At 41.1% G+C, this 57,671-nt stretch carries 51 protein-coding genes and 3 pseudogenes (1 of these 54 running past the window's edge); 37 read left to right on the forward strand and 17 right to left on the reverse strand.

What is annotated here, in order from left to right:
- Positions 1-569: 569 nt before the first annotated feature.
- Both LZD48_RS09445 and LZD48_RS09450 read left to right on the forward strand, forming a co-directional pair.
- Complete coding sequence (locus LZD48_RS09445; protein WP_235762493.1) at positions 570-2,120, forward strand: class I adenylate-forming enzyme family protein; 1,551 nt, start codon at positions 570-572, stop codon at positions 2,118-2,120.
- A 173-nt stretch (positions 2,121-2,293) separates the two neighbouring features.
- Positions 2,294-2,611, forward strand: a pseudogene (locus LZD48_RS09450) (alpha-hydroxy-acid oxidizing protein); the annotation flags it as partial.
- Positions 2,612-2,822: 211 nt separating this feature from the next.
- On the opposite strand, the gene LZD48_RS09455 reads toward LZD48_RS09450, so the two are convergent.
- Positions 2,823-3,392 (reverse strand): biotin transporter BioY, encoded by a 570-nt coding sequence (locus LZD48_RS09455; protein ID WP_235762495.1) that lies wholly within the window; start codon positions 3,390-3,392, stop codon positions 2,823-2,825.
- A 212-nt stretch (positions 3,393-3,604) separates the two neighbouring features.
- Here LZD48_RS09455 and LZD48_RS09460 point away from each other — a divergent pair, with 212 nt between their 5' ends.
- The gene (locus tag LZD48_RS09460) at positions 3,605-4,513 is read left to right on the forward strand and encodes an RluA family pseudouridine synthase (protein WP_235762496.1); all 909 of its coding nucleotides are present in this window, start codon (positions 3,605-3,607) and stop codon (positions 4,511-4,513) included.
- A gap of 194 nt (positions 4,514-4,707) precedes the next feature.
- Here LZD48_RS09460 and LZD48_RS09465 read toward each other — a convergent pair whose 3' ends face one another.
- From LZD48_RS09465 to LZD48_RS09475, 3 genes are all read right to left on the reverse strand, one after another.
- Positions 4,708-5,427, reverse strand: coding sequence for a DUF6320 domain-containing protein (locus LZD48_RS09465; protein ID WP_235762497.1), 720 nt, complete (start codon positions 5,425-5,427; stop codon positions 4,708-4,710).
- 1 nt (position 5,428) lies between these two features.
- On the reverse strand, positions 5,429-6,697 hold the full coding sequence (locus LZD48_RS09470; RefSeq protein ID WP_235762499.1) for an alcohol acetyltransferase: 1,269 nt from the start codon (positions 6,695-6,697) through the stop codon (positions 5,429-5,431).
- Between the two features lie 184 nt (positions 6,698-6,881).
- The gene (locus tag LZD48_RS09475; protein ID WP_235762500.1) at positions 6,882-8,291 is read right to left on the reverse strand and encodes an amino acid permease; all 1,410 of its coding nucleotides are present in this window, start codon (positions 8,289-8,291) and stop codon (positions 6,882-6,884) included.
- A 346-nt stretch (positions 8,292-8,637) separates the two neighbouring features.
- Between LZD48_RS09475 and LZD48_RS09480 the strand changes: the two genes are divergently transcribed.
- Genes LZD48_RS09480 through LZD48_RS09490 form a run of 3 tightly spaced genes read left to right on the forward strand, consistent with a single transcriptional unit; the run spans position 8,638 to position 10,490 of the window.
- Entirely contained in the window at positions 8,638-9,423 is a 786-nt protein-coding gene (locus LZD48_RS09480; RefSeq protein WP_235762501.1) for a hypothetical protein, read from the forward strand.
- Between the two features lie 4 nt (positions 9,424-9,427).
- Positions 9,428-9,808, forward strand: coding sequence for a GntR family transcriptional regulator (locus tag LZD48_RS09485; protein WP_235762502.1), 381 nt, complete (start codon positions 9,428-9,430; stop codon positions 9,806-9,808).
- Positions 9,801-10,490, forward strand: a complete 690-nt coding sequence (locus tag LZD48_RS09490) for an ABC transporter ATP-binding protein (protein ID WP_235762503.1) — start codon at positions 9,801-9,803, stop codon at positions 10,488-10,490. The genes LZD48_RS09485 and LZD48_RS09490 overlap by 8 nt, the downstream gene beginning before the upstream one ends.
- A 73-nt stretch (positions 10,491-10,563) precedes the next feature.
- Here LZD48_RS09490 and LZD48_RS09495 read toward each other — a convergent pair whose 3' ends face one another.
- Positions 10,564-11,859 (reverse strand): NCS2 family permease, encoded by a 1,296-nt coding sequence (locus LZD48_RS09495; RefSeq protein ID WP_235762504.1) that lies wholly within the window; start codon positions 11,857-11,859, stop codon positions 10,564-10,566.
- Between the two features lie 174 nt (positions 11,860-12,033).
- Between LZD48_RS09495 and LZD48_RS09500 the strand changes: the two genes are divergently transcribed.
- Positions 12,034-12,906, forward strand: coding sequence for an SDR family oxidoreductase (locus tag LZD48_RS09500; RefSeq protein WP_235762505.1), 873 nt, complete (start codon positions 12,034-12,036; stop codon positions 12,904-12,906).
- An 82-nt stretch (positions 12,907-12,988) separates the two neighbouring features.
- Here the strand turns inward: LZD48_RS09500 and LZD48_RS09505 are convergent, their stop codons facing one another.
- From LZD48_RS09505 to LZD48_RS09515, 3 genes are all read right to left on the reverse strand, one after another.
- The gene (locus LZD48_RS09505; RefSeq protein WP_235762506.1) at positions 12,989-13,912 is read right to left on the reverse strand and encodes an ArsA family ATPase; all 924 of its coding nucleotides are present in this window, start codon (positions 13,910-13,912) and stop codon (positions 12,989-12,991) included.
- A 23-nt stretch (positions 13,913-13,935) separates the two neighbouring features.
- Positions 13,936-14,193: a cory-CC-star protein gene (locus tag LZD48_RS09510; protein ID WP_235762507.1), complete on the reverse strand. Its 258-nt coding sequence runs from the start codon at positions 14,191-14,193 to the stop codon at positions 13,936-13,938.
- Between the two features lie 63 nt (positions 14,194-14,256).
- Positions 14,257-16,005, reverse strand: coding sequence for a carbon starvation CstA family protein (locus LZD48_RS09515; protein WP_235762508.1), 1,749 nt, complete (start codon positions 16,003-16,005; stop codon positions 14,257-14,259).
- Positions 16,006-16,256: 251 nt separating this feature from the next.
- On the opposite strand from LZD48_RS09515, the pseudogene LZD48_RS19045 reads away from it, so the two are divergent.
- The 5 genes and pseudogenes from LZD48_RS19045 to LZD48_RS09540 form a co-directional block, all read left to right on the forward strand.
- Positions 16,257-16,460 (forward strand): annotated as a pseudogene (locus tag LZD48_RS19045) (acetyl-coenzyme A synthetase N-terminal domain-containing protein); the annotation flags it as partial.
- Positions 16,458-18,223: pseudogene (locus LZD48_RS09520) on the forward strand (acetate--CoA ligase). The pseudogenes LZD48_RS19045 and LZD48_RS09520, both read left to right, overlap by 3 nt.
- A gap of 184 nt (positions 18,224-18,407) precedes the next feature.
- Entirely contained in the window at positions 18,408-19,247 is an 840-nt protein-coding gene (locus LZD48_RS09530) for a transporter substrate-binding domain-containing protein (protein ID WP_235762509.1), read from the forward strand.
- A 194-nt stretch (positions 19,248-19,441) separates the two neighbouring features.
- Positions 19,442-20,113, forward strand: a complete 672-nt coding sequence (locus tag LZD48_RS09535) for an amino acid ABC transporter permease (protein ID WP_235762510.1) — start codon at positions 19,442-19,444, stop codon at positions 20,111-20,113.
- Entirely contained in the window at positions 20,110-20,832 is a 723-nt protein-coding gene (locus LZD48_RS09540; protein ID WP_235762511.1) for an amino acid ABC transporter ATP-binding protein, read from the forward strand. The genes LZD48_RS09535 and LZD48_RS09540 overlap by 4 nt, the downstream gene beginning before the upstream one ends.
- A gap of 379 nt (positions 20,833-21,211) precedes the next feature.
- On the opposite strand, the gene LZD48_RS09545 is transcribed toward LZD48_RS09540, so the two are convergent.
- On the reverse strand, positions 21,212-21,571 hold the full coding sequence (locus LZD48_RS09545; protein ID WP_438822756.1) for a Ger(x)C family spore germination protein: 360 nt from the start codon (positions 21,569-21,571) through the stop codon (positions 21,212-21,214).
- 110 nt (positions 21,572-21,681) lie between these two features.
- Here LZD48_RS09545 and LZD48_RS09550 point away from each other — a divergent pair, with 110 nt between their 5' ends.
- From LZD48_RS09550 to srtB, 11 genes are all read left to right on the forward strand, one after another.
- A complete protein-coding gene (locus tag LZD48_RS09550) occupies positions 21,682-22,563 on the forward strand; it encodes an ABC transporter ATP-binding protein (protein ID WP_235762513.1) in 882 nt (293 codons plus the stop codon).
- 15 nt (positions 22,564-22,578) lie between these two features.
- Positions 22,579-23,325: an ABC transporter permease gene (locus LZD48_RS09555; protein ID WP_235762514.1), complete on the forward strand. Its 747-nt coding sequence runs from the start codon at positions 22,579-22,581 to the stop codon at positions 23,323-23,325.
- A gap of 10 nt (positions 23,326-23,335) precedes the next feature.
- Positions 23,336-23,791, forward strand: coding sequence for a LytTR family DNA-binding domain-containing protein (locus LZD48_RS09560; protein WP_235762515.1), 456 nt, complete (start codon positions 23,336-23,338; stop codon positions 23,789-23,791).
- A complete protein-coding gene (locus tag LZD48_RS09565; RefSeq protein ID WP_235762516.1) occupies positions 23,788-24,213 on the forward strand; it encodes a DUF3021 domain-containing protein in 426 nt (141 codons plus the stop codon). Before LZD48_RS09560 ends, LZD48_RS09565 begins: the two co-directional genes overlap by 4 nt.
- Positions 24,214-24,345: 132 nt before the next feature.
- Entirely contained in the window at positions 24,346-25,293 is a 948-nt protein-coding gene (locus LZD48_RS09570) for a cation diffusion facilitator family transporter (RefSeq protein ID WP_235762517.1), read from the forward strand.
- 414 nt (positions 25,294-25,707) lie between these two features.
- Complete coding sequence (locus LZD48_RS09575; protein ID WP_235762518.1) at positions 25,708-26,349, forward strand: NEAT domain-containing protein; 642 nt, start codon at positions 25,708-25,710, stop codon at positions 26,347-26,349.
- Between the two features lie 25 nt (positions 26,350-26,374).
- Positions 26,375-28,213, forward strand: coding sequence for an NEAT domain-containing protein (locus LZD48_RS09580; RefSeq protein WP_235762519.1), 1,839 nt, complete (start codon positions 26,375-26,377; stop codon positions 28,211-28,213).
- A gap of 180 nt (positions 28,214-28,393) precedes the next feature.
- Positions 28,394-29,356, forward strand: coding sequence for a heme ABC transporter substrate-binding protein IsdE (gene isdE, locus LZD48_RS09585; protein ID WP_235762520.1), 963 nt, complete (start codon positions 28,394-28,396; stop codon positions 29,354-29,356).
- A 23-nt stretch (positions 29,357-29,379) separates the two neighbouring features.
- Positions 29,380-30,363, forward strand: coding sequence for a FecCD family ABC transporter permease (locus tag LZD48_RS09590; protein WP_235762521.1), 984 nt, complete (start codon positions 29,380-29,382; stop codon positions 30,361-30,363).
- Positions 30,353-31,123 carry an ABC transporter ATP-binding protein gene (locus LZD48_RS09595; RefSeq protein ID WP_235762522.1) on the forward strand — a complete coding sequence of 257 codons (771 nt, stop codon included), beginning with the start codon at positions 30,353-30,355 and terminating at the stop codon, positions 31,121-31,123. Before LZD48_RS09590 ends, LZD48_RS09595 begins: the two co-directional genes overlap by 11 nt.
- A 23-nt stretch (positions 31,124-31,146) precedes the next feature.
- Positions 31,147-31,938, forward strand: a complete 792-nt coding sequence (srtB, locus tag LZD48_RS09600; protein WP_235762523.1) for a class B sortase — start codon at positions 31,147-31,149, stop codon at positions 31,936-31,938.
- A gap of 281 nt (positions 31,939-32,219) precedes the next feature.
- On the opposite strand, the gene LZD48_RS09605 is transcribed toward srtB, so the two are convergent.
- From LZD48_RS09605 to LZD48_RS09615, 3 genes are all read right to left on the reverse strand, one after another.
- Positions 32,220-33,680, reverse strand: coding sequence for a DASS family sodium-coupled anion symporter (locus tag LZD48_RS09605; RefSeq protein ID WP_235762524.1), 1,461 nt, complete (start codon positions 33,678-33,680; stop codon positions 32,220-32,222).
- Positions 33,681-33,882: 202 nt separating this feature from the next.
- Positions 33,883-34,740: a malate synthase gene (locus LZD48_RS09610; protein WP_235762525.1), complete on the reverse strand. Its 858-nt coding sequence runs from the start codon at positions 34,738-34,740 to the stop codon at positions 33,883-33,885.
- 292 nt (positions 34,741-35,032) lie between these two features.
- Entirely contained in the window at positions 35,033-35,617 is a 585-nt protein-coding gene (locus tag LZD48_RS09615; protein ID WP_235762526.1) for a TetR/AcrR family transcriptional regulator, read from the reverse strand.
- 279 nt (positions 35,618-35,896) lie between these two features.
- Between LZD48_RS09615 and LZD48_RS09620 the strand changes: the two genes are divergently transcribed.
- A complete protein-coding gene (locus LZD48_RS09620; RefSeq protein WP_235762527.1) occupies positions 35,897-37,840 on the forward strand; it encodes an efflux RND transporter permease subunit in 1,944 nt (647 codons plus the stop codon).
- Complete coding sequence (locus LZD48_RS09625) at positions 37,840-39,663, forward strand: YhgE/Pip domain-containing protein (protein ID WP_235762528.1); 1,824 nt, start codon at positions 37,840-37,842, stop codon at positions 39,661-39,663. The genes LZD48_RS09620 and LZD48_RS09625 overlap by 1 nt, the downstream gene beginning before the upstream one ends.
- Before the next feature lie 192 nt (positions 39,664-39,855).
- On the opposite strand, the gene LZD48_RS09630 is transcribed toward LZD48_RS09625, so the two are convergent.
- On the reverse strand, positions 39,856-41,061 hold the full coding sequence (locus LZD48_RS09630) for a M20 family metallopeptidase (protein WP_438822755.1): 1,206 nt from the start codon (positions 41,059-41,061) through the stop codon (positions 39,856-39,858).
- Between the two features lie 422 nt (positions 41,062-41,483).
- Here LZD48_RS09630 and LZD48_RS09635 point away from each other — a divergent pair, with 422 nt between their 5' ends.
- Positions 41,484-42,032 carry an NADPH-dependent FMN reductase gene (locus LZD48_RS09635; protein ID WP_235762529.1) on the forward strand — a complete coding sequence of 183 codons (549 nt, stop codon included), beginning with the start codon at positions 41,484-41,486 and terminating at the stop codon, positions 42,030-42,032.
- A gap of 76 nt (positions 42,033-42,108) precedes the next feature.
- On the opposite strand, the gene LZD48_RS09640 is transcribed toward LZD48_RS09635, so the two are convergent.
- Positions 42,109-44,169: a catalase gene (locus LZD48_RS09640; protein ID WP_235762530.1), complete on the reverse strand. Its 2,061-nt coding sequence runs from the start codon at positions 44,167-44,169 to the stop codon at positions 42,109-42,111.
- Between the two features lie 701 nt (positions 44,170-44,870).
- Here LZD48_RS09640 and LZD48_RS09645 point away from each other — a divergent pair.
- From LZD48_RS09645 to LZD48_RS09655, 3 genes are all read left to right on the forward strand, one after another.
- Positions 44,871-45,278: a YbaN family protein gene (locus tag LZD48_RS09645; protein WP_235762531.1), complete on the forward strand. Its 408-nt coding sequence runs from the start codon at positions 44,871-44,873 to the stop codon at positions 45,276-45,278.
- Positions 45,279-45,367: 89 nt separating this feature from the next.
- Positions 45,368-46,549 carry an acetyl-CoA C-acetyltransferase gene (locus LZD48_RS09650; RefSeq protein ID WP_235762532.1) on the forward strand — a complete coding sequence of 394 codons (1,182 nt, stop codon included), beginning with the start codon at positions 45,368-45,370 and terminating at the stop codon, positions 46,547-46,549.
- Positions 46,550-46,565: 16 nt separating this feature from the next.
- The gene (locus LZD48_RS09655) at positions 46,566-47,384 is read left to right on the forward strand and encodes a metallophosphoesterase (RefSeq protein WP_235762533.1); all 819 of its coding nucleotides are present in this window, start codon (positions 46,566-46,568) and stop codon (positions 47,382-47,384) included.
- Between the two features lie 8 nt (positions 47,385-47,392).
- Here the strand turns inward: LZD48_RS09655 and LZD48_RS09660 are convergent, their stop codons facing one another.
- A complete protein-coding gene (locus tag LZD48_RS09660; RefSeq protein ID WP_235762534.1) occupies positions 47,393-47,860 on the reverse strand; it encodes a flavodoxin domain-containing protein in 468 nt (155 codons plus the stop codon).
- Positions 47,861-48,109: 249 nt separating this feature from the next.
- Between LZD48_RS09660 and LZD48_RS09665 the strand changes: the two genes are divergently transcribed.
- From LZD48_RS09665 to LZD48_RS09690, 6 genes are all read left to right on the forward strand, one after another.
- Positions 48,110-50,134 (forward strand): methyl-accepting chemotaxis protein, encoded by a 2,025-nt coding sequence (locus LZD48_RS09665; protein ID WP_235762535.1) that lies wholly within the window; start codon positions 48,110-48,112, stop codon positions 50,132-50,134.
- Positions 50,135-50,184: 50 nt separating this feature from the next.
- Positions 50,185-52,191: a chemotaxis protein CheA gene (locus LZD48_RS09670; protein ID WP_235762537.1), complete on the forward strand. Its 2,007-nt coding sequence runs from the start codon at positions 50,185-50,187 to the stop codon at positions 52,189-52,191.
- A gap of 12 nt (positions 52,192-52,203) precedes the next feature.
- Positions 52,204-52,662, forward strand: coding sequence for a chemotaxis protein CheW (locus tag LZD48_RS09675; RefSeq protein ID WP_235762538.1), 459 nt, complete (start codon positions 52,204-52,206; stop codon positions 52,660-52,662).
- A 225-nt stretch (positions 52,663-52,887) separates the two neighbouring features.
- On the forward strand, positions 52,888-53,085 hold the full coding sequence (locus LZD48_RS09680; protein ID WP_235762539.1) for a hypothetical protein: 198 nt from the start codon (positions 52,888-52,890) through the stop codon (positions 53,083-53,085).
- Positions 53,086-53,210: 125 nt separating this feature from the next.
- Positions 53,211-54,392, forward strand: a complete 1,182-nt coding sequence (locus tag LZD48_RS09685; protein WP_310739802.1) for an MDR family MFS transporter — start codon at positions 53,211-53,213, stop codon at positions 54,390-54,392.
- Positions 54,392-55,129: a Cof-type HAD-IIB family hydrolase gene (locus tag LZD48_RS09690; protein ID WP_235762540.1), complete on the forward strand. Its 738-nt coding sequence runs from the start codon at positions 54,392-54,394 to the stop codon at positions 55,127-55,129. Before LZD48_RS09685 ends, LZD48_RS09690 begins: the two co-directional genes overlap by 1 nt.
- 742 nt (positions 55,130-55,871) lie before the next feature.
- On the opposite strand, the gene LZD48_RS09695 is transcribed toward LZD48_RS09690, so the two are convergent.
- Positions 55,872-56,162 (reverse strand): hypothetical protein, encoded by a 291-nt coding sequence (locus LZD48_RS09695; protein WP_235762541.1) that lies wholly within the window; start codon positions 56,160-56,162, stop codon positions 55,872-55,874.
- Positions 56,162-56,461, reverse strand: a complete 300-nt coding sequence (locus tag LZD48_RS09700) for a DUF2089 family protein (protein ID WP_235762542.1) — start codon at positions 56,459-56,461, stop codon at positions 56,162-56,164. The genes LZD48_RS09695 and LZD48_RS09700 overlap by 1 nt, the downstream gene beginning before the upstream one ends.
- A gap of 301 nt (positions 56,462-56,762) precedes the next feature.
- Here LZD48_RS09700 and LZD48_RS09705 point away from each other — a divergent pair, with 301 nt between their 5' ends.
- Positions 56,763-57,290: a folate family ECF transporter S component gene (locus LZD48_RS09705; RefSeq protein WP_235762543.1), complete on the forward strand. Its 528-nt coding sequence runs from the start codon at positions 56,763-56,765 to the stop codon at positions 57,288-57,290.
- Positions 57,291-57,357: 67 nt separating this feature from the next.
- On the forward strand, positions 57,358-57,671 hold the 5' end (the start) of the coding sequence (locus tag LZD48_RS09710) for a hypothetical protein (RefSeq protein ID WP_235762544.1). The gene runs 634 nt beyond the window's last position; only the first 314 of its 948 coding nucleotides appear in the window; its start codon is at positions 57,358-57,360; its stop codon lies beyond the right edge, outside the window.

A 57,671-nucleotide genomic window follows, 5' to 3' on the forward strand; every position in this document is an offset into this window, starting at 1 on the left:
ACTAAATCGTGAATCGCAAAGGCAATATCATTTTCTTGTAGTTTCATTTCTAAATCTAGCGGCAAAACAACTTGATTCATGTTATAATGTTTAAACATAAGGACACCTCTTTTGTGATGAATTATTGCTGTGGTAACTTTAATTTTATCAAAAGGTGTCCTTTTTGTTGAGTAAAATAAGAGTAAATAGAAAATCGCTTCACGCTTTTTGCGCGAAGCGATTTTCTATTTACTGCGGTTTTGTCCCAGCCTCTTTGTTAGTTAGTTTGAATGAATTTCATAATTACCAAAGTCGGCTTTCCCATCACCATATGTAGTTGGGAACGAACCAACTCAACTACATATGGTGATGGTGATGCATTAAATACGTATTATGAAATTCATTAAGTTTAGCAAAGCATAAATAAGAGTCAGGGTGCAGAATTCTGAAAAATAATTATAAATAGTTTATAGAAAATAATCAATCTTATGGTAAAATGTATAGTAAACGCTAGCTGGAAAGGTGGGTGGATTTACAGGTAATACGACTAGATCACGTATTAGAATAAAACTTCCAAGGGGGAATGACGGATGCAGCACATGCTGTTCAGCGATCCAATCAAATTAAATGCAATTCGCTACGGGGAAAAAGAAGCAGTATCTTTTATGGAGAAGAGATTTACATATCACCAATTCAATAGTCGCATTAATCAGTTGGGACATGCCTTGCAACATATTGGAGTTAAAAAAGGTGATAAAGTAGCGTTTATGTTAATGAATTGCAACCAGTTATTTGAAATTGTCTTTGCATGCAGCAAAATTGGTGCAGTGTTTGTTCCGATTAATTCCAGATTTGTTGGTCCTGAAATCCAACATGTATTAGATGATTCAGATTCCTGTGTTCTTATTTTCGATAGTCGATTTTCAAATGAAATAATTGCTATTTCAAACAAGGTTCGAACGACAAGGCATTTTATAACTGTTGGAAATGCCACTGATATTGGAGATTTCGAATATGAAGCCTGGATTTCTAGTTTTTCGAATGATGAACCAATCCCATCTGAAACATTGAATGAACTTGATCGGATATCGATTATGTACACTGGTGGAACAACTGGTCGTCCTAAAGGGGCTTTAAGAACACATCGAAGTTTATATTTGGTTGCTTTACTTTTCAGCATTGAATTTGCTATAGGAAGAAATGGAAAAGGGTTGGCATCAGGCCCATTATACGGTGCAGCGGCTTTTTCAATTGCGCTGCCGAACTTTTTTGTCGGGAATCCAGTTCATATTCTAGAAAAGTTTCATCCAATTGAAGTTTTAGAAGCAATTGAAAGAGAAAAGCCGACTTCTACTTTTTTGGCCCCGCCAATGTTTGATGCTATTTTTTCGTTGCCGGAAGAGATTCAAAACAAGTATGATGTTTCTTCTTTACAGTCCATAATCTCGGTGGGAGCACCACTCCATACGAATACCAAAAATAAAATCTTGGAATACTTCAATACTGCGGACCTTAATGAATTCTACGGGGCAACGGAACTCGGTGGTGCTGCAAACTTATTCCCGGAAGATCAAAGGAATAAAAACAGATCTGTAGGAGTACCGATGCTTGGCATGGAAGTGAAGCTTATCGATAAAGCAGGGAATACCGTCCAATCTGGTGAAGCGGGAGCATTTTACGTAAAGGGAATCACATTGTTTGATGAATATTATAATAGACCAGATGCGACAGCTGAATCATTTAAAGGGGAATGGCTCGGTTTGGGTGATGTAGGTGTACAGGATGAAGAGGGGTTTTACTATATCGTCGATAGGGAGCAAGATATGATTCTTTCAGGTGCTATCAATGTTTACCCTGCCGAAATTGAAGAAGTTCTACATGAGCATTCTAAAGTTGCCGACGTGGCAGTCATTGGTATACCTCATGAAAAATGGGGAGAGATACCAATTGCTATTATTGTTTTAGGAGAAGGGGAATCTGCAAATCAAGAGGAAATAATAGATTTTTGTTCCGGGAAACTAGCTAAATATAAGATTCCCCAACGCGTCGATTTTGTTGATGAACTGCCGCGAAGTCTTCAAGGAAAGTTACTTAAATATCAGTTGCGTGCGAGATATTTAGATAATGTAACTAAAAGATAAGACTATTTTCATTTGCAAAGTAATGGTAAATAATCTTCAAAAGTAAGGAATTGGAGATATATTTCATGGAAAATATCGGAAACATGATTCAATATCAGATTTATTCCACGATGCATCGTCCTGGCCCTGATAGGCTTCCAGTAATTATTGAGGATTGAGAAAAACTAGAAGATGGACCATATTATTATATCGCAGGCGGAGCTGGTGCAGAACATACAATGCGAGAAAATTTGAAAGCGTTTACTGGCGTTGAGGTTGTCCCACGAATGCTTCGGGATGTTGAACAGCGAGACTTGTCAATAAATTTATTTGGCCAGATTTATCCGTCTCCTATCTTGCATGCACCTATTGGTGTGCAATCCATTATTCATAAGGAAGGAGAAGTTGGTTCGGCACTTGCTGCTGCCGGTCAGCTGGGGGTTAAGGAAGTATTGCAGCATATGCTCGCCGATTTGGATATTACGATGGGGCTCTCCGGTCAAAGTCAGTAGGTTGGGTACATCGATTTTAAGAAAAAATTAAATAGATTAAAATATTCATAACAACATTTGCATACCGAACTTGATATCTTTTATTCTCAAATTGGTTGCATGCGTTAATAGTGGTGCATGAAAAATCCCATACCAGAAAAGATTGGTATTGGGATTTTTTGTTTTTAAAGCTTTGGACAATGAATTTTTATCAAGTATCTTCAATAGTATATTAGGATGCAACTTTCTTTCGATCCACAATCAACCTCGCATCAATCAACCGCTCTCTCACCTTAATCCCAATCAAACTAGCCAAATATGCTTTAATAAATCCCACCACAAGAAACGGATAGACACCAGCTGCAAGTGCAGCACTCCAACTCAAATCCAATACAATTTTTAATTGTATCGTACCAAAAAGTAGTGTCACAACCATTCCAGCTATATTAGCAACAAGCGCCATTGTAATAGAGAATTTCGTTTTCTCAAGGATTAATCCGGTCACATAAGCAGCTGCGATAAAGCCAAAAATGTATCCTCCAGATGGTCCTGCTAAAACTTGCGGACCACCAGCAAAACCGGCAAAGACAGGGAGTCCAATTCCGCCGATAGCTGCATAGCAAACCATTGCTAGTGCGCCTTGTCGGCTGCCGAGAATGGTCGCTGCTATCCCAACTGCGAGCGTCTGACCACTGATGGGAATGAGGGGGAGGGGGATTTCAATTTGTGCCAGTATTGCTGTAACGCTTGCGAACATTGAGCAATTGAGTAAAATTCTAAGTTTTTTGCTTTTTGCATCCATCGAACAAAACCCCTTTTTGATTTGTGATAAGTTACCCGATAATTTTCTTATTATTTGGATTGTATAACGCAATAAATTAATTGTCAACTATTTATTTTCGTGGTTGACAATAAGGTTGTTAATTCTTAAAAAAAGGTTAGGGATTGTTCTTATTTAGTTAAAGGGTGTATGATGGAATCATTACAACTTCAATATTTTAAGGAGTATATCACATGCCTAAAAAGAAATCCAACTACAGGAAAGATGCCAACTCAATTATCGTCCGGGTGAAAGAACCCGATGAATTACTATCTTTTTTATTCAAGGCAATGCCTACTCGAAGCAGGAACTCTGTAAAATCGATTCTCGGCAGAGGCCAAGTAATGATCGATGACGCAATCGAGAAGCAGTTTAATTACAAATTAAAACCCGGTCAAACGGTCACCATTTTAAAAAACAAAGCTGCTATCAAACAAGATGCGTTAATTGGCGTGCAAATTCTTTATGAGGACGATGATATTCTTGTCATCAATAAAGAAGCGGGATTATTATCGATTGCAACAGAGAAAGAGAAAAGACATACCGCTCTGCATCAATTAATGAAATATGTGAAAAGGGAAAATCCCGATAACCGCATTTTTATCGTACATCGTTTAGACAAGGATACGTCAGGGATTATGCTGTTTGCCAAGTCAAATGACGTGAAAAGGAAACTGCAGGATAATTGGAAGACCATGGTGAAAGAACGGACATACGCGGCACTCGTGGAAGGAAAAGTTTCAAAAAAAGAAGGGTACATCACGTCTTGGCTTAGAGAAACGAAAACACATATTATGTATTCCAGCCAAACGCCTAATGACGGATTACTCGCGAAAACCCGCTATAAATTTATTCAGGGTAATGCGGACTTTTCTTTATTGGAAGTGAATCTAGAAACGGGCAGGAAAAATCAAATTCGGGTTCATATGCAAGATCTGGGCCACCCGGTTGTAGGAGATAAAAAGTATGGATCGAAGGAGAGAAATGCAATTGGAAGGCTCGGACTACATGCGAAGGTATTAGCTTTCCATCATCCGGCGACAAATAAATTGATGACGTTTAAAGCGGATGTACCAGCGTCTTTCATAAAAAAATCTAAATAAAAGGGGAGGGTGCAGTTTAGCTGTCACCCTCCATTTATTTATCACGGATTAACGGTCTGTAATCCCCCATTTCTAAACATAAGGGAAACCCAACTTGTGAAGGCAGGGGGATAGACATTCCGTAAATCCCTGATCCTTTTCAACTAACATGGAGTGGAGAAGATAAGGAAAAATCCACTGAATGACGTTTCACGTTATAAATGAAATTTCCGTGCAATTTTTTGTTTGATTCGCTCGGGCATCCCATATCTGACATAGAGCATAATTAATAAAACAGGCAGTAATTGTAGTGCGGTAACGATAATCCAATATAATGGATCTGTTTTGTTTTGGTAATTTTGAATGAAAAAGTTAACCCACATCGTGAGAATTACAATCGCGATGAATAAGAATCCAATCACATTAAAACCTCTAACGGATAATGCTCGTATCACACTCCAATAACTAATCCCGATAACCGTTGTTCCAGTGACAATCGGAAATGCTAACGGAATAAACCACTCTAAGCTGCCATCCAACATATCCAGTCCAAATAATAAGATAAGAGCGTCTAAGCCGATGCCGATGATTACTTTATAATAATTTCTCACATATCCGAACGTGAAATAGACCATGACCCAACCTGCCAGCACACTTAAGTTGCTGTATCTTGACCATGTAAATGTATTATTCAGTTCATAGTCGATGTAAAACAGAAGACTGACCGCAACGAAAACTAATAAAGTGATAAAGATAAAGATTCGGTTCAACACTCTTCTTGTATAAGTCGGATAGGGATTTATTGTTTTAGGAAACTTTTTAACTCTTAGGACATCCTCATTTTCTTCTTGTACTTTTGGGATGTGGAAGTTGCAGAGTGGACATGGCCGGTTATCCCTCTCCACTTTTATACCGCATTTTGGACAATAGGCCATTTTAATTCTCCTCATCGTTTGTTTCTATTACTACTTCAATTCCGAACCGCCTGAGGCTACGGAAGAATTCGCGCTCAACTACGCGATCTCTGGATAAATTACCAAATGAAATATACATATGCTGTTTGTAGCTAATTAGGATGACCTTCACTTTATTTCCAATACTAGGAGGCGGATAGCATTCGATCCTTTCGATGAATGCCTCCATTTCACTAGGAACTTGTACAACGCCTAAGTTAGATAAGCCGCTTGTATATTGACCCTCACCAAAAAAAGAATAAATGGACGGAGCAACAATGTCTTTAATTGGTGATGGCATTAATCGTAACGCCAAAGATTTCTCGCTGATAACACTGCGCTTGATGTATTGCTTTAATTTTTTCGGTGTCAATAGACGGCTGAATTCAATGTTTAACTCCTGAATGATTTCTTCAAATTCATATTCGCCGAGCCGCGCATCAATTGAAGGTGTAATGCTTACAAAAAAGTTCCGCATCGTGTCGCTTGGAAAGAAAGAGCGCATATTAACTGGAACATTGATGACAATTGGCCGTTTACGCCTTGACGTTTTTTCTTGAATTTTTAACAGACATTGGATATAAACAGCAGTAAGAAAGATAGTGATCGACACATTATATTCTTTCGCTTTTTTCTTTAGCGCTTCTACTGAGACAATTCCCGTAACAATATGATAATACCCCTTTTTATCTAATTCCAGCGGCAATTTGTATGAACTTCCTACACGCGTTCTTGGAGCAGGTATTTTTTTATCATAATATTTACGGAAAGCATTTTCTGTTTCCATTTGCAGCTGTTCATTACTTATATTCTCCACCTCAATCGGGATGGATTCCTTCAAATGCAAATATAGTTTGACGAGTTCATTTAAAAATTGCAGACCGCCCGTCCCGTCCGTCATACTATGCGACAATTCCAAAGCAATTCGATTGTTATAATAATATACCCGGTAAGGGAAAGAACCACGCTTTTTAATCGATAAGCTGATACATGGATAATACATTTCCTTTTCCACTTTCGGCATTTGTTCGGTACCTTCAAAATAATACCAAAAAAAGCCTTGCTTTAATTGAACTTTGAAAAAAGGAAAGCGTTCCAGGGTTAGTTCCAGGGCCTGCTGCAAATAGGCTGGATCAATTTGGGTTGTAAGTGTGGCAGAAAGTCGGAATAGGGTTGTCGCACGGGAGGATATGATAGAGGAATATAGTTTCCCGGCATTATCTAATTTGTACCATGATTTATCATTTCCCATAGCTTTCAGCTCCTTCCTGCCGTATCTTTATTACCTGGTCATTATACCATATGGGAGAGAGGGAAAGAAACTGGGGCATGGGGTCAGTACATCTGTCCCAGAATTTTGGGACAAATGCACTGACCCCATGTCCCGATTGGAAAAAAGATGTCAAGCACAAATCAATGTGCTTGACATCTTTTCATCATCTCGTATGTTCCGAAGATGTTTGCGTCATGTCCTCCTGCAAATTTTTAACGGCTTCTTTACTCCGGACAAACATAAAATAGGAAGCAACGGTAAATACGGCTATTAGGGAAGTGAGAATCGCTTGAATTCTTAAGGACTCAATAAAGAACATGGCCCCGTAAATCCCAACGATGAATAGAATAGTCGCATAGGTTAAGTACGGGAATAACCACATTTTTATTTTCAGGGATCCTGGATCTTCCTCCTCTAGCTTTCTTCTCATTCGTAAATGGGAGAAGGCAATGACAAGATAAACAAGTAAGGCAACTGCACCTGACGAATTTACGAGGAAAAGAAACAGTTTGTCCGGTGAAATATAGCTGAAAATAACGGCAACATAAGCGAATGATGTACTGAATAAAATTGCTCGAACTGGTACCCCTTTTTTACTCAACTTCTGGAAAGCTTTCGGTGCTTCCCCTTTCTGCGCCATTCCGAATAGCATCCGGGAATTTGCATAGAGGGCTGAGTTCAAGCAAGAAAGTACAGCTGTTAAAACGACGAAATTCATAATTTGCGCTGCGGCTGGTATGCCGACATAATCAAGCACCGCAACAAATGGACTTACCAAGATATTTGCCGAGTTCCATGGTAATAGTGTGACGACGATGGCAATGGAACCAATATAGAAGATAAGTATTCTCCAAATGACACTATTGGTTGCGATTCGCACGGACTTCGCTGGGTGCTCCGATTCGCCCGCCGCAATGGCGACAATTTCAGTTCCCATAAATGAGAAAATAACAACGGTTATCCCAATCAAGACAGAACTGAAACCAGTTGGCATGAACCCGCCATTACCAAATAGATTGGATGTACCAGGAGCGCCGATGCCCGGGTACCAGCCGAAGATAACACAGAGTCCTAATATCAGAAATGCAACAATACTAACAACCTTGATGAGGGAGAACCAATATTCAAACTCACCAAAGGATTTGACGGAAAATAAATTCGTCATCGTAAGAGATACAGTTAGGATAAGCGCCATGAGCCAGAGTGGAAAATCTGGTATCCAGTACTGGATAATGGCTGCACCAGCAATCGCTTCAATTGCAATGACAACCGTCCAGAAAAACCAGTATAACCAACCAATCGTAAATCCGGCCCATGGTCCGATCGCATCACTTGCATATGTGGAAAAGGACCCGCTTGTTGGCCTGGCTGCCGCCATTTCTCCAAGCATTCTCATCACGAGGACAACAACTAACCCGGCAAAAGCATACGAAAGAAGTGCACCTGGTCCAGAGGAATTAATGACTGCCCCACTACCAATAAATAAACCTGCCCCGATAACACCTGCAATTGAAATCATACTTATATGTCTCACTTTTAAATCAGATTTCAATTGACCTTGCTGATTACTCATCCCAATTCCTCCCACTGTAAAGTTATAATTCTACTACTTCAAACGAAAGATAGCGCTTACAAACACGCGTGTTGTTTAAAGTATTTTAAATAATCATATAAAAGTTCAAAGTTAAAATCTATAGATGAATTGTAAATTTATTTTAGATGATAGTTTACTAAATGTAAAATTATGTTATCGCATCTGTTTATTTAGATTGAAAAGTGGGGTCAGAGTATTTGTCCCAGTGTTTGGGGCAAATGCTCCGACCCCGCTGTCCCAACTTTAAAAAGGGTGTTGACAGTTCTTTTAGTATTAGTGTACTATTTGAGTGGTACACTAATGCAATGTACGGGAGGATGAAAAAATGGGTGCTTGGTTGGCGTTAACGAAGAAGGAGTTTCGGCTTGGTTTTCCAGTTTTTATTACTGCTTTGATTTTGTATGCTGGAATGATGGTTGGTGCGTATTTTTTAGGGAAACAAATTGATCATGAAGAAGCGTTAATTTTGATGGCATTTATGTTTGTAATGGGGGTTCATATTCTTTTCTTAGTTTTTTATCTTCACTACACATTAAGTTCAGAAAGAAAAAGATTACATCTCTGGTTGCATACACCGATGTCCATCGCTGGATTGCTCCTATCCAAATTGTTCACGGGTATCGTGTTTATGGCTGTTACATTCGTGGTTACTTTGTCAGCATCTTCCCTATTTTTCAATCAAAACATTGACTTTTTCAATGAGCAAACTATTTATAATATTATGGGACTTTCTACAGCGGTTGTCTTTAACGGGGCAATATGGTTAGCTGTCACATTTATTTTCTTCTGGTCGATATTTCTAACCTTTAGTCAGCAGATGAATGATTTTCTCAGTTTCATTTTGACATTCATGCTTTTTCTTATTACCGGATGGGTTTATGGCTTAATTACGAGTATGGGATTCGTTGAGACAATCACAACATGGGGGCCGATCAGAGTGGATGACATTATCGTCGGATTCGAGTTTGGTTACATGGATAATGCTTTCGAAGCAAACACACTGAGTGAAGCTTCCATTTTTTATATTGGACATTTTATAAGAGATCTTATTGTTTCCATTATTATGTTTTTCGCAGCTTGTTGGATGATTGATAGAAAAGTTGAGGTGTAGTGGAATGGCAGATTTATTCCATTCTTCAAAGCCGATTTATGAACAGATTGCAGAATTGATCAAGAAGCAAATCATCCGGGGAGAATTGCATGCGGGTGATAAGCTGCCGTCTGTTCGTGAGATGGCGATTGAGGTGAATGTAAATCCGAATACGGTACAACGAACATACAGGGAGTTGGAATCGATGGAAATTGTTCAGTCAAAGCGGGGGCAAGGAACCTTTGTTACGGGGAATACAGCAGTGCTTGCTGCAATCCGGGAAGAAATGAAAGCTGAAATCTTACAGAATTTCACGCGCCAGATGTATGAAATGGGCTATTCAAAAGAGGAAATCACACGGGGACTGGCGAATTTTTTAGATGAGGGGAGTATAAGGGATGATTAAGTTAACGGATGTCACGAAGAAGTATGGGACGAAAAGGGCACTGGAAGACGTGAATTTAACTTTATCTAAGGGAAAGTTAATTGGTCTTGTCGGGGAAAATGGGAGCGGTAAATCGACGACACTGAAGCTGATTGCCGGTTTGAATCATCCGACATGCGGAGATATTACGGTAAACGGTGAAAAAGTCACTCGGAAAATTGCTTCCTCTGTATCCTACCTATCGGAGCTGGATGAATATTATCGTTTCTTCACGGTGAAGGATGCAATTGAGTTTCAAGCGAGTCAATTTGTGGACTTCGATATCGAGAAGGCGTATGAAATTATGAAGTTTATGAAGCTTGAGCCACAGCAGAAGTTGAAACATTTGTCAAAAGGGAATCGGAGCCGGGTGAAAATCGTGCTTACCTTAGGTCGAAATGCGCCAGTTGTCTTGATGGATGAACCTTTTTCGGGTCTTGACCCGATGGTGCGAAACTCAATTGTCAAAGGACTTATTTCCTTTGTAGATTTAGATAAACAACTCGTCTTAATTACGACACACGAGATTAGAGAAGTGGAAAATATTCTAGATGAAATTGTGGCAATCAGGGACGGATATATCATCGCACATCATAATGTTGACGATATTAGAAAAGAAAACAAACAAAGCATCGTTGATTGGATGACGGAAATCTATGCATGATGGAAGAGAGCAATGGGGTCAGTGCAAGTGTCCCAAAAACTGGGACATTTGCACTGACCCCCTGTCCCGCTAATTACCCGTTCATCGGAAAGAATAGGAGCTGCAAAAGGAAAAGCAAAGCGAACAGGTAAATGAGCCAGTGAACTTCTTTGCCTTTACCTCTTGCTAGTTTCATGAGTGGGTACGTGATGAACCCGACTGCGATTCCGGTTGCGATGCTAGCTGTAAATGGCATGGCAATCATTGTAATAAAGGTTGGGAATGCTTCATCAAACGATTTCCAGTCAATTTTTGCCAAGCCTTGCATCATAAATGAACCAACGATGATCAAGACTGGCGACGTGATTGCCGGAACGTTAGCTACGACACTAATAATCGGCGTGAAGAATATTGACAAGGCAAATAGTAGGGAGACGAAAAAGCTAGTCAGTCCTGTCCTCCCGCCCGCAGCAACACCTGAAGTTGACTCAATATAAGCAGTTGCCGGGCTTGTCCCGAATACAGACCCGACCGTTGTAGCTGTTGCATCAGCCATCAAGGCTTGTTTAGAGCGCGGTAATTTTCCATCCTTCATGAACCCGCCTTGCTCCGCGACTCCGATGATTGTTCCTGTTGTATCAAATAATGTAACAAGTAAAAATGCAATAACGACGGTATAAAGGCCGTGTGAGAAAACGCCTGCGATATCTAAATCGAAAAATACTGGAGCAGGCGGTGCAGAAATAACGCCTTCGAATTGAATTTGTCCCGTGAAGTAGGCCAGAATTCCTGTCAGAATCATACCAAGAAATAGTGCGCCTCGAATGTTTAGCATATAGAACACTAACGTAAGGAATAATCCAACAATGGTGAGCATCACCATCGGATCGGTTAAATCCCCCATCCCGATAATATTGGTCTCATTTGGAACGACAAGCCCTGAATTTTTCAATCCAACGAAAGCGATGAATAAACCAATACCAGCGGTGATCCCGAATTTTAAGCTATTTGGTATTTTATTAATCAACGTCTCCCGCAATGTCGTTAAGCTAAGAAGGAGGAATAGAATACCAGCAATAAATACCGTGCCGAACACAGTTTGGTAAGACAATCCCTGTGTAGCAACTACGGAGGCGAAATAGGCGTTTAACCCCATGCCTGGAGCGATTGCGATCGGATAATTTGCGAGTAACCCCATCATCAATGAGCCAACGATGGCTGTGATGATAGTTGCCATAAACACTTGTTCAAAAGGTACTCCCGCACTATGGAGGATTGCTGGATTCACGACAACAATATAAGCCATCGTAAGAAAGGTTGTGAGACCTGCTGTGAATTCTGTACGAATCGTTGTATTATTTTCTTTCAGTTTAAAGAATTTCTCTAACATACACACCATTCTCTCTTAAAGTTATTAACCAACATTCCATATATTATCGATAAATCCCCCAATAATCAACAAAAAATATCCCAAAAAGATGCTTGATGATTAACCTTTCGCGAATATGGGAAAAGTACACGCGAACGTACATGATAATCTTACATCCAAGGAGGTAATTGAACGATGGAAATGGAAGAGAAGAATGGGAAAATAACCCCACCTGCACAAATGCAGGACAAGCAGCCGGGGATTGAATCAAAAATGAAGCCGGAACCAGAATATACAAGTCCAAATTATAAAGGCAGTGGTAAATTAGCAGGAAAAGTAGCAATCATTACTGGTGGAGATAGCGGAATCGGCCGTGCTGTCAGCGTCTATTTTGCAAAAGAAGGGGCAGATGTTGCGATTATCTACCTGGATGAGCATCAAGATGCTGATGATACGAAGCGGTTGGTGGAGCAGGAAGGACAGAACTGTTTGCTTATTAGCGGTGATATTGGCAGCCAAACATTTTGTGAATCGGCAGTGACGCAAGTATTAAAGCATTATAAAAAAATCGATATCCTTGTGAATAACGCAGGGGAGCAGCATCAGCAGAAAGATTTTATGGGTATTACAAGTGAACAACTGGAGAAAACGTTTCGTACCAACGTATTCAGCATGTTTTATTTGACGAAAGCTGTCTTGCCGAATTTAAAAAAGGGCAGTGCAATCATTAATACTTCCTCGATTACTGCGTACAAAGGTAATGTGGATTTAATCGATTACTCCGCGACAAAGGGTGCAATCACTTCCTTCACACGTTCCCTGTCCCAGTCCCTTGTGGATAAAGGAATCCGTGTGAACGCAGTTGCGCCAGGACCAATTTGGACACCACTTATTCCCGCATCTTTCGATAAAGAAAAAGTTGGCCAGTTTGGCGGCGATTCCCCAATGAAACGACCAGGTCAACCGAGAGAATTAGCACCTGCCTATGTTTATTTGGCAAGTGCAGACGCAAGCTATGTCACAGGCCAAACCATCCATGTAAACGGTGGAACAATCGTAAACGGTTGAACCTCTCATGACTGAAGTTGGGACATGGGGTCAGTGCAAATGTCCCAATTGGGACGTTTGCACTGACCCCATGTCCCGTATTTTAATAATAATTACTGAAGGTGTGTAATTGATCTGTCGTTGTAATGTCTTCAGAGAGTAGTGGTACATGAATGAGTTTTTGCTGTCTGAATAGCTGTTGGATTTGTTCCAAGTACAGCTTTTCATGTTCTTTTCGCTTTTTTAGAAATGCTCCGTCTGCTTCTTTTGGCAGTATTTTATTAATGATGATTGTATGGACGTGCAGGTCATATCTTGCTAATAAATCAATAGCTTTTTTCGTTTCTAAAATAGGTAACCTCTCCGGATTGAGAACGAAGATAAAGCCTGTTCGATCCTGATTAAGCAGGATTTCCCGCGCTTTACGGAAGCGATTTTTCCTTTCCAGTAATACCTCATAGATTGGATCTTCAATTGGCTCACCATCATTCAATAACTGTACATAGTTTTCATTCGTTTTCTTCCGTTTCTTAAGCATTCCTTCTATCCAAACTCCCATTAGTTCTGGCAAGGTTAGGAGCCTGATTGTATGTCCGGTTGGTGCAGTATCAAATACGAGATGGTCATATTCTTCCCTTTCTTCAATGATAATGGAAATGAGTTTATCAAATAATGCTGCCTCATCTGCACCTGGTGAAGCTTTTACTGTGTCGAGCTGACGGTATACTTCGTCAGCCATGCTTGAATGGACGACCCCTTTTATATTGTCTTTTACGGTATTAATATATTTCGTCGTCTCGTGTTCCGGATTAATTTCAAGCGCATATAAATTTTGAACAATTTTTTTCGGTTCTCCGCCAATCTTTACGGAGAAAATATCCCCTAGATTATGGGCTGGATCTGTAGAAATAAGTAAGGTTTTCTTCCCCATTATAGCGAGTCTCCAAGCAATAGCTGAAGCGGAAGTTGATTTCCCTACACCGCCTTTACCCCCGATAAATAAGATTTTCTTTGTATCGTTTAACATGTGAAGCCACCTTTCCTCAATAATTAACAGCAACGAATACCGGATAGGGGGGATTTCTCCATACCCATCCGTAAATGCCAGTCATGGAACTTCTCAATCATGTATGGATAAAGTTCCAGCGTATAGTAGTAGACGGGGTTCGGAATTCCAATCATTTCGGAGTAAAGCAAGAGTAAAAAAATATCGTCCTCTTCCCGTAATTCACGGGCAATTTCCGTACGATGGGGCATACGAAGGATTTCTTCATATATTTCTATGATGCGTTTAAGACGGTCCAGCACTTTAACACCTTCTTCTTTATTGATATATAGGAAAAGGGACCAAATGAATGATCCCTTTTAAAATTACTTATCTGTCCGCTCATCATCCACATTCTCTTGTTCGAATTTCCCTCTGAACACTTGTATCGCAGTCAACGTGATCCATACCGCAAAGACAAAAATGACCGATCCGAGGACAAAGAGTAGATTATTTGCTTCATTTCCGAACCAAATCCATTCAAAGAATACTTGCTGGAACATGGCATACAACGTCATAAACATGACGAAAATCATTGGGATGAGGGTAACGGCATAGTTGATGCATTTCCGCTTCAGCCAAATGGAGATGAGCAGTAAGCTGATCCCTGCAAGTAATTGGTTCGATGTTCCAAAAAGCGGCCAGATTAAATATCCGCCAGAACCGAATCCGCTTGGTCCTTCAGGGAGAATTGCAAGGGCAGCACTAGATAGAACGGCAACAGATGTGGCGACATGTTTTTTTGTGAGTGGTTGTACATTGTATTCCGCGCCAATCTCCGCAATAATATAGCGCATTAGTCGAACGGCAGTATCTAATGTCGTCGCCGCAAAACTGACGACAATGATGGATACGATTGTTACGGAAATATGAGCTGGTATGCCAAGACCGCCTGCTAGAACGGATGCACCTTCAACGAAATTCCCAAGACCGCCAGCATTTGCAGCACTAAAGCTGGAATATGCTTCTTTAAAAGCGTCTGCATTATGGAATAAAGTTGCAACTGCTAGGATGGAGATAAGAGCTAAAATACCTTCTCCAACTGCCCCTAAATAGCCAACAAATCGGGCGTCCGTTTCTTTATTCAATTGCTTTGCCGATGTACCCGATGAAACAAGGCCATGGAAACCGGATATAGCACCACAAGCGATCGTGATAAAGAGCAACGGCAGCCAAGGAGTATCCGGATTTGCATTTGTCGCTGGTGCCGTAATCGTAGGATTTGTAAATAAAAGACCGAGATAAAGAATACCGAGCCCAACGACGAGCTGATGAGAATTGATGAAGTCTCTCGGCTGGAGGAGCATCCATACAGGTAAAGTTGAAGCGAAATAGACATAGATCATCAATATAATAATCCAGATCATAAACGCGGTTCCAACTGCACCTAAACCGAAGAGCCCAGTTCCATTTTCTCCTCCCATGTACTGGACGAGGTCGATTTGGAGAAATTGGTATTCGGCCGCAAAAATAGCAGCTAAATACATTACACCAAGAGCAATTAATGATGGAAGAAGCATTTTCGCTTTCCGCTTGTACACCGCAAAGCCAATCCAGATTGCTAAAGGAATTTGAATGAATACCGGAAAAACACTTGCTGGATAAGAGATGAACAGATTGGCGATAACCCAAGCAAACACAGCATTAACCATTAGAACAAGGGTAAGAATGATAAATAAAAATAAGATTTTCCCGCGTCTTCCAATCAACTTTTCGGCAATGGTTCCGATAGATTGTCCTTTGTTACGCACTGATATTGCCAGTGTTCCGAAATCATGAACCCCCGCTGCAAAAACCGTTCCGAGGATAACCCAGAGAAATGCCGGAAGCCAGCCCCAATATAACGCAATTGCCGGACCTAAGATCGGAGCAGCCCCTGCTACAGAGGTGAAATGATGTCCCCACAAGATAAGCTTATTCGTGGGTATATAATCGACTCCATCATTGTACCGGTGGGCAGGTGTGACATAGTTCGGATCAAGTCTGAAAATCTTTTCCGCCACGAATTTGGAATAATAGCGATAACCAAGCGCTAAAATAAGCATTCCAATGATGGCAACTAAAATTGCATTCACAGCATGTCTTCCCCCTTTGTCATAAGCTACTACTATATATATTTTATGGACTATAAAACATGCGGGTTATTTTCAATTGCGAATGATTTGGAAAAAGTTAAAAGATTCTACTCAACTTTGTTGACTTTTCATTCTGAATAGATATATTATTAGAACAAACGAATTTTAAGATGCATAATGTTGGAAGCGTTATCATTTCGGGAAGTCTCATCTTTGTTTCTAACGAAATTAGCTAAAGGAGGTTATATAAGATGCATACGGATGTTGGGGGAATTCAGGAAATCGTCAGGGACAGCAAGTTAGTTCATCCGACAGAAGAGGAACAACAAAAAGCAGAGCTTGGAAATAGTGAAGCTTTTGCAGCGTTATTGAAGCGGTCACAGGAAGATCCGGAAGCATTTTGGGCAGAGGTTGCGAGTGAACTGCACTGGTTCAAACCATGGGAAGAAACGATGACTGGTGAGCTGCCTGATTTTGAGTTTTTTAAAGGGGGAATCAGTAACCCGTGTTATAACTTGCTTGATCGTCATATCGAAAATGGTGCCGGCAACCGAACCGCTCTTATCTGGGAAGGGGAAGACGGGGAAACAAGTTTTTATACGTATCAGATGCTTCTGGTTGAAGTGAGCCGTTTCGCCAATGTGCTGAAGTCTTTAGGAATTAAAAAAGGTGACCCAGTAGCGATTTATTTACCGAATCTTGCCGAATCCTTTATTGCGATACTAGCATGTTTCCGGCTTGGGGCAGTATATAGCACCATTTTTCCGGTTTTTCCGAGCAATCCTTACGTGACCGTCTACAAGCTTTTGAGCCGAAAGTTGTTGTAACGGCCGATGCGGCTGTACGGCGCGGGCAAACGATTCCGCTTAAAAGTAAAGTGAACCAGGTTGTACGTGATATAACGAGCGTTACCGGTGTACTTGTTGTCGACCGGTTAGGAAGCAAAATTGCAATGAAAAAGGGCAGGGATGTCTGGTGGCATGAAGAACGGAAAAAAGTAGCAATTCATTGTGAACCGGCGTGGGTTGAAGCGAATGAGCCGGGAATTGTTTTTTATACGAGTGGTACGACTGGGAAGCCGAAAGGGGTAGTACACTCAGGGATGGCTTTTGTCATTCAGAATTATATTTATGCGAAGTATCATATGAATCATCAATCAGATGATGTTTTCTGGTGTACGGCTGATGTGGGCTGGCTGACGATGCATATTTGGGGTGTTGCGGGTTCCTTAGCTAACGGGGTAACAACAGTAGTTTATGACGGAGCACCAAACTATCCGGATCAGGACCGAATCTATCAAATGATTGAAAAGTATCGTGTCAATAAGCTATTCACCGCTCCTACCGCATTACGAATGCTGCGGAGTCTCGGGGAGAAGGCGCTCGGTGCATATGATTTATCTTGTCTCGATGTTGTATCCCTTGTAGGAGAACCATTTGACCCGGATACGTGGCACTGGACTAGGGATGTTTTAGGTGGTGGAAATATTTGTGTAAATAATACATGGGGCCAAACGGAAACCGCTGGGACTCCGCTTGCAGGAGCGGCTTGGCTGACACCGATGAAACCTGGATCTGCCGGTGTTGCTTTCCTTGGAATTGATGCAGCTGTGGTGGATGCTGCAGGAGCACCAGTTCCAGCAGGGACACTTGGAAACCTTGTTATCCGCAATCCATTCCCGATGCTCTCTCGCACATTATGGAAAGAGCCGGAACGTTATCATGCGACCTATTTTAGCCAGGTCAAAGGAAGTTATTATGCAAGTGATATCGCCTTAATTGATGAAGATGGTTATTTCTGGGTTGTCGGTCGTTCCGATGATGCCTTTAACGTATCCGGTCACCGATTAAGTACGATGGAAATTGAAAGTGCGGTCCTTGAAGTTCCTGGTGTGTCGGAAGCTGCTGTGATTGGTGCGCCTAATAAAATTAAGGGGGAAGTGCCGATTGTATTTGTCACCGTTGCGGAAGGGTATATAGGAAATGAGGATTTAAGGAAAAAGATTGAAGCGAGCATTGTAAAAGGGATCGGCCAAATTGCAAAACCACGTGATGTCTTCTTTGTCGAAGCAATGCCGAAAACGGTCAGCGGAAAGATTATGCGCCGGTTACTGAAAGAACTGCAAGTAGAAGGTGACGTTGCAGGGGACGTAACTGGTCTGGAAGACCCGGCAGCAATCCAGCAAATCAAAGAAGTCGTCACTGCCAAGGAAAGGTGAATGCGGGACATCAGGGTCAGAGCATTTGTCCCACTGGTACAAATGCTCTGACCCCAGTTCCATTTACTGATGTTTTAATTGTCCGAATTTAGGTTATAGATTAAATAATTAAAAATGTAGCATTACATATCGAGTAGTGGTTATTTATCGTAGTTGCTACAAAAACATAAGGGGAGGATTTTAGATGGTTAAAGATTTAAGAAAACTTGGGATTCTATTTTTTGTGGGGCTCGTGACATTACTTGCGGCTTGCGGGACGTCGGATGAGGGAGATTCCGATACAGCTTCTGCTGATGGGGAGTATGATTTGGAAGATACGTATACGGTTGTTAGCGATAATTCCTTCGTCCCTTTTGAATTCGTGGAAGACGGGGAGCTTGTCGGTTTTGATATTGAATTAATTAAAGCAATTGCTGAAGAAGCAGGCTTTGGGATTGAGAATGATGAAATTGAAACAACAAATTTTGACGGAATTATTCCAGGACTGCAGACCGGTCAATTTGAAATAGCGATTGCAGGAATGAGTATTACGGAAGAGCGTGCAGAAGTTATTGATTTCTCTGATCCCTATTATGAATCAGGGATTGCCATCGGTGTGCTAGCTGACCGGGATGATATTAATGGACTGGAAGATTTGGATGGGAAAACCGTAGCGACTCGCCTAGGAACTACTTCTGGTAACTATCTAAGAGAGAATGTTCCAGGTGCGGAAATCAATGAGTATGAGCAAATGGACCAGGTTTACCTTGCTGTAGAAAATGGTAGTGCGGATGCGGTCATGTATGATCTACCGAATATTGAATATTATATTGCAACAGAAGGAAATGGCAGTATGAAAGTGGTCGGCGAACTTTATCAAGCAGAAGATTATGGGATTGGCATCACCGCCGGGAATGAAGATTTAGTTGCCGCCATTAACGATGCATTAGCTACATTAAGAGAAAATGGAACATATGATGAGATTTATAATAAATGGTTTAGCGATGCGGAAGGTGACAGTGAAGAGGGAACGGAAGAGGACTAAACAAAACACGTAAATAATAAGGCTTATCCAAACAGATTAATGAATTTCATAATAAGGATTTACCGCTTCTACGCCACAATATGTAGTTGCGTAGAAGCTTTCTTAACTACATGCTGTGGCGAAGAAGCCGTTTTTGGTAATTATGAAATTCATTCAGATAAGATAAGCCTTATTTCAATTGAAGAGGTGAAAGGATGCTAGAGCGATTTTCGCGTTTTAATTGGGCAAGTGTAATTGATTTTTTACCCAACTTAGGAACAGGTCTTTACTATACTCTGTTAATTTCGGTAGTCGGACTGTTAATTGGTTTTATTTTAGGCGGAATCTTTGGGCTCGGACGGATTTCTAAAAATAAATTTTTCTATGCGGTTTCTTCGATTTATATTGAAGTGATACGTGGTACCCCGGTTCTCGTGCAAGCTATTTGGATTTACTTTGCTTTGCCGCTTATTACTGGATACAATATGGCTTCCGTAGTAGCTGGGATTGTCGTTATTTCGATTAACTCTGGTGCTTATATTGCGGAAATTGTCCGTGGTGCAGTTCAATCAATTGATAAAGGTCAGCATGAGGCAGGCCGGTCTTTAGGTCTGAATCAGTCACAAACGATGAAATATATCATTTGGCCGCAAGCATTTAAGCGGATGATTCCACCTTTAGGTAACCAGTTTATCATCAGTATTAAAGATACCTCGCTATTATCTGTCATTCTCGTTCCTGAGTTGATGTTCCAAGGCAGATTAATCGCTTCAAACCATTTTAATGCCGTTGAGATATATACGACGGTAGCTGTGTTTTACTTGGCGATTACGTTGTCCCTGTCTTATATTTTACGCTACGTAGAAAGAAGGTTGGATGTTCAATGATTACGGTGAAGGATTTGCATAAATCGTTTGGAGACCATGAAGTTTTAAAAGGAATTAACTGTGAGATTGCTGACGAAGAAGTAGTTTGTGTGATCGGGCCGAGCGGGTCTGGTAAGAGTACATTTTTACGCTGCTTGAACTTACTTGAAGCGATCACCAATGGAGAAGTAGTTATAGATGGGGATAATTTAGCAGATCCAAAGGTAAATATTAATAAAATCCGCACAGAAGTCGGAATGGTGTTTCAACATTTTAATTTATTCCCTCATAAGTCGGTTATTGAAAATTTAATGCTTGCGCCAATGAAAGTGAGGAAAATATCAAATAAGGAGGCGAGAAAGCGAGGGATGGATCTGCTTGAAAAAGTGGGACTTGCGGAGAAGGCGGAACAATATCCATCCCAGCTTTCCGGTGGTCAGCAGCAACGTGTAGCCATCGCCCGCTCGCTTGCAATGGAGCCGAAGCTGATGTTGTTTGATGAACCGACCTCAGCACTTGACCCAGAACTTGTTGGAGAAGTGCTTGAAGTGATGAAACGCCTCGCCATGGACGGGATGACGATGGTTGTCGTTACCCATGAAATGGGATTTGCCCGCGAGGTGGGCGATCGGGTTTTCTTTATGGATGAGGGGGTTATCATGGAGGAAGGGGACCCTAATCAGATCTTTACCGACCCGCAAAGCAAGCGGACGAAAGAATTCCTAAATAAAATTCTTTGAGAATTGATATAGCAGTCTCGCGCATGGAAGCAGGGTCAATCCCTGCTTCTTCTTTGTAATATACGTCCAAGCTGGTGAATTACTTTTAGTTCAAGGCATTAAACGAGCATACCAATGCTGGTTGTAAGCTGTTATTACTGTGATAGGTTATAGATAAGCGTGTCAGTTCCTTATGCGACGGATTATCACCACCTCAGGTCATAGATAGAGCTTATTAGTTCCTTTAGCGGTAAATCTTCTTGATGGAAAAGTGCACCACCTTTGACACTTGCCATCTTTACTTCTTCATCGATACCTACATACGGAATAAAGAAATCCTTCCCTTCATCAAATAATAACGTTAGCAACTCTGAAGTGTAATAAAAGGGATCTCGGTAAACTATTCGCTGCTATCGAATAGTTCATAGAAGAATTCTGCTTTTTCTACTTCATTTTCGGATAAGTGGGTCAAGAGATCTTCGGCTGTTCCATCTGTCATTGCTACATATGCATTTATATTGACCCGCGGTTTACGAAACACTGAATCGAATGCTTGATAAATATTTTCCCTAGCAAGATCTTTTCCCAAAATGACGGTTCTCCCTTTTGCTGGATCAAATGTACCGGCGATATTCCGGTCGACATGAAGACTTGCTTCCCTGATATTTCTTCCTTTTGCGCTTGTCATTATATTGGTTACCGAACGCTCTTCCCTGCTCGATTGTCCAATATTTAAATCCCGAACGAAAGAGCTCTTTATAACATGATTCTGTTATTTCATGCAGGAAGCGGTGTATGTTGTTCACGTTCTTCATTCTTTTTCGTAGGTATTTGTAATAATGAAATTAAGAAAAAGGGAAGGTGATAAATATGTTGAAAGTGGATCATATAACAAAGGCATACGGAAAAAAGACAGCTTTAGCAAATGTCTCGCTGGAGATTCCGCCGGGTAACTGTTTTGGTTTGGTTGGTCCGAATGGAGCCGGGAAATCGACACTTCTGAAAATCATTGCAAAAGTCATCCGTGATTATCAAGGGAAGGTTCGGCAAGCAGATATGGATAGGACGATTGGTTATGTTCCCCAAGAAATAGCACTTGAAGAAACGGTCACCGCACAGGATAATCTTTTATTTTTCGGTAAACTATATGGACTTTCTCGGGAAGCGTTGAGATTACGGATAGCAGAAGTGCTTGAAGAAATAGGTCTTACGGAGCGGGCGAAGGATAAAGTCGTGACCTTTTCGGGTGGAATGAAGCGGCGGTTGAATATCGGCTGTGCTTTATTGCACCAACCCGATCTCATCATAATGGATGAGCCGACGGTCGGAATCGATCCCCAGTCTCGTCAGTATATATTTCAAATGATTGAGCAATTGAAGCAAAAGGGGACGACAATTATTTATGCGAGCCATTATATGGAAGAGATTGAACGGATTTGTGATGAAGCTGTCTTTCTTGATCACGGGGAAGTGATAGAAAGCGGAGAGATTTCAGCGATATTGCAAAAACATGGTACCCCTTCGATTTTTGTCCGCGGGGAAGACTGTCTGCCGGAGGAAATCGAAAAGCTTGGAGATATTCAGGAAAAAGAAGAAGGCTATCTGCTTATCACCTCTGCTCCACTGCACGCAATGGAGTTAATTGTTGGTTATTGTAAACAGAACGGCACTTATCCTGAACGCCTGGAGCTTGCGAAACCGCGACTTGAAGATGTTTTCTTTTCATTAACAGGAAACCTATTAAGGGAATAAAGGGAGGAGATCATTATGAAAGCGATCATGAAGCTAGAGTTAAAAAAGAACATGCAGGATAGGGGAATGATTTTCTGGACGCTAGTATTACCACTATTATTCACGGTGTTATTTATTTCCGTGTTTACTTCAGGACTTAATGAAGCCGAGAGTCGGCCTGTGATCTTGACGATTGTTCCAGGATACACGGTAATGTTCGTCTTTTTTATTATGATAACGATGACAGAGTCGCTGATAAAGGATCAAAATAACGGTCTCGTTGCCCGAATTGCAAGTACGCCGCTTTCTCGTAATTTATATTTACTGGGCAAATGGATTCCCTACATGTATATCGTTTTTATACAGATCGTTATTTTGTTATTGTTTGGAAAGCTCGTTTATAATGTTCCACTTGAGCAGTTGTTTAATATTATTGTATTGGCACTTGTGCTGACATTCATGGTGACTGGAGTAGGTCTGGCGCTGGCCATTCTTGTAAAAACAACAAATATGGGAATTGCGCTTACTCAGGTTCTTGCTTTAGGCGGAGCGGTGCTTGGCGGCTTGTGGATGCCAGTCGATATGATGCCTGATTTCATACAGACAATCAGCCGATTCACACCACAGTATTGGGGACATCAAGGATTGCAAGCAGCGATGGCCGGAACACTCGAGATAGGTGATTTCCTTAAAACCTCAAGTATTCTGCTTGGCTTCGGTATTGTTGGTTTTATCCTTGCAGTTGTCAGGTATCCGAACTTTCTTAAACGAACAACGGGATAGGGGGAGCTTCATGAAAATCAATATCGATATTGATGACCAATATGATGAACCTTCCATTACGATTCAAACGAATGAATGGACGGAAGAGTTAGAGGAAATTGTGATGATTTTAAAGCGGAAAAACAGGAAGCGTATATTCGGGGTGGAGGATGAGCAAACCATCCTCCTTGATCCGAAACGGATTGATTTTGTCTATGCGGAGAGTCGGAAAGTGTTCGCCTGTATGGGCAAACGACAAGTGGAGATTCGAATGAAATTATATGAAGTGGAGGAGTTGCTCTATCCCCATCAATTCATGCGCTTTTCTAAATCCGTTATTGGTAACTTGAGTAGAATTGAACGGTTTGAATTAGCCTTCAATGGGAATCTCTGTGTGTATTTTCAATCGGGAAACAAAGAGTATATTACAAAAAAATATGTGGGGGCAATAAAGAAAAAGTTGGAGATGGGAGGTAAGAGCCAATGATAGCCGAGGCAATTAAAAGGATTATGACCGGAATAGCTTTTGGAGGTATTGTAACCTTCATTGCTTTAACAATCGTAATGTGGACAGGGACGGAGACTACCGTTTTTAAAATTTGGTTTTACATGCTGCTATCTTTCATCCTTGGTATTTACTTTGGTTTGTCTTCTCTAATTTTTGTGGAAAATGGAATGAGTATGCTCAAGCAGACAATCATCCACTATTGCATGTCGGTAGTTTTTTATTTCATCATTGCTCTGGTAGGTGGCTGGGTGCCATTGACATTTATTGCGATGCTCGTGACAACACTTTTATTTACGGTCGTTTATTCGATATTCTGGACCGCTTATTATCTCTACTATAAAAAAGTAGAAGAGAATTTGAATGCAAGTTTAAATTGGAGCAGGGAACCAGAAGAACAATGATTTCCATTAATTCCTGTATAAATAATTTCCTGCGATACAAACTAGCTGTAAGAAGGTGAGGCGTGGGGTCAGAGCATTTGTCCCGGAGACAAATGCTCTGACCCCACGTCCCAATGAAATGGAGGAAAATGGATGGGTTTGTTGGAGAAGATAAAAAAGGGGAACACGTCGTCTGGTGTTGCTGCGGTTGGGAATATTTTTCTTGCTGGAATTAAGGCGGTTGCAGCTTCCATTAGTGGAAGCGGGACGATGTTTGCTTCTGCCATGCATTCTCTCGCTGATTCGATAAACCAGGGATTTGTGTTTTTTGGAAGTGTGCTTGCTGAACTCCCGCCCACGAAACGATTTCCGACAGGATTTGGCAGAGTCATAAATATTTTTTGCATGATTGCTGTTGTAGTCGTAACTATCATGGCTTATGAAACAATTAAAGAAGGCTGGCATTTATTGCAACACCCAATAGAGGCGACAAACTTTTTCCTTAACATCATCATTCTTCTCATTTCATTTTTCGTAGATGGCTTTATATTAGTCAAGGCTATGAAGGAAATCCGCGATGAAACAGGCACTGCAGAAAAAGGTGGACTCATTCGTACTGCGTTCCAACAAGTTCGAAAGGCGGCACCAGCAACTCGTCTCGTCTTTTATGAAGATTTAGTTGCGACATTCAGCGCCGTCTTAGCGATTATTGGAATTGTGCTCGCCCAATTTTTCAATGTACTTGCAGCAGATGGAATCGCATCCATCATTATTGGAATCTTGATGCTTTATGTAGCATACCGAGTTGGCTATGATAATATGGCCGGATTAATTGGAGTTGCTGCACCAGCTGAAGTGGAAGAGAATATCACCAATATCATCCTTGGACATAAAGATATAGTTGATATTCAACAAATACGCATTATACAGGAGGGGCGGCTTTACCATGTCGAAGGGACGATTGAATTACGAAAAGGAATGATGCTGGACGAAGCCGACGATGTACAAATTCATCTGAGAAATATGCTCTTGAATCAGCCTGATGTAGCTGATGTTGTTCTAGGTATCCTTGAAGATGACGGAAAAATCAATTGGAAATAATAAAAATAATCACCTTGAATTCATTGGGTGATTATTTTTATATTGAAAGAATTTAATGAATCTCATAATACGTATTTAATGTTTCATCATCACCATATGTAGTTGAGTTGGTTCGTTCCCAACTATATATGGTGATGATGAAGCCGACTTTGGTAATTAAGAAATTCATTCAATTAGTCCGTTATTTGTTTATTTAACCTTTTTGTTAGCGGAAATTCATTGATTGTTCATCGTTTGTTCATAATACTCCTGTATGTGAATGCGTTCTTGTGATAGATTAGAATATGTGAGAAATAAATACGTTATAAGCAGTTGATAAGATTAAAAGGAGCCGGACGAATGTGTAAATACGCTTACCGGTCACTTGGAATCTATTAATCTCCTGTTTATCGTGAATAATAAGGAGGAAAAATAATGAAGTTCAGATTTCCACTTGGTATGGTGTTAGCTGCAATCATTTTTACGTTAATTGCAACACCAGTATCTGCGCAAATCGCAGACGGTACATATCAAGTGCCTTATGAAATGAAGGAACAGAGCAGTGACAACACGTCCATTGCCGATGGATATTTTGTTAGTCCTGCTACTTTGACGGTGGAAAATGGTGTACAGACTGTTTCGTTAACGGTAACTGGCAGTAATTATATCGAATCCCTTTCCACACCTGCTGGGGCAGTCAATGTAGTAAGCGAAGACTCCGCCAATGAAACGAGAACCGTGAGTTTTCGTGTAGATGGAGATCTATCTCAACCTTTAAACATGGACATGCATATTGTTGTTCCAGATTTATATGATACGGTCCATACAGCTCGTGCAGTATTCAATGCCAGCGGATTACCGCAAGCTGGTGCACAAGCAAGCACAGATGCAGGCGAGACAAGTACTTCCGGCGAAACTAGCGGTGCAACAGATGAATCTACAGCAAACGTCGGTGGCGAAGTAGTTGAAAATCCAAAAACTGGAGAGGAAACGCCAATCGTATTGTACACTGTCCTTTTATTAGTATCGGGAATCGCATTGATTTCCATTTGGAAATTCCGACCTGCACGTAACTAATTGAAGATACAAGGGAGAGAATGAAATGAGAAAATGGTTTCTTGCTTTAATTGTCGCATTATTAGCGCTGCCGTTATTCGGCACGTCTGTATTTGCGGAAGAGGAAGTTGTTTATGAGGACGGAGAGTATACAATAAATGCAGTAGCTCTTAAAAAAGATTCAGATGACCCTTCTGGTGCAGCTGGTTTCATAGATGAAAAAGCTGTATTGAAGATAGTGGATGGAAAAGCTACTCTGGTTATTACAGTGCCGCATAATGAAATGGCTGAAGTTACAGGTATTCAAATTGAAGGAATCGAAGCTACTGTAACCGAGGATGATGCTGCAAGGTCTATGGCATTTCCACTGGAAACTGTTAAAGCAGAACTTCACGCTCAAGTACAATATGAGGTTCCAGCGATTGGCATGAAAGGTGACGAACCATTCCGATTTATTTTAGAAAGATTGGACGAAATACCAGTTGTTGAAGAAGAACCAGAAGAAGATCCGACACCTGAACAACCAGAAGACCCTGCTGAACCGGAAGAGCCAGCAGAGCAGCCTGAAGAAGAACCAACTGAACCGGAGCAGCCAACAGAACCGGAAGATGAAAATGAGGCGGATGAAGAAGAAAAAGTGGATTCGGAATTCACTCCAGAGGAAGCATACACAATTACGTATGAATCCGATATTGCTCTAGATCGTTACTTCCATAACCCAGCTGCATTACTATATAAAGATGGAAAAACATATATCCAAATTGTTGGTAACATGGGACAGTTTATTGATTATCTGACAATCAATGGTGAGAAAGTCACGTTAAGTAATGTAGATAATAATGATCATTACATTGCCCAGTTCGAAGTTACTTCACTCGATGCAACATATGAACTTGGTATGTACATAGACACTCCGATGGGCTATATGGAACATACTGCAGAGATTTCGTTTGTAGAAGATACGAAACAGGAAGTCGACGTGGATAATTACACTCTATTAGCACCGGAGCAAGGTGAGAAGCCAGAAGAAAAACCTGAAGAAAAAGCTCCAGAAGAAGATGAAGACAAAGAAGAAACACCTAAAGAAGACGAAGATAAAAATAAAGAAAAGCCGACAAAACCTGAGAACCCTGCAAATGATGATAAAGACAACAAAGAAACACCTAAAGCACCAAAAAAAGACGATGGTCTAGTTCCAGATAAAGCGTACGAAATTAATTATGAAATCAAACATGAAACAGAGGATCGTCCATCTGCTGCAGACAGTTTCTTTGTTAAACCAGCTATTCTTTTAGAAAAAGATGGTGTCTACTACTTGCAGATCACTGTTAATGGAAGCGAATATATCAACTCTATCAAAAATGAGTTTGGCGAGTTTGTTTTCGTTCGGGAAAATATGGATGGTTCTGTTGTTTACCAGCTTAAGATTGACGGTAAATTAACGGATGAAATTATGCTTGATATGCTGCTTACAGTTCCAGGCGTTTATGAAAACCAAGCGCATTCTGCAAGACTCATACTTGATCCAAGCAGTATGAAAGCTATCGATGCAAGTAACTATCTGTTAGTTGCTTCCACAAATGAAAACGGTCCTGACGCTGAAAATGCCCAAGATCCGGAAGAAAATGCAGATGTAGCTCCAGAAGAAGATAATATTAAACCTGGTGGAAACAAACCTGGTAATAACAAACTGGATCCAAACACACCGGAAAAACCGCAATTTGGCAATTCAGATAACAATGGCGGCAAATCAACAAATACGAACACAAACTCAAGCGGACTTAACCCTAAAACAGGGGAAGAAACAAATGTCATGTTGTACATGCTGCTATTGATTGCATCTGCAATCCCATTAGCTGTTCAACTAAAAAGACGCTTTGTGTAAATAGGAACGAATATTATTTGTTCCAAGTGCAAGACGGGGCATGCAGAACCTGGCAAATGTCAGGTTCTGAATTGTCCCGACTTGTATTTTAACTCCCCAACTCTCTAGCGCTTCGGATTATTTCTCCTTCTATCCTTATATACATAATGATGCGCAACTTTTTAAACAGAGGTGTAAAGAATGAAAAATAAACTATATGTATGTTTAATGCTTTTATTTATTATTGTCTTAGCGGCTTGTGGATCGGATGAATCAGCAGCGAACTCTGATGCGAGTGCAGGCAAAGAGGAAGACGCAGAAACAACAGAGGAAACGGGGGCAGACGAAGAGGCTGAAGAAGCGGAACCGGCCCTCGAAACAGATGGTGATATCATCGCAACAACCGTAGCAATCGTAGAAATGATGGACGCACTGGAATTGGATCTTGTAGGGGTTCCGACATCTTATAAAGATCTCCCGGCCCGTTATGACGGTGTTACGGAAATCGGTATGGCAATGGATCCCGATATGGAAACGATCCTTTCCTTAAAACCGACAGATGTGCTTACCGTAACGACATTGACTGATTATGTACAGGATTCCTTTTCAGAAACAGACGTACCAGCTACATATATGAATTTAGATAGTGTTGAAAATATGTATGAAGAAATTGAGGCGCTTGGCGACAAATATAACCGGGAAGAGCATGCAGCTGAACTCGTTACAGATTTTGAAGAGAAATTAGCGGAAGTTGAAGCAAAGATTGAAGGAAAAGAATCTCCGAAAGTACTTATCCTTCTAGGTGTTCCCGGCAGTTACCTCGTCGCAACGGAAAATTCCTATGTTGGTGACTTGGTGCGCCGCGCCGGCGGAACCAATGCGATTGAGGATACAGACCTAGAGTACGTATCTGCAAATACAGAAGTATTACAACAGACCGATGCGGATATTATTTTACGAATGTCCCACGGGATGCCAGATGAAGTAGTGGAAATGTTTCATAAAGAGTTCCAAGAAAATGACATTTGGAGTCACTTTAAAGCAGTTCAAAACGATCGGGTCTATGATTTGGAAGAAACTCGTTTTGGTACTACAGCTAACCTTGCAGCCGTGGAAGCGCTCGAAGAGTTAGTTGGATTACTTCACCGGGAATTAGCAGAGTAGGGCTTACGAAAGAGGTTTTTTAGATGTACAAAAAGTTAATCAGTTTCATTGCCGTGCTTGGCTTGCTTCTCTTTGTAAGTCTTTATTCCATGATCACGGGCAGTATTGAAATTAGTCTAAGAGAACTTATTACTGGATTATTTACAGGTACGAATGAAAATGTGGAAATTATAAAAGACTTGCGCTTGCCACGGATTATTATCGCTTTGTTTGCAGGTGCTTGTCTCTCGGTTTCCGGTGTGCTCTTACAGGCCGTTTTACGGAACCCGCTTGCAGAACCGGGTATAATTGGGGTATCTTCAGGTGCAGGATTCGTTTCGATTGTGATGATCACCTTTTTCCCGACACTTTATTTCTATACGCCATTATTCTCTTTCATCGGTGGGGCGGCAGCATTCTTGCTCGTTTATCTGTTTGCATGGAAGTCTGGGCTCGATCCGCTCCGGATGATTCTCATCGGGGTCGCGATTAACGCATTGTTCACTGGACTTAGTCAATTGTTATCCGCGCAAAATGCAAGCAGCCTGATGTCAGGTATTTCCGTTGATGCATCGACACTCACGATGAAGACTTGGGATGATGTGGGGATTATCGTACTGTACGGGACGATTGGGCTTCTGCTCAGCCTGCTGCTCTATGCATGGTGTAACCATTTAGGCTTAAAGGATAAAACGTTGCGTAACCTCGGTTTCCAAGTGAACCGAGCGCGATTCACCATCTCTGTTGTCGCAGTCCTGCTTGCATCGATTGCAACAGCGATTGCTGGGATGTTCACCTTTGTCGGCCTGCTTGTCCCGCATATCGGACGTGTGCTCGTCGGTAATGACCATAAAGTGTTGATTCCGTTTTCAGCACTTGCGGGTGCTTTGCTTATTGTAACAGCAGACACGTTAGGACGGACAATCATGGCGCCAATTGAGATTCCGGCATCGATCATTATGGCCGTAATTGGTGGACCATTCCTGATATTCCTACTTAGAAAGAGTGATCGGATTTATGGAAATTAAAGATATAACTTTTGCCTATCAGGATAAAGTAGTAAGACTGCATGGGATTGAAACTGGTATTACGCCAGGGAAAATTACGACGATACTCGGCCCGAATGGTTCGGGAAAGTCAACGCTTCTTGGCGTCCTTACGAATAATCTCGCGCCCCAAAAGGGCAAGGTCATCTTAGATGGAAAAGTGATTAAACAATATAAACCGAAAGAACTTGCGAAAAAGCTTGGGGTAGTGCATCAGCAAAATAGCGCCCCGTCCGGGATGACGGTCGAGAAGCTTGTTTATTACGGAAGACTTCCCCACAAGCAAGCCTTCACGCAGCACGGAGACAAGGATGCGGAGAAGGTGGCCTGGGCGCTGGAACGTACCGGATTAATCGAAAAGCGCCATGCTCCGTTAGACAACCTATCCGGCGGTCAGCAACAACGGGCATGGATTGCGATGGCACTTGCCCAGGATACACCGTATTTATTTTTAGATGAACCAACTGCCAACTTGGATATCTTTTACCAATACGAAATACTTGAACTGGTAAAGGAGCTTTGTAAAGAGGAAGGACTCACGATTGTGATGGTACTCCATGATATCAATCAGGCGGTTCAATACAGCCATGAAATCATTGCGATGAAAAACGGCCGGATCATTTCCCATGGTAATCCAAGGGATATCGTAACAAGGCAATTGATGCAGGATGTGTATGGTGTAAATGTCGTTGTCAAAGATGACCCAGAGCTCGGCATGTATATCGTGCCGATTGGGATTTAACCGACTTAGGTGAGGTGGATGTTATGAACAATAAATTGAAACGTATACTGTCAATTGGAGTTACCCTCGTATGTGCAGGGGTTTTTGTCTATGCGGCCCATGGATTAATCAGTACGTATCTTGATTATCACAACAACAGTAAAACAATGGATGATCTCCAGCAGACTTTTTATGAAGGTGGAGGTTTTACGGAATGGGCGGATAATGACGGCGATGAGCTGAACGTCCGTTCCGGTTTCGATGTTTTGCTGGAAGAAAATGAAGAATTGGTTGGCTGGATTACAATCGACGGGACGCAAATAGATTATCCAATCCTTCAATCCGATAATAACTTTGATTATTTACGTCATGATTTTCATAATGACTATAATATTCTCGGCAGTATTTTTATGGATTTCCGGAATGATATTACATCTCTCGGTAAAAATACGATTGTTTATGGCCACCGGACGAAGGACCAATCGATGTTTGAAGGCTTGACGAAATACGAGGATCAGGCATTTTTTGAAGAGCATCAATCATTCACCTTTGATACGTTGTACGACAGTTATGAAGCGGAAATCTTTGCTGTTTATAATACGACGACGGATTTCAATTATATTCAAACCGACTTTGCAAATGATGAGGATTTTGACGCGTTATTAAATAAAATTGACGGGCATTCCTTGTATGACACAGGTGTGGATGTCACTGCAGATGATCATATCCTCACGTTATCGACATGTGATTATGAGTTGGATGAATTAACAGGAAGATTCGTTGTCCAGGCGAAGTTGACGAAAAAAGATAGTGGAGCGGTGCAGGCCGCGAAGTAAAAATCAGCAGGTCACTCATGGGAAGAATTCTTATGAGTGACCTGCTGATTTTTATTAGGATAATGAAAGACTTGTTTTGTACTCTTAGATTAAAGTGGGCGCTTAGGAGGGCTTTAAATAACCGAATGATACTCTTCCATCGAGGAAGCGTCGTTTATCGTGCCTTTAATTGCCTAGATGATGCTCTTATACTAGTTTCACCGTCGTTTATCAAGCTTTTAATCACCCCATCGACGCTCTTTTAACGACCAAATGTAATTTACAACCCGGCGTATTACAACCTACAGCAATCCAATCCACTGCCAATACGTGGCACTGAAAATAATAATGAGGAGATAGCCAATGACAGTTAATGGTATTCCGGATTTCAGGAAATCTTTTACCGTAAAGGTTCCTGTTCCGTAAGCAAGCATACTTTGCGGTGCGTTCACTGGAAGCAGGAATCCGAAGCTGACGACGAACTGCATAATAAGTACAAGCCCAATTGCGTTAAAGCTCGTTGCTTCCATACTGCCTGCAAGAGCGATGACGATTGGAATGAATGCAGAAGCAAGACTTGTTGCACTTGCAAAGCCAAGGTGGATCAGTATATTAAAAGCAGCAAGCAATGCAATCATCATCACGAGTGACATCGAATTAATTCCCATGGCTTCAAAGGAGTTTGCTGATAACCAGGATGCTCCTTCTGTCGACAAAAGAACAGTTCCAAGCGATACACCTGTAGCAAAAACAATCAATGTTCCCCAAGGCACTTTTTGTTGAACTTCTTTCCAGCCAAAAATTCCAACAATCGGAGTCAGCATGACAGCTACAGCGACAATCATAATTGTCGTGGAGTCGAATGGGTGAAGCAATCCTTCTGTTGACCAGAGGATAAGCAGGGCGAGTGCGATAATAATGAGTTTCATTTCTTTACCTGACATTTTACCCAACGCTTCTAGCTGTTTTTTAAGACTGATTCCTTGCGATATATCTGGAATATCAGGTTTGATGAGTCGGGTCATGACAAAATACAAGACAAATGACATGATAATCGCCCAAGGAGCTGCGTATAGGAACCATGCTCCCCATGTGATATCCATTCCGTATTCAGCTTGAATAAACCCTAAAGCGACCATATTCTGGGCAGCTGCTGTTTTAATCCCGATATTCCAGATTGAAATAGACTGCACAGCTGTAATCATTAATAAAGCCGCAAGCCTACTTTCTTTTGCTAGTCCAAAAGCTGCAACAATTCCGAGTAAAATCGGTACGAGCGTTCCAGCTCTTGCAGTTGCACTTGGGACAAACAGCGCTAAAATGAAACTCACTAGAATCGTTCCCATTACGAGTCTGCCAGGTTGTGTACCTACTTTAGATAAGATGTATAAAGCGATCCGCCGGTGCAGTCCGGTAATCTCCATCGCTGCTGCAAGAACGAGTGCGCCACCGACGAGCAGGACAGCAGTAGAGCTGAATCCCCCAATTGCCAAACTAAGAGCTTGGCTTGTGCCGTATGTTACCGATGGGTCTTCAATTGTCGGGGATAAACCGATGAATAATGCAAGTAAACTGACGATCATCACCGCGCTTACTGGATATGTTACAGCTTCCGTTATCCAGAGAATGACAGCAAATGCGAGCACTGCGAGTGCACGTTGTCCGGCTACAGGTAATGTTTCCGGGTTAGGTAAGAACAAGATGATGAACATGACAGCAGTTGCGATAAGTAGAATGACGAAACTTTTCTTATTGATCTTCATGTGCTGATTCCTCCTCGAAATCGAACAGTGTCTATTGGCATGATCTGATTCTAGCTTCATTATACAGTAAGGAAAGGTGCTTACCTGACATCTCTCTGACAATTTGTTAAACTTTTACGACTAATTTACACTTCCCTAAAGTTGTAAAAGGAAAACGGAAACAGAAAAAAGGTTAAGCCATGTAGGGCCTAACCTTTTGAGTTCATTTATTATACTTTAAAGCACCATTTGGTTCTGGAATTTCGTTTGGTTCGAGCTGGTTCATTTTACAGAAATGCAAAAAGAATTCTTCCGCAAGTTGTTTTTCATTTGGATCTTTTTTGAGTGATACGATATCTCTCAAAATTTGTGCAGCCCAAATATTATCGAAATAACGATATTTCCCAGTGTTCCATGTCATGCGGTGCGGGTATTTTTCATTAATATAATAATTCCAAAACAGCATGTCTTCGGCTTCTTCGTCGGAAAGTTTTAATCGAAGTTCAGAATGAGCAGGAATGAGCCCGTCTTCTGCGAGTCTCCCGATAAATGTTTCTTCTACCATGTATAGCCCGACGATTTTACGTTCGTTTTCATCTTCTTCATCATCCCGTTTGGTAAGCAACACGAGGCTGTTTTGATGGAGACGAACGGGCTTGTTCGGATTCCCTTTGTTTTTACCGCTTCTAATTTCGCCAGCGAATACTTGCCAATCGGCAAATGCTTGCTCTTCTTCTGTATCCTCAAGCCAAAATACAAGTTGGGATTTTTCATGAAGCCGGTGGTTTTTCAATAATTTCTTAAGTTCATTCTTGCGTTGCTGTTCTAAAATACGCTGTGCTTGTTCTTCTTCCCGTTCTTTTTCCAGTTGTTCCTGTTTTGCTTCAAACTTTGTAATAGCTTGTTTTAATGTTGCTTGTGCTGAATCATCCTTGAGCTTTAAAAACTTTCCAAAGGCATCAGGAAAAACAAACTTCTTCGTTTCCTTATCAAAATCAATCGTTACAAACTCATCATCTTGGTCCACAATATTACCTTTACCGAAACTTTTGTGCATGACCTTTTTGTCAATCAGATTCATTTTTCCACTCCTTTAGATTATGCCCACGACATTCTTTTCGAGCGATACGACTTCTGCAAGTATGTTTACCGGTCCAACAGCGGGGGAGTTTTGGGATGAAAATAGAGCATCCCAATTCAAAACTCAATGAAGATGCGCTGGAAAAGTATCATCGTAAAATTACTACAACTATAGTATATCACTTTTTAGTGAAAAACACAAGTTATCTATTGACATGGACATTTTATCTGTTGTATAATGAAAATCTTTTGGCATTAATATTTCAACTGTCCCTTCCAAGCAAATCTTACAATCAAGCGAAGTTATCCCAATTACTTCCATAGATCCCATGGTTAATTAAATTATTAATCAGTTTGGCCATTGCATGTGGTGGTTCTTCCATGCCGCCGAGCAGCCACATCTTCAATACATGCACACTCCCACTAATGATAAAAGCGCTCATATAAGAAGAAAGTGGTTGATTGGCATTTTCCGTGTCAATCCATTCGTTGCGGATGGAGGTCTGTGCGACCTCTCTTACTTTCCGTTCAAAAGAGGTCTCTCCACTGGCATTTAATAAGATGATTAATTCTTCTTGCTTGGCTGCGAAATAGCTGATTAGCTTCTCGGTCATGCGCAGTGCGTCTTCTTTTTCCTGTAAGTTATATGTATCAATATATTGCTTCATATCAGAGACGATCTCATTTTCAATCGTCTCAAGAAGTTCAAATTGGTCGCTGTAGTGCGCATAGAAGGTAGAACGGTTAATATCTGCACGCTCACAGATTTCTTTTACCGTGATGGAGGAGAAGCTTTTTTGTTTCAACAATTGGAGTAAGCTTTTCCTTAAAACCATTCGTGTATATTTCTTTCTGCGATCTAGTTTTTCAGAAGTCATATTTTTGTCACCTTTCTAACCGGAGTTATCCAACATTTCAATTAAAAACGTTGGATATTAGACGGATTTTATCGAACTGACTGTTGATAAACCAACATCGTGTTTTATATAATAATATCGTGACATTTTTTAAATGTAAAGGCAGGGGAACAGAGAGGATGAACCACGATAAATATTGCAGCCTGGATTATTGAAAAAAGAAAGTCAATTGTCATTACGTTCGTAAGTCTTGCTGTTATTAGTGTCATCCTTCAATTTTTCGTTTCGGTTAATTATAATATGGTAGATTATCTCCCGGATAATGCCCAATCAACCGAAGCGATTGAAGTGATGGAGGAAGAGTATGGGGGAGCAATCCCGAATACGAATGTAATGATTTATGATGTTTCCTTGCAGGAAGCACTTGTTTTTAAAAAACAACTCGAAGCAATCGATGGCGTGACGGATGTGCTCTGGCTTGATGATGTCATGGATATCAAGACTCCGATTGAAATGGAAGACCCAGATGTCGTCGAGGGCTATTATAAAAATAATAATGCACTCTTTTCTTTTGTTGTCCGTGACGGGGAAGAGGTGCGGATTACCGATGAAATTTATGAATTGATTGGTGAAGAAAATGCGATGGCTGGGGAAGCGATGGATACAGCGACACAGCAAAAAATGGCTTTTACCGAAACGATGTATGCAGCAGCATTGCTCGTACCAATCATCATTATTATTCTTATTCTTTCCACGACTTCTTGGGTCGAACCGTTCTTTTTCTTAATGGCAATTGGAATTTCGGTTCTGTTTAACCTTGGAACGAATATCTTTATTGGTGAAATATCGTTCGTGACACAATCCGTTGCACCAATTCTGCAGCTCGCCGTGTCACTGGATTATGCGATATTCTTACTGCACAGCTTCTCCGATTACCGGGAAAAGGTCGGGGATCCGAAAGAGGCGATGCAGCTTGCGATCAAGCGTTCATTCCCGGCAATAATCGCTAGTGCATCAACAACCTTCTTCGGATTTATCGCACTAAGCTTCATGAACTTTGAAATTGGTTCTGACCTTGGGTTCAACCTTGTAAAGGGAATTATCTTTAGCTTTATTAGTGTGATGGTCTTCTTGCCGGCATTTACGATTATGTTTTACAAATGGATTGATAAAACAAAGCACCATCCGTTTGTTCCTAGATTAAACAAGGTAGGAAAAGGACTATTAAAATTGAGATTTCCCGTATTCGTTCTTGTCATTCTATTAATTGTTCCAGCGTTTTTAGCACAAAGTCAAACCGACTTTATCTATGGCATAGGGGAGCAGCCAGAAGAGACGAGAGCAGGTATGGATATTGCAAAAATCGAAGGAGAGTTTGGGAAAAATACGCAGGTCGTTCTTCTCGTTCCTAAAGGTGATATCGGCAAAGAGGAGCAGCTCACACAAGATCTATTAGGAAATGACGAAGTGAAAAGCATCATGAGTTATGTTACAACAGTCGGCGCAGCTGTTCCGCCTGAGTATTTAGATGAAGAAGTAACGAAACAATTCTATTCGGAAAATTATAGTCGATTTATTTTAAATACGACAACGGAAGATGAAGGGGAGGAAGCTTTTTCATTTGTAGAAAAGGTGGATGAATCGGCATCAGCATATTACGATAATTTTTATATGCTAGGTGAGAGTGTCACCCTCTACGATATAAAATCTGTTGTGACGGAAGATAATACGTTTGTGAATGTCATGACAATTGTAACCATTGCTCTCGCACTTATTGTGGCATTCAAGTCATTATCATTCCCGATTGTCCTATTGCTCACGATTCAGGCATCGGTATGGATTAACTTGGCGATTCCATACTTTACGGAATCTCCGCTTGTGTTTGTCGGGTATCTTATCGTAAGTACGGTGCAGCTAGCGGCAACGATTGATTATGCGATATTGCTGACAGAAGACTATACGTTGAAACGGAAAGAAATGCCTGTCTTTCAGTCTATTAAACAGGCACTGAATGATAAGTTCTTCGCTATTCTTATCTCGGCGTCGATTCTTTCCAGTGTCGGCTTCATCCTCTGGCTTACATCGACGAATCCAATTGTGTCGTCGATTGGACTCTTGCTTGGCAGGGGAGCATTGCTAGCGTTCCTATTAGTGATTATTTTCCTGCCGGCATTACTCGTATTATTTGATAAAGTAATTGAAAAAACGACATGGAAAGCGAATTTCTACAAGGAGGAGCGATAATGAAAAGTATGAAGAAAATTTTAATTTCCTTACTCTGCTTATTCCTCGTGCTGCCTTGGCTTGCACCGTTTACGGCTGCTTCTAATCATCAGAATGAGACTGAAATTGAAGCGGAAGATGCAGGAGAAACAGCTGGTAAAGATGAAGTGGTTTATGCAACATTAAGTCCCTCTGGTGCAGGAAAAGAGCTTTATATCGTTAATAGTCTCGAAGTAACGGAAGCGGGCGAGATTGCTGATTATGGAGCATACTCGAATGTGAAGAACCTTACCGATTTATCTGAGATCAGCCAATCCGGTGATGTGGTTGAAATGAGTGCATCTGTTGGGAAGTTCTATTACCAAGGTACGTTAGATCATACAAACTTGCCTTGGGATTTCAAGATGACGTACTACCTTGACGGGGAAGAAGTGACACCGGAAGAACTTGCAGGAAAAGATGGAACCCTTGAAATAGAGATTGATACAACTGAAAACGAAGCGATTGACCCCATCTTTTATGAAAACTATTTACTCCAGATATCTTTTGCGTTTGACGGAGAGAAAACAAGCAATATTGAAACAGATGAAGGTATTCTGGCAAATGCAGGAAAAGACATCCAAGTAACTTATACGGTACTGCCGGAAGAAGAAGCGGTATTATCGGTGACAGCTGATGTAACAGATTTTGAACTAGCTGGTATAGATATATCGGCTATCCCGCAAAATATGTCGATCGATGCGCCGGATACAGATGAATTCACAGCAGAGATTGGTACACTTGCTGATGCTTTGCAATCAATTGATGATGGCGTTCTTGAATTGAAGGGTGGAGCAACAGAACTACACGAAGGGACGACGGCATTACAGAGCGGTTCAACCGAATATAAAGAGGGAATACAGGCTTTAAATAACGGTTCCGGGGAGCTTGTGAGTGGTTCGAAAGCTATTCAAGACGCACTGGCAACGATTGATCAATCACTTGGCGATACAGATGGTATTGACGGCGGTGATTTTAATATGATGACAGAAGGCCTCGAGGAATTTGCCAGTGCACTACGAGAAATTAAAAATGGCTTAGTTGAATTAAAAGATGGATTCGGTGCAGCTTATGAAGCACTTGATGAGGCCATTACAGCAATTCCCGGACACGAAGTTAGTGAAGAAGAAATCATTGCATTAAAACAAAGCAATGCAAACCAAGATACGGTGGATAAACTGCTTGAAGTGTATACTGCGGCATTAACGGTTAAAGGAACGTATGAACAGGTGAGAGACGGATTTTCCGCAGTTACAAGCACACTGGAAACAATGATAACATCCTTGGAAACAATTGTAGGTTCAATACAGGAACTGATTGCTGGATTCAATGAGTTCCTTGAAAAAATGGACCCGACGAGCGGATTAAAGGAATTACAAGAAGGAATTTCTACCCTATCAGCTAACTATCAAGCGTTCCATTCCGGGCTTGTTACGTATACGGAAGGCGTCGGAGAACTTGCTGCAGGCTATACGGAAATCGATGCAGGTATTGGTGAATTAAATAATGGTACCGGTGAGCTGGCAAGTGGTGTTTCCGAACTTCGGGATGGCACGGCTGAACTTGCAGAAGCGACGCAGGATATGCCGGAACAGGTAACAGAAGAAATTGATGAAATGCTCGCCCAATATGATAAGTCCGATTTTGAAGCTGTTTCATTTGTGTCCGACAAAAATGAGGAAGTAAATTCGGTTCAATTTGTTTTAAAAACGGAACCGATTGAAAAAGCAGAGGAAACAGATGAAGCGGAAGAAGAATCGGAAAAGAAATCACTTTGGGAACGGTTTTTAGATTTATTCAGATAAAAAAGATGCACCTTCATACTGGGTGCATCTTTTTTTTGCGTTATTATCACGCATTAACGGTCTGTAATCCCCCACCTCTAAACACGATGGAAATCTAAGATGTGAAGATGGGGGATAAACAGTTCGTAAATCCCTGATTCTGTTCAACCAACATTCAGCGGGGGAAAGCCCCCTCAATGAAGTAGTTTCACTTTATAAGGAACTTTTTTCTGAAGTAGATTGCATATGCTCCGCTTTGATTTGCTCAAGCAAAGTTTGATCGGTGAGTAGCCGGTAACCGGTAGTTGCTAACGCTTTGGCACCGTTTAGGAGTGCGTGATCTCCAAGCTTGGATTTGGCTGCTTCCCGAAATTCAACTGTATGAGCAATAAGATCATCGGGACCGATTTTAATATAGCAATGGGCGGTTGGAATTTCGTAACTAATGTTGCCAGCGTCCGTCGAAATCTTTCCTTCCGTTTCTTGAATAACGAGTTCTTCTCCAACACCTGTTAACTCCTCTCCAAGTACTTCATCTAGCAGGGGAGTAATGACAAAGTCTTTTACTTCATTTTGAAACCGCTCGATTTCCACTTTCGCACCAGTGGCAAGAGCTGCCCCTTCAGCGACTGCGCGGACTTTCGCTGCAACGTTCTCCGTCTTTTTCCATGAGTCTGCCCGGATAAAAAAGCGGGCAGCTGCGTATTCTGGAATAATATTCGGAGCATCACCGCCATCTGTAATAATGCCGTGAATCCGAACGTCTTGAGGTAGCTGCTGTCTTAATGCACTGATACCGTTAAACAATTGGATAACTGCATCAAGTGCATTGATACCTTCTTCTGGAGAAGTTGCCGCATGGGCGGATTTTCCGTAAAATTTAAAATCAAGTGGTTCGACAGCGAGTGTATCTTGAGAAAGCGTCGTTTTACCACCTGGGTGGAGCATGAGTGCAGCATCGATATCTTTCAAGTAGCCATGCTTTACAAAGCTCCCTTTCGCACTGCCATTCGGTCCACCTTCTTCAGCAGGCGTCCCGAGCACAACGACTCGTCCACCTGTATCCGAGACAACTTTTGAGAGTGCTATTGCCGCGGCAATGCTGGATGTTCCGATAATATTATGCCCGCATGCATGGCCAAGACCTGGGAGGGCATCATATTCTGCAAGGTATGCGATAGTAGGGCCAGGCTTTCCGCTCTCTTTTATCGCGTAGAAGGATGTTTCATGGCCAGCTACAGCTTTATCAACCTTAAACCCTTCGTCGCTTAAGTTTTTAATATGTAAATCACTTGCGAAAAACTCTTGATTACCGATCTCAGGTTTTTCATGTATGGAGTGACTTGTTTGGATATAATGTTCTTTATTATTTTCTATCGATTGTATTAACGCATCTTTCACAGCTTTTGTCATTGCCACTTAAAACTCCTCCTTTTTAAATCAACAATCTCACTTAATAAAACCAAAGTAACCCCAACCTTGTCAAGCCCTTGTAACAACTCATCACTCTCATACAGCGTAAGTGTGCCTAACTCCGAAACTCACTTCTGGAGGTCCGCAGTCCAGACACCTCTCGCACCTGCTGAGCGGCTGGTGAGCCTCCCGCAGGAGTCTCGAGGTGTCTGGACTGCTACCAGGAAAGGCCGAATTTGAATCACTGTTTAATGTTCTGGAAAAAGTATACTCCTTATCGTGGCGGAATAACTTCTATTTAAAATAACCAGACATAGAAAGTTGAAGGATTGTGCAAGATAGAAGGAAAGAGCAATTCGATTGACGGGTTATTAATGATAACTTACTATTGAGTTGTAATTAAATTTAAAAAGAATAGGATGATTGAGATGACAAAAGTAGGTATTGTAATTGGAAGTATCCGTAATAATTCATTCTCCGAGCAGCTTGCTAAAAATATTGTAGAGTTCTTCCCAGCAGGTTATGAAGCAGAATTTATCGAAATTGCAGATCTGCCACTTTATAACCAGGATTCTGATGATAATATCCCGGAAGTTTATACAACTTTCCGTAATACAATAAAGGCCCTTGATGCTGTTATATTTGTAACACCAGAACATAACCGCTCCATTCCAGCTGCACTTAAAAATGCTCTTGACGTTGGTTCACGTCCTTATGGTTCAAATGTATGGGACGGCAAACCAGCTCTAATTGTGAGCCAGTCTCCAAGTAATTTAAGTGGATTCGGTGCAAACCACCACTTGCGTCAAGTGCTCGCATTCCTAAACATGCCAGTTGTACAGCAGCCAGAAGTATATATTGCAAATGTCCACGAATTGCTTGGTGAAGACGGAAAGATTACAAATCAGGATACAGTAGGATTCTTGCAATCCATAGTAGAAGCTTATGTTGCTTTCGTAAAGCGTCACGAAGCGTAAGAAAGCTTTAACCTAATCTTTAAATTCCATCCCATCAAAAAAAGGAAATGACGTAGTAGCCATTTCCTTTTTTTGATTACGTTCTATTCCAAAAACGCATCTGTGCAATTGCCGATACAAACTCCTCACCGAAATTTGGATTATTCGCTGCAAATATAACACCTGCTAGGTTATTTCCAGTTGATGACTGAATAAAGCTTTGTCCGGTTGTTGCAATGCCAATTGGTTTATAATGCCTATATGCTACATGAACAAACTCTGTCACGTCAGCATTGAATTTCCTCTGGTTTCTAGCATTTCCGCCAACGACATATAGTGAGTCTACGAGATAGGGACTCGAGGTAAGAAATGTTTCATCCACTTTGAGCTCTGTGCCATTAGATCCTGTAATGGTACCGAGTGTTTCACTTACAATAACGACAAATACGCGATAACGTTCAAGGGTGTTCAGTACGCTGGATACTTCATTATAATTAAAACCATCGCCAATCAATACACCGACTTTTTGTGTAGCAGCATATTTAGGGGTGTTTGCTTGGCTCAGGGAAGGGTAGCTTGTGGAAACAGGAACATTCGTCCCACTAGGACGGTTAACCCCAATATTATCAGCAATAATATTTGCTAACTCCTTATCAACGTTAACAAGAAGATCAACAACCTGCTGCCTGACAAATTCTCTTTTCACACTTCCAACCTGATAACTAAGCCCGTCAATCGTATGCTGTTTTTCAATAGGTGTTAGACTATTCCAGAAAATTCTTGGCTGTGAAAAGTAATCATAGAAAGATTCGCTTCGATTCCGAGTGACATGCCCTTCAACTTTCGCTGGATAATGTGCATATCCTCCTTCTATAGGAGGCGTTGTATATGGTGTGTTATTTGCGATTGAGTTTCTATGATAGTTTACTTGATCGACATCAATACGGTATCTCATAAACCCTTGCCGCTGGTTATTATGGAACGGACAGATCGGTCGGTTAATCGGCAGGTCCTGGAAGTTAGCTGAACCAAGGCGGTGATACTGGGCCGTTTGGTAAGCAATCAACCTACCTTGCAAGACAGGGTCATTCGAGAAGTCTATTCCTGGAACAACGTTTGCTGGGTTAAATGCTACTTGTTCTAATTCGGCAAATTCATTATCCACATTTTTATTTAATGTCATTTTACCAACAAGCTGGACAGGTATAAGTTCTTCTGGCCAAAACTTGGTAGGATCAAGAACATCAAAGTCGTATTTGAATTCATCTTCAAGCGGTATGAGTTGAACACCTAGTTCATATTCCGGATAAGCTCCACGATTAATTGCTTCCCTGAGATCCCGGCGGTGGAAGTCTGGATCGAGCCCCCCTATTTTTAGTGCTTCGTCTTGCAGTAAAGAATGCACACCAAGAACCGGTTTCCAAACAAATCTTACAAAGGTAGCCACCCCATGTTCATTAACAAAGAGATACGTATTAATGGACCAAGATTCCATCATGCGATAGCTTCGTAAAATACCTCGCTCAGACATGATCCATAATACCATGTGCAGGGATTCTGGATTATTTGCTACATAATCCCAAAAGTTGTCGTGGGCCCCAGAAGCTGTTGGGATATCCGAACGTGGCTCGGCCTTGTATGCATGTATCACATCTGGAAATTTCATCGGATCTTGGTTAATTAACACAGGCATGGCAATGGTCGTTAAATCATAATTTCCTTCTTCTGTATAAAATTTTGTTCCCCAGCAGCGTAAATCTCGTGCAGTGTCATAAGAATCTTTGCCGCCTTGTACAGTAGAAAACCGGACAAATACAGAAGTCTTTTTCCCAGCCTCCTGTAAAAATCCAGCTTTTGTAAATTGTTTCATGGATTCATAGCATTCGAATTCTCCGTGTGCCCCGTACCCCCTTGCATGAACGACCCTTTCCGGTATCCTTTCTTTAACAAAGTGTGTCATCTTTTCAAAGTAATGAAAGTCCTCTAATAAACCTGGTCCACGCTCTCCGGCAGTTAAAATTTCTTCATCATTGGATACCTTTAACGATTGATTGGTAGTCATTGGTTTTCCAGTATTTTTAACACGGAATTCATTCAACTGTTCATTTTTTTCGTTTTCAGTGTTGGAACTTTGATTTCTTGATGGTTTATTATCCATTTATTAAACACCCGCCTTATCCGTCTAAATTACAATCCCATTTATATTGCTATGCTCTGTGATTAGAACTAGAACTTAACCATCAAACTAAAATAAAGCACTCGCTTTCATTCAGCGTAAGTGTCTGAAACTCACTTCTGGAGGTCCGCAGTCCAGACACCTCTCGCACCTGCTGAGCGGCTGGTGAGCCTCCTCGCGGGCAAGCCCGCTGCGGGGTCTCACCAAGCCTATCCTCCCGCAGGAGTCTCGAGGTGTCTGGACTGCTCCCAGCAAAGGCCGAATTTAGATCACTGTTTAATATTCCAGGAATTGAATCCTTATCGCGACGGAATAATTTCTATTTAAAATAACCATCTTACCAGTTCAGTTGCCCGGTGGACGGTGACTCCTGCGGGAACAGCACGAGCCTGGAGACCCCGCAGGGCGGAAGCCCGAGGAGCTCTAGCCGTGCCTAAGGATGCGCATCCGTCCACCGGGAAACTGAACGGTGATTAGAACTCCAGTCTAGAGAATGCGCAAAATACTTACACTGAATAAAAGTGATTTTTTGATTTGGTGTCGTGGTTGGGTCGGGGTGAGAAATAACCGTCTCATTACTAGGTTGGATTATTCATGAATGGCCAAAAATTTTCATAAACATTTCATAAAGAAAGATGAATTCTATGGTAAAATAGGAGGAGAGGTTATTTTGAAATTAGGTGATGGCAATCAGTAATCTAAGACGATGGATTTATATTACACTAGGACTTATTTCTTTCGGAGTTGGGGTAGCTGGAACGATACTGCCAGTACTGCCGGGAGGACCTTTCTTCCTATTTGCTTCATATTGTTTCACAAAGAGTTCGGAACGTCTCGACAGATGGTTTAAAAGCACATCATTCTATAAACAATATGTAGACCGCTACTTCATTAAACGATATATGACAAGATGGGAAAAAATTCGGATCAATATTATTGCCGATTTTTTTATTATCCTATCTGTAGTGATGATTGATATACTTATTATTCGGATCATCATGATTACACTAGGACTTATCAAACATTACTACTTCATTTATCATATTAAAACAATAAAACCGGAAGAAATTGAGCTAGTTATGGATAAATAGAAACAAGCAGGATCGTCAGCGATATGCTGACGATCCTGCTTGTTTTTATTTGGCATCCGTAGTACAAAGAAATAAGAGGGGGAATGATCATGAAAAAGGTTTATTTAATTGATGGAGCAAGAACAGCTTTCACAGCATTTGGTGGTTCTTTCGCTGGTGTAACAGCAACAGAGCTTGGAACCGTAACAGCGAAAGAAGCCTTAAAGCGATCGAATGTTGCGTCGGAACAGGTTGACCATGTGATTTACGGGAATGTTATCCATTCCGAGACAAATGCGGCATACATCGCGAGACATATTGGACTGGAAACAGGTGTGCCAAAGGAAGTCCCCGCTTATATTGTGAACCGGCTCTGTGGTTCCGGGCTGCAATCCATTGTTTCGGGTGTGCAGGAAATATTGCTGAACGATGCAGAAATCGTCCTCGCTGGCGGGGTGGAAAATATGTCCCAAGCACCATATGCGAATTTCGAAAAAAGATTCGGTGGCGCAAAACTCGGTGAATTAAAATTCCATGATATGCTTCTATCTACATTATTTGATGAATATACTGGATTTGGTATGGGGGTAACTGCGGAAAATCTTGCAAAACAATATAATATTTCCCGAGTGGAACAGGATGAATATGCAGTTCTTTCCCATGAGCGTGCAAGAAAGGCAAAGGAGTCCGGCCGTTTTAATGAAGAAATTGTTGCTGTAGACGTGAAATCAAGAAGGAAAACGGAATCCATTGTCCAAGATGAACATATTAAACCGGATACGACATTAGAAAAAATCAGTGGATTGCGCCCATCATTTGAGAAAGATGGCACGGTAACTGCTGCCAATGCTTCGGGGATCAATGACGGAGCAGCAAGTGTTGTCATTGCCTCAGAACAAGCGGTAAAAGAGCGGGAATTACAACCGCTTGCTGAAATCGTTTCTTGGGCCGCATCAGGTGTCGACCCATCAGTTATGGGAATTGGGCCGGTTCCGGCAATGAAGAAAGCGTTGGAGAAAGCTGGACTTACACTTACAGATATCGATTTCGTGGAAGTAAATGAAGCTTTTGCAGCCCAATATCTTGCCGTGGAGAAGGAGCTTGGACTTGATAGAGAGAAAACGAATGTTAACGGCGGAGCGATTGCTTTAGGCCATCCAGTTGGAGTAAGCGGTACTCGTCTAGCATTATCCGCAGCTTATGAACTAAGAAACAGGGATAAGGAATATGCACTTGTCAGTCTTTGTATCGGAGGCGGCCAAGGAATTGCGATGGTTATGAAAAGAAGTTAAGGAATCAGGTGACATTTTGCTCAAATATGTATGGAGATTTTTTACAATCTTTGCGATGTGGCTAACATTAAAAACATGGAAAGATACGAATCATGTAAAAATAAACAGAATAGAATTTAAAACAAACAAGCTCAGGCCTAGTCAATCTTTACGGATTATTCAACTGAGTGATATGCATAATAAAAGGGCTTGGAATATTCATCAACGTTTACTTCATAAAATAAATAGATCATCACCGGATATTATCGTGATCACAGGAGATCTGATCGACCGGCGGACAAGGAACTTCAAACAGATATTTAATTTTCTCGATCAGCTGATCAATATGCATATTCCGATTTACTTTGTTACAGGAAATCATGAATGGGGAAATAGAAAGAGAAAAAAATTCATGAAACAATTAAGGAAACGGAATATAACGATTCTAGGAAATGAAAGTACCCGGATTCAAGTTGCAGGTATTCCGCTCACTCTTGTTGGCGTCCATGATAGTTCCACGCATCATGAAAATGTGGAGGAGGCATTTCAACAGATAAGTGAAACCGGGTATACGATTCTTTTATCCCATTCTCCCTATGTGATTAAGACGTATCCGAATCTTCCGGCGGATCTCGTATTAAGTGGTCATACGCATGGCGGTCAGGTGCGCTTGCCGTTCATTGGCGCTGTCATATCTCCGGGAGGTGGAGTGTTTCCAGAACTTGATAAAGGGACGTGTGAATGGAAGCGGAATAGGTATATTTACGTAGATAGTGGGTTAGGTACGAGTATGATACCTGTTCGCTTTCTGAATCAAAGTCAGATTAGTCTTATTGAAATTAATGGGGACAATTAGGCAAACACCTAACTGTCCTTGTTTTCACTTGCAGCGATTTGAATAGCGGCTTCTGCAAATTGTTCGAGTTGCTCGATATCTTCGTTGGATGGTGTTAAGTCAACTTTAAAACGAACTGGTGCAAGCTTTGCTCCAAGAAACTTTAGCTTATCTCCCATTAAGTCGACAGATAAACAAAATTCATCATAAGCAGTATCACCAGATCCAAACACAGCGAATGTCGTCGTTCCTAAATCTGCATCATCCAATTCATCATAAAAATCTTCTGCTTCAAACGGAACTTCCCCGTCATCGGATGAGTGGGTCCCGATAAATACAGCATCGTAGTCGGATAATTCATCAACATCAATCGGGTCGAAGTCGAAGGTCCTGATTTCTACGTCATGCTCTTTATATTCAAGATAGCCGGCAATTGCCTCTGCCATCATTTCTGTATTCCCTGTTGTAGAAATATAAAGTAGTAATATATTTGCCATTATAATCCCTCCATCTTCCATTGTTTATTTTAACGTATAAATCGAATCCGTTTCAATAAAAGGACATTCTAGAAAAATATTATTATCTGTTCTACAAAAGTAATGGAAGGAAAAAAGGGTTTAGGTCTTTTTAATCACATTAATCTGTCAAGAACCTTTAAGAAATGGATGAAGCTGCCGATATAAGATAGGTAGACTTACAGAAATACATAACATAATAACCAACACATATAGAGAGAAGTGAAGTGATTGAAGAAGAAAGAAGCACAAAAGAAAAATAAACGGCAAAAATTTACAGCAGGTCTCCGCATGCAATTAACGGTTCCCTTCGCTATATTAATTGTTCTTGCGGTGGGAATTGTCGCCTTTGTTAGTTATAATTTCAGTGTACGGACGACTACAGATGAACTATCTAAAAATGTGGAGCAGCAAATGATTAGTGTGAATCACACATTTGATATGTATTTTGGCTATATGGAAAATGCTTTGACTCGAATGGCATCGAATTCAACATTACGTAGATTTAGCGGGGATAATTTCAGTGAACTATTTTCCTATTTGCAAGAATCGAGTTTGGCGAGTGATGATTTAAAGGCTACATTTGCAGGTTACGATGATAGTGAAGAAATCATTATTTATCCTCATGATAATGCGATAGAGGATGTTAACCCGAAAGAACGGAATTGGTATACGGAAGCGGTAGAACAGGATGGAGGAATTGTTTGGACCGAGCCGTACGAAGATGCTCTTTCAGGGGATATCGTCATTACAGCTGCAAAAGCTTTTTACGAATATAATCAACTCGTTGGCGTGGCGGGGATTGATGTTCATACAAATGCCTTGTTGAATTTAATTAATGATATTCAAATTGGAGATAACGGGTATGCAGTTGTTTTGGACGAGGCTGGAAATTTCGTTACGAATCCCGATGAAACACGGATTGGAGAAAATGTAGCAGAGGAAAATTTCTATCAGGAGATACTTGCTGAAGGTGAGCAAGGTATGATTGAGACGAATGTAAACGGAGAATCCTTAACCATCGGTTTTATTAAAAATTCGACAACCGGGTGGATTATTGCAGGATTTCTCGATGAGAATGAATTTGCAGATAAAGCAAGTGCTGTTATGTTACCGATCTTTATTACGCTGCTTATCGTGTTAGTTCTAGCGATAATTGCTGCAGCAATCATTTCCAATCGTTTGATTAATCCGATTCAGGAATTGCAACAATCAATGAAGCGAGTGGAAGAGGGAGATTTAACAGCGACGAAGGTTATTCCCCGGAAGGATGAAATTGGTGCATTAAGCAAGAGTTTCAGCTTTATGGTGAATGAAATGCGCAATGTAATCGATCAGATATCCCATAGTTCATACAAAGTATCGGATGCTGCCGAAAATCTTGTCGCAAGTTCAGAAGAAAATACGGCCTCTGCAAGTGAAGTTGCCCGGACGATGGAAGAGATTGCTGCTGGTGCAAGTAATCAAGCCGACTTAAATGAACAGAACACAAAAGCGTTCCAATCTTTATCAGAAATGATTCAGGAAATTAAAGAAAAGAATGAACAAATCTTTGCTAAAGCTGAGGACATGGGGCGGCTTTCCAGTACTGGGGTAAAATCAATCCAGGCGCTTGCAACCCGATCTACTGAAACGTCTGAAGTGGCGCAGCAGGTTGTGACCGCGATTGAACAATTAAATGAGAAATCGGCAAATATTAATACCATCGTTGACAAGATTGCAAACATTGCAAGCCAAACAAACCTGCTTGCCCTAAATGCGTCCATCGAGGCAGCACGTGCCGGGGAACATGGTCATGGCTTTGCCGTTGTTGCAAATGAAGTTGGTAAGCTTGCAGAACAGACGACAGACGCCTTGAAAGATGTTGGAGCAATTATTGCTGAGATGCAGGAAGAAACAAAGCAATCAGTTGGAATCGTAGAACAAACAATGCGTTTATTTGAACAGCAAACGGAGAGTGTCGGTGAAACTGGACAAGCTTTCCTTGCTATTTCTGGTTCAGTGAATGAGAACAGCCAAATGGCAGAACAGATTATGAAGCTTACGAATTCGATTGTAGAAATGGAAAAAGAACTCATTCAGAACACGGAAAATTATGCGTCAATCAGTGAGGAAACGGCTGCGGGTACTGAAGAAATCTCTGCGTCAATTGAAGAACAAACTGCTTCGATGGAAATGTTGACTGATTTAGCTACAGACTTAGAAGCAATCGCAAGCACAATGAACGAAGAGATTAACCGATTTAAAATTAATTAAACTGGCCCGCTTAAGTGTGATGAAACGGAGCTTTGGAAAGGATGTACATGATGGAAACCAATCAATATTTGGATGTCTTTCTGGATGAAAGCAGGGAACATCTTCAAGCGATTAATGACCATACTTTACGATTAGAAAAGGAACCACAGAATGATGGCTTGGTGAACGAAATTTTCCGTTCAGCTCATACATTAAAAGGGATGGCCGCAACGATGGGCTATGAAGATATTGCTTCTCTAACACATAAGATGGAGAATGTCCTGGATTTAATTCGTAATAAGCAATTACAAGTTACGACGGAAGTAATTGATATTATTTTTATAGCAATTGAATACTTAGAAGAAATGGTCGAAGCAATCAGCAATGGTCTTGACGGGAAAAAGGATGTCACTGAATTAGTGGCCCGCCTTGATCGCTTTGAAAAAGGCGAAGCAGCTGCTGCAGTCGAACCGAGCATGATGGAACCTACTGCAGAAATAACAGCTGTTCCCGTTGATCTTGATGAGTTTCAGATGACAATTCTTGAACAGGGCGAAGAACAAGGATTTGCCGCTTATCAGATCATCGTCGAGCTTTCGGAAGAGTCGATTCTGAAAGGTGCCAGGGCTTATATGGTTTTTGAAGCATTGGAAGACAAAGGGGAAGTTATTAAAACAAATCCTGCGACAGAAGATATCGAAGAAGGTAATTTTGATCATTCTTTTGAAATGATTTTCCTTTCCAAAGAAAGTCCAGGAGAGTTAGAGTCTTTGATTTCAAAAGTATCTGAGGTTCATAATGTTCAAATCAATCAAGTGAGTTTCCATTCCGAGAATGAGGCGATAGAAGAGGATGAAATTGAAATAGAAGAAGAACCGGAAAAAGTCCATCCTGTTGATCAGCCAGATGCAGCTGCCCCCAGTCATCAGCCTGCTAAAACAATTCGTGTCAATTTAGACCGGATTGATGACTTGCTTAATCTTTTTGAAGAAGTCGTTATTGATCAGAGCAGATTGAATGTAGTTGCAACCGGGATTAATAACCTGGAATTAACAGAAACGGTAGAGCATATGAACCGAGTGTCATCCGATATGCAAAGTTTAATTCTCGCAATGCGTATGGTGCCAATTGAGCAGGTGTTCAACCGATTCCCGCGAATGGTTCGCGGTCTTGCCCGGGATTTGAATAAGCAAATTAACTTGGAAATTATTGGAGCAGATACGGAACTCGACCGGACGGTAATTGATGAAATCGGTGATCCGCTCGTTCATTTAATCCGAAACTCGGTAGACCATGGAATTGAACGACCGGAAGAACGAAAAAATTCCGGAAAGCCTGAAGAGGGAAATGTCGTGCTGCGCGCATTCCATAGTGGAAACCATGTTTTCATTGAAATTGAAGATGATGGTGCAGGAATTGATACGGAAAAGGTAAAGCAAAAAGCAATCGATAACGGATTAGTAACGAATGCCGAAGCAGAACAATTATCTGAGCAAGAAGTATCACAATTGATTCTCGCATCCGGCTTCAGTACGGCTGAAAAAGTTTCGAGTGTATCCGGACGCGGTGTTGGGCTTGATGTCGTAAAAAATAAAATTGAATCCCTCGGTGGTTCGATTTCCATTGAATCGACACAAGGAGAGGGGAGTATTTTTTCCATCCAATTGCCATTAACGCTTTCCATCATTTCTACTTTGCTCGTAAAATCTCAGGCAGAGACCTATGCGATACCACTTTCTTCAATAATTGAAACGGTATTGCTTCAGAAAGAACAAATCATGACAAGTCATGGTCAAAAAGTTATAGATTTCCGTGGACAAATTGTCCCTTTACTTGATTTGCGGGAAGTATTGGCGATTCCGGGTCATGGGGAAGAGGAGAAAGAGCATGCTGTTGTAGTCATGAAAAAGGGTGACAAACTTACTGGGCTTGTCGTTGATCATCTAATCGGTCAGCAAGAACTCGTCTTAAAATCTCTCGGTGATTATTTAGGTGATGTATTTGCAATCTCTGGAGCGACGATTTTAGGTGATGGACAAGTAGCTTTAATAATCGATCCAAATGCATTAATAAAGTAAGGTGGTATTGGAATGGAAAAATCTCGTAAATATATACTATTTACACTACATGTTCAAACCTTTGCTGTTGGAATAGAGCATGTTATATCGATTGAACGGATGCAGGCGATTACGGAGGTTCCGCGAACAGAGGAATTTATTCAGGGTGTTACGGAAATCCGTCATCAAACAACTGCCATTATTGACTTGCGGACAGGATTAAATATAACGGCGACAGCGAATACGGATGACACCCGGATTCTTGTCGTTACATTGGAAGGGATGCAAATTGGCCTAATTGTAGATTCGGTGACAGAAGTGATTGATATTGAACCGAGTAACATAGAAGAAGCTCCCCCAATCATTTCTGGAGTCCATGCTGCCTATCTGAAAGGTGTTGCAAAAGTCAATGGAGAATTGATACTCCTGTTAAACATCGCAAAAACACTTAATTTGGAAGAAACAGAGGGATTTAGAGAAGTATTACAATAGCGATGATAAGAGAAAAGCCCGGATGAAAAAATTCATCCGGGCTTTCATGTTTACAGAACTTACGAACGAGAAAGCTCACTCCTTTAAGGGGAGGATGATAGGGAGTTCGGAGTGGGGCACTCCCTTGTAGGGTGTCGTAAGCCGAACTTTTTAGTTTCTCGTTCTTTTTACCACTCCGCTAAAGCGAAGAAGGCAAAGGGACGGACAGCGGGGGAAAAAGAAATCATGTGTAAATATAAACGACTGATCGATGAAGTCCATGCGATGGAACAAAGCTACGGATATTCAGAATATCAACTTCATGCCTTTGTCGCACCCATGCAAGCGAAATTTGCCAAGAACATCGGCTCGTTTGAAGCACAAAAACTTGCAACTAATGAATTTCATAATACGTATTTAATGCTTCACCATCACCATATGTAGTTGAGTTGGTTCGTTCCCAACTACAGGGAATCAGAGCATTTGTCCCAATTGCCGGATGTTCATTTGTAATTTACAATGAGATAGGGAATTTAAGGCGTTGAAAAAAATGTAGAAGGTGCGATGCAATGATGCCTAAAGTGATTTGGTTATTAGTGATAGCAACAACGATTAACGTTACAGGCGGATCTTTTTTATGGCCGATGAATACGATTTATATGCATAATGAGCTCGGGCAATCATTAGCTTTTGCCGGGTTTATTTTAATGTTGAATCAGGGTGCAGCTGTTATAGGGAATTTGATTGGTGGAGCGTTGTATGACCGTTTCAGCGCTTATTACTCTATCCTTTGTGCAACAGGCATTGCTCTTATTGCGGCAATCACGATGGCTTTCAATCATTCGATTGTTCCCTATGCCATCTTACTTGTCGTCATTGGATTTGGAAATGGAATTACTTGGCCAATTATGTTTGCAATGGCGGGTTCACTTTGGCCAGATGGTGGCAGAAAGGCATTTAATGCGGTTTATGTAGCCCAAAATCTCGGGGTCGCGTTAGGAGCTACGCTGAGTGGTTATGTTGCAAGCTTTTCATTCGATTATATATTCATAGCAAATGCCCTTTTCATTGCTCTCTTTTTTCTGCTCGTATTGTTTGCATTTAAACAGTTGGACGAAGCTAAAAACAGACAGATGCATACGTCGATAATTGAGCAACGAGGAAAAGTTAAAAACAGTACAACATTCATAGCTTTATTGATTCTTTGTGCTGGATTTCTATTCATACATATTAGTTATTCCCAATGGATGACAACAATTGCTTCTTATACACAAGACATTGGTATACCGGTTGAACAATATAGTACAATATGGGCAATCAATGGTTTCCTTATCGTTTTTGCTCAACCTTTGGTACAATGGTTTACGAATCGTTTTACAAATGAGAAGCACCACATCTATATAGGAACGACCATTATGATTGTCTCTTTTCTAGTTGTTATGAATGCCCAGCAGTTTACGATGTTTGCTGTGGCGATGATTATTTTGACAATCGGTGAGGTTCTCATGTGGCCGGCCTTCCCAACATTAGCCAACAAGCTAGCACCAAAAGGGAGAGAAGGGTTTTATCAGGGATTAGTTAATAGTATTGCAACGGTGGGAAGAATGACAGGTCCATTAGTCGGCGGTTTCATTGTCGATTACTATCATATTGAAATTTTATTCTTCTGTTTAGTAGGGTTACTGTTAATACCTTATATAACCACCTTCCTGTATGACAAAAAAATAAAAGCCGAACAAGGAGGATTATAATGAAAGATATTAAATTAATTGCATTAGATATGGATGGTACCTTATTGAATGATAATCAAGAAGTGCCGGAAAGGAACCGAAAAGCAATTGAGCAAGCACTTGCAAAAGATGTTCATGTTGTATTAAGCACCGGTCGCGGATTTAATACGTGTTACCCTTATGCAGTGGACCTGGAGCTGCCAACATACCTCATTTCCGCCAATGGAGCGGAAATTTGGACAATGGAGAAGGAATTGCTTAGAAGAAGAAAATTAGAAACGGAAATGATGGAAAAGCTTTATAATATTGCCACACAAGTAGGGGCAGGTATGTGGGTGATTTCTACGGAGGGGGCTTTTAACGGAGATTTCCCGAAAGATTTTAACGAATACGAATGGCTGAAATTCGGCTGTCATACGACGGATCAAAGGAAGCTAGATATTCTTATCAAAGAATTTTCTAAGTACGAAGAGCTCGAGCTATCGAACTCACTTCCTACAAACATCGAAGTGAATGCGAAAGGTGTTTCGAAAGCAGATGCGCTGCATTTCTTATGTGAGCGAATCGGCATAACGATGGATAATGTTCTAGCCTGCGGAGATAGTTTGAATGATATTAAAATGATTCAGGAAGCAGGAGTAGGAGTCGCAATGGGGAATGCCCAGGAAGCGATTAAAAAAGTGGCAGATCACACGACAGTGACGAATAATGAATCAGGTGTTGGGGTGGCGATTGAAAAATTTGTTTTGAATGTATAAACCTGCCGGCATAGTAAGAGGCGATTCTTAAAACATGAAGAATCGCCTTATTTTTATTTGCTCTACTATTGCACTCGAAAATCAAAAATGGAACAATTTTATCAAGTACTCATCACCAATAATCTGCTATACATGATCATTTCAACAACATGCTAATCACTTTCATACAGCGTAAGTGTCCGAAACTTACTACTGGAGGTCTGCAGTCCAGACACCTCTCGCACCTGCTGAGCGGCCGGCAATCCTCGCGTTATCGCACTGCGGGGTCTCGCCAGGCTTACCTCCGAACAGGAAGTTCTAATGCCGGCGTTGGTCACAGGACGTGACCGTTCTTAGCCGGCCTCCCGCAGGAGTCTCGAGGTGTCTGGACTGCTACCAGGAAAGGTCAAATTTAGATCACTGTTTATTATTCCAATGATCTAATTTTATTGTGAAATGGCACTGGAATAAATGCTATTCATAATAATCCTCTCTACCAGTTCAGTTGCCCGGTGGACGGTGACTCCTGCGGGAATAGTACGAGTCTGGAGACCCCTTAGTGCTCAGCCCGAGGAGCTCCGGCAGTGCCTAAGGATGCGCATCCGTCCACCGGGCAACTGAACGGCGACTAGAGAGCGAACCATGAGAACGTGCAAAACACTTACGCTGAGTGAAAGCAATTCATAGCTTTTAAAAGATTGGGATGAATTATCCGGCTGTTTTAGATTGTGAAAGCTGGCTTTACAAATAGAAATCAATAATATTAATTCAAATCATGTGCTTGCATTTTCTCTAATTCTTTTTCTTGTTTTTTCTTTAACGATTTCCTTCCTTCGCTCCATTGCTCGAATAAAAAGAGCAGTCCGATGATTAGGATGATGAGGTAGAACCAGAAGCTTTCTATATTGCCATTTATGAATGAAATGGTCATCCACGTAGCAAAAAGAATAGGTACAATCGCACCCCAGAATGGATTATTCCTCGTGGAAAAGAAGTACTGTACCCCGAGAAAAGCCGCAATGATCAATACATCATAAATACCGTAACCAAACATTACGCATTAGTCCTTTCCTGTTTATACTTATCGATAATTAATTTCGCCTCTTCTAAGTTGATTCTGTCATCAATGGACAGCTGTTTAATAAATTGGATAAATCCTTCATTTTCTACTTTCTCATTGACCTTAATTTTTTCAATTAATCGGTCGAGCCGGATTCTAACGGTAGGGTATGAGACATCATAGAGCTTGGAGATTTCTTTTAATGAACCGGAGTGCACGACAAAGTTTTTGATAAATTCAATGTCTTCCGCTTCTAAAGCTAATATCCAAGCGGGTATTTTATTCAATTCCATCCTTTCACCTCTTTTTATTATTTAAATATACCTTAACATAAAACTTAATAAAGTTAAAGTGATTTTTAACTTTATTAATAATTATTCAAAGGAATGATGTGAAATCATTTATCCCGACTTTAGGGTCTTCGAGAAAGTTTAGGTGGGAGATAACGGAGGTTAACCGCCACTGATTGAAGTTTCACTTTAAACGGGTCTGAATCGATAAAGATAGAAGCTAAGCGGTTGGCGAATGATTAAAAATAGGATATGATACGAGGACAGATGAACGAATTATTTTGACGTCAGGAAGTGCGTAAACATGCAGAAGCAAAAAGAAGTAGTGAACGGACGAACAAAAAGTCCGACTAAAATGCTAACAATTACAGCTGCACTAGTTGCAATCAATTTAGTGTTGAATCAATTCACTTTAGCATTCGGTCCTTTGCTGGAAGTAGGATTCGCATTTTTACCAATTGCAGTGCTTGGCTTTCTCTATGGACCAGTGAATGCGGGAATAGCTTCTGTTGTTGCTGATACGATCGGTTTTGTTTTACGACCTGCCGGATTCTTTTTCCCCGGGTTTACTTTTAATGCATTATTGATCGGGCTATTATTCGGTTGGTTCTTTTATAGGAAAACAATTACCCTCGGAAGAATTGCGACAGCTAATTTGGTTGTCACGATTATCATTTCGCTGATCTTGACACCGATTTGGTTGAATATTATGTTTGGCAGTCCATTATTTGCCGGGCCACGGATTGTTAAAGCGATTGTTCTTTATCCAGTTGAAGTTGGTTTACTGTACGCCTTATTAAAAAACCTCAGTAGGGTAGACTTGAAATTATAACGATTTGCTCACCTGGGATTTTAATGCGCATAAACTAAACATATCAGGCTAGAAGAGGATGATTCTGATGAAGCTTAAAGAATATTATGTTTCTGGAAATACAGCGGAAGGCTATGTAGATAGCTTAGAGTCTAATTTACATGGCATAGAAGAAGTGATTCAACTCGGTAATGCTTCTTATAAGACAAATACGGCTATCATCAAACAATTGATCGAGCAAAATAAAGAGCAGACACAAGTTGAAGTCTTAAAAAGCCCGATTAGTGAAGAATTTCTTGAAGGGGTCATTTTCAGGGAGAAGAAGATAGCCATTCTTGGTAACAGGGATTGCCCGTTTTCGAACCAGGCATATGATTTATTTAAAAAAGGTCTGCATATCCA

The sequence above is a fragment of the Oceanobacillus alkalisoli genome, assembly GCF_021556485.1.
GTDB lineage: Bacteria > Bacillota > Bacilli > Bacillales > Amphibacillaceae > Oceanobacillus > Oceanobacillus alkalisoli.

Bases quoted from the DNA above. Each gene is read 5' to 3' on its own strand.
- LZD48_RS09445 (WP_235762493.1), top strand. From the start codon at position 570: ATGCAGCACATGCTGTTCAGCGATCCAATCAAATTAAATGCAATTCGC.
- LZD48_RS09455 (WP_235762495.1), bottom strand. From the start codon at position 3,392: ATGGATGCAAAAAGCAAAAAACTTAGAATTTTACTCAATTGCTCAATG.
- LZD48_RS09460 (WP_235762496.1), top strand. From the start codon at position 3,605: ATGCCTAAAAAGAAATCCAACTACAGGAAAGATGCCAACTCAATTATC.
- LZD48_RS09465 (WP_235762497.1), bottom strand. From the start codon at position 5,427: ATGGCCTATTGTCCAAAATGCGGTATAAAAGTGGAGAGGGATAACCGG.
- LZD48_RS09470 (WP_235762499.1), bottom strand. From the start codon at position 6,697: ATGGGAAATGATAAATCATGGTACAAATTAGATAATGCCGGGAAACTA.
- LZD48_RS09475 (WP_235762500.1), bottom strand. From the start codon at position 8,291: ATGAGTAATCAGCAAGGTCAATTGAAATCTGATTTAAAAGTGAGACAT.
- LZD48_RS09480 (WP_235762501.1), top strand. From the start codon at position 8,638: ATGGGTGCTTGGTTGGCGTTAACGAAGAAGGAGTTTCGGCTTGGTTTT.
- LZD48_RS09485 (WP_235762502.1), top strand. From the start codon at position 9,428: ATGGCAGATTTATTCCATTCTTCAAAGCCGATTTATGAACAGATTGCA.
- LZD48_RS09490 (WP_235762503.1), top strand. From the start codon at position 9,801: ATGATTAAGTTAACGGATGTCACGAAGAAGTATGGGACGAAAAGGGCA.
- LZD48_RS09495 (WP_235762504.1), bottom strand. From the start codon at position 11,859: ATGTTAGAGAAATTCTTTAAACTGAAAGAAAATAATACAACGATTCGT.
- LZD48_RS09500 (WP_235762505.1), top strand. From the start codon at position 12,034: ATGGAAATGGAAGAGAAGAATGGGAAAATAACCCCACCTGCACAAATG.
- LZD48_RS09505 (WP_235762506.1), bottom strand. From the start codon at position 13,912: ATGTTAAACGATACAAAGAAAATCTTATTTATCGGGGGTAAAGGCGGT.
- LZD48_RS09530 (WP_235762509.1), top strand. From the start codon at position 18,408: ATGGTTAAAGATTTAAGAAAACTTGGGATTCTATTTTTTGTGGGGCTC.
- LZD48_RS09535 (WP_235762510.1), top strand. From the start codon at position 19,442: ATGCTAGAGCGATTTTCGCGTTTTAATTGGGCAAGTGTAATTGATTTT.
- LZD48_RS09540 (WP_235762511.1), top strand. From the start codon at position 20,110: ATGATTACGGTGAAGGATTTGCATAAATCGTTTGGAGACCATGAAGTT.
- LZD48_RS09550 (WP_235762513.1), top strand. From the start codon at position 21,682: ATGTTGAAAGTGGATCATATAACAAAGGCATACGGAAAAAAGACAGCT.
- LZD48_RS09555 (WP_235762514.1), top strand. From the start codon at position 22,579: ATGAAAGCGATCATGAAGCTAGAGTTAAAAAAGAACATGCAGGATAGG.
- LZD48_RS09560 (WP_235762515.1), top strand. From the start codon at position 23,336: ATGAAAATCAATATCGATATTGATGACCAATATGATGAACCTTCCATT.
- LZD48_RS09565 (WP_235762516.1), top strand. From the start codon at position 23,788: ATGATAGCCGAGGCAATTAAAAGGATTATGACCGGAATAGCTTTTGGA.
- LZD48_RS09570 (WP_235762517.1), top strand. From the start codon at position 24,346: ATGGGTTTGTTGGAGAAGATAAAAAAGGGGAACACGTCGTCTGGTGTT.
- LZD48_RS09575 (WP_235762518.1), top strand. From the start codon at position 25,708: ATGAAGTTCAGATTTCCACTTGGTATGGTGTTAGCTGCAATCATTTTT.
- LZD48_RS09580 (WP_235762519.1), top strand. From the start codon at position 26,375: ATGAGAAAATGGTTTCTTGCTTTAATTGTCGCATTATTAGCGCTGCCG.
- isdE (WP_235762520.1), top strand. From the start codon at position 28,394: ATGAAAAATAAACTATATGTATGTTTAATGCTTTTATTTATTATTGTC.
- LZD48_RS09590 (WP_235762521.1), top strand. From the start codon at position 29,380: ATGTACAAAAAGTTAATCAGTTTCATTGCCGTGCTTGGCTTGCTTCTC.
- LZD48_RS09595 (WP_235762522.1), top strand. From the start codon at position 30,353: ATGGAAATTAAAGATATAACTTTTGCCTATCAGGATAAAGTAGTAAGA.
- srtB (WP_235762523.1), top strand. From the start codon at position 31,147: ATGAACAATAAATTGAAACGTATACTGTCAATTGGAGTTACCCTCGTA.
- LZD48_RS09605 (WP_235762524.1), bottom strand. From the start codon at position 33,680: ATGAAGATCAATAAGAAAAGTTTCGTCATTCTACTTATCGCAACTGCT.
- LZD48_RS09610 (WP_235762525.1), bottom strand. From the start codon at position 34,740: ATGAATCTGATTGACAAAAAGGTCATGCACAAAAGTTTCGGTAAAGGT.
- LZD48_RS09615 (WP_235762526.1), bottom strand. From the start codon at position 35,617: ATGACTTCTGAAAAACTAGATCGCAGAAAGAAATATACACGAATGGTT.
- LZD48_RS09620 (WP_235762527.1), top strand. From the start codon at position 35,897: ATGGTAGATTATCTCCCGGATAATGCCCAATCAACCGAAGCGATTGAA.
- LZD48_RS09625 (WP_235762528.1), top strand. From the start codon at position 37,840: ATGAAAAGTATGAAGAAAATTTTAATTTCCTTACTCTGCTTATTCCTC.
- LZD48_RS09635 (WP_235762529.1), top strand. From the start codon at position 41,484: ATGACAAAAGTAGGTATTGTAATTGGAAGTATCCGTAATAATTCATTC.
- LZD48_RS09640 (WP_235762530.1), bottom strand. From the start codon at position 44,169: ATGGATAATAAACCATCAAGAAATCAAAGTTCCAACACTGAAAACGAA.
- LZD48_RS09645 (WP_235762531.1), top strand. From the start codon at position 44,871: ATGGCAATCAGTAATCTAAGACGATGGATTTATATTACACTAGGACTT.
- LZD48_RS09650 (WP_235762532.1), top strand. From the start codon at position 45,368: ATGAAAAAGGTTTATTTAATTGATGGAGCAAGAACAGCTTTCACAGCA.
- LZD48_RS09660 (WP_235762534.1), bottom strand. From the start codon at position 47,860: ATGGCAAATATATTACTACTTTATATTTCTACAACAGGGAATACAGAA.
- LZD48_RS09670 (WP_235762537.1), top strand. From the start codon at position 50,185: ATGGAAACCAATCAATATTTGGATGTCTTTCTGGATGAAAGCAGGGAA.
- LZD48_RS09675 (WP_235762538.1), top strand. From the start codon at position 52,204: ATGGAAAAATCTCGTAAATATATACTATTTACACTACATGTTCAAACC.
- LZD48_RS09680 (WP_235762539.1), top strand. From the start codon at position 52,888: ATGTGTAAATATAAACGACTGATCGATGAAGTCCATGCGATGGAACAA.
- LZD48_RS09685 (WP_310739802.1), top strand. From the start codon at position 53,211: ATGATGCCTAAAGTGATTTGGTTATTAGTGATAGCAACAACGATTAAC.
- LZD48_RS09690 (WP_235762540.1), top strand. From the start codon at position 54,392: ATGAAAGATATTAAATTAATTGCATTAGATATGGATGGTACCTTATTG.
- LZD48_RS09695 (WP_235762541.1), bottom strand. From the start codon at position 56,162: ATGTTTGGTTACGGTATTTATGATGTATTGATCATTGCGGCTTTTCTC.
- LZD48_RS09700 (WP_235762542.1), bottom strand. From the start codon at position 56,461: ATGGAATTGAATAAAATACCCGCTTGGATATTAGCTTTAGAAGCGGAA.
- LZD48_RS09705 (WP_235762543.1), top strand. From the start codon at position 56,763: ATGCAGAAGCAAAAAGAAGTAGTGAACGGACGAACAAAAAGTCCGACT.